This is a genomic window from Sciscionella sediminilitoris, from assembly GCF_000737195.2.
Lineage (GTDB): Bacteria > Actinomycetota > Actinomycetes > Mycobacteriales > Pseudonocardiaceae > Sciscionella > Sciscionella sediminilitoris.
Window position 1 is genome coordinate 1 of record NZ_JALM01000001.1, and the last position, 43,465, is coordinate 43,465.

Genomic DNA, 43,465 nt, shown 5'->3' on the forward strand with positions numbered 1-43,465 from the left:
CGATTTCAGGGGAAGTCCAAAGGGCGTTGATCCCGGCCGAGACCGAGGCGAACAGATTCGCCTGCGAGGAACCGACGACGCGCACGGTCGAGGTGGAACAGCTCTGTTCGTGATCGGCGTAGAGCATCAGCAGCAGATCGAGTGCCCGGACGACCTCCGGATCGGGCACATAGCGTTCCCCGGGCGCGCCGAAGGTCAGCTGCAGGAAGTTCTCCAGCAGTCCGGCCTCGTTGTCCGGATAACCGAACGGCAGGCCGATCGATTTCTTGTAGGCGTATGCGGCGATCACCGGGACCTTGGCGAGCAGGCGCACCGTGGACAGCTCGACATTGGGTTCGTCGAACGGGTCCAGGCTGTCCTGGTGGAAGGTGGAAAGGGCGGACACGGCCGAGGAGAGCACCGGCATCGGGTGCGCGTCCCGCGGGAAACCGTCGAAGAACCGCTTCAGGTCCTCGTGCAGCAGGGTGTGCCGGTTGATCTGCTCGGCGAAATCCGCGTAGTGCGCGCGGTCCGGGAGCTCGCCGTGGATCAGCAGGTAGGCCACCTCGATGAAATTCGAGCGTTCGGCGAGCTGTTCGATCGGATAGCCGCGATAGCGCAGAATGCCCGCTTCGCCGTCGATATAGGTGATCTGCGAACGACAGGATGCCGTGTTCACGAAACCCGGATCGAGTGCCGTCATCCCGGCCCGGTCGAGCAGTCCGGAGAGCTCGATCCCGGGATGTCCTTCGCTGGCCTCGACGACTGGCAGCTGGATGTCAGCATTACCGAGCTGGAGGGTGACGGCGCCGGTCGTGTTGTCCCGCATGCGTGCCCCTAACAGGTGAGTTCGGTCGACCTGTACGGCACGCTAGACCACCACGGGCACCCTCGGGAACCCGGCTGGCGAACCGTTCGCGAAACCGTCATCGATCCGCTCAGCTCGCCAGCACGGAAACCGCGAACAGCACGAACCCGACGGAGAGCCCGATCAGCGAAGCATTGTCGACATAACGGTACAGCCGGGTATCGCCCCATTCCGGGCGGAAGGCCAGCGGGAAGAAGGCCAGCGGCGCGGTCCAGCACACCACCGAGAGCAGCACCGAGGCGAACAGTGGCGGATCGGGGACCGCCGCACCGAACGCGGTGAGCACGGTGCCCTGCATCAGCATCTCGATGTGCCCCTGCCGGATCCGGCGCGCGTCCCGCAGCCCGGCTCGTAACCGCTGCGCCCGCGGGGTTCGGGTCACGTACACCATGGCCCAGCCGGTGAGCGCGCCGACGGCGAGTTCGAGCACCCCGACCTTGACGAGGAAATGCATCAGCCGATCCCGCCGGGGAAATAGGGCGCTTCGGCGTACCACGGCAGCGCGGCCCACACCGCGGCCGCGACGGTGAACGCGCTCTGGTCCGCGAAGGGCGCCGCGACCACCTGCGCGCCGAGCGGCATCCCGGAGTCCGCGAGCGCGGCGGGCACCGCGACCACGGGGCAGCGGCTGGCGAGGTTGAACGGCGCGCACATCGCCGCATCCAGGTTGTGCCCGGCGTCCGCCCCGTCCACGATGATCGGCTCGTCCACGTAGTCGAGCCCGGCCCGCAGGCTTTCCATCCCGGTCGTCGGGCACAGCAGGGCATCGAAGCGGGCGAACACATCCGCGAGGTCGGCCTGCACCCGCGCTTCGGTGCGCACCGAGCCGTACCGGCCGAGCTCGGCGAAGGCGGCCTCCCCGCGTTCCACGAAATCCTTGGTATAGGGCAGGATTCCGGAACCACGCTCGGCCATCGTCGCGCGCACCATCGCGGCCAGGATCGCCCCGTAGTGCGCCCAGGCCGCGTGCATGATCTCCGCGCGCCGCCAGGGCAGTTCGATCTCCTCGACGTGCACGCCCTGCTCCCGCAAGCCCTCGGCGGCCTGGTGCAGCGCGCCTGCCACGCTCGGTTCCACCGGATAGTCCCCGAGCCGCGTGCACAGCGCCACGCGCATACCGCGCGCCCGATCGGCGACCCCGTCGACGCGGAAGTCCGGGTCGGGAACCGAGGCCGGATCGACCGGGTGCCGCCCGGCGATGACGTTGGCCAGCAGCGCGCAGTCCTGCGGGCTGCGGGCCAGCGGTCCGTCGTGGCAGTAGTGGTCCAGGTTGTACGGCGGGAGCGCGGGAACCCTGCCATAGGGCGGTTTGAAGCCGGTGACCCCGTTGAACGCGGCCGGGATACGGATCGAACCGGCGATGTCCGAGCCGGTGGCGAGCACGGCGGTCCCGGCCGCGAGCGCGGCACCCGAACCGCCCGAGGAGCCACCGGAGGAGCACTCCAGCCGCCACGGGGTCCGGGTCACGCCCCACAGTTCACTGTGCGTGAATCCGGCGGTGCAGAATTCCGGTGTCGTGGTGCGCGCGTGCAGGATCCCGCCCGCCGCGCGGATCCGTTCGACCGCGGGATGGGTCACGTCCGCGATATCGCCCTCGGTCAGCGCCGAACCCTCGCGCAGCGGCAGCCCGGCGATGGGCTGCTCCTCCTTGACCGCGACCGGCAGCCCCTCCAGTGGGCGAGCCGTTCCGTTGGCATAGCGGCGTTCCGCTTCGCGCGCCTGCTCGAGCGCCGATTCGAAGAAGGTGTCGGTGAACGCGTTCACCGACGGCTCCACCGCCTCGGTCCGTTCGATCACGGCAGTCATCAGCTCGTGCGGGGACAGTGTGCCCGCGGCGAACCGCCGCCGCGCCTCGACCGCGCTCAGGTAGACCAGCTCGGTGTCCATCAGTGCTCCAATGCTTCCGCGAAGAACGCCTTGACCGGTTCGAGCACGGGCATGCCCTCGTGCGCGACGCCGGGAACCACATCCTGGCGTACGGCGATCCCGTGCCGCTCCAGGCTCGTGCGCAGTGCGTGCATCCGGTCCTGCCGGTTGGCGCCCTGCCGCTCGACCCCGGGCATCCACCGCGGGCTCTCCGGCCCGATCGCGATCTCCCAGGTTTCGGTGTCCCGCTCGCCGATCACCAGCTGCACCGCGACCGCGCGCATCGCCTCGATATCGGCCGCGATGCCGAACCGCTGCTCGAGATCCCGTACCCCGACCCAGAAATCCGCCTCGGTGTCCAGCAGGGTCACCACACCGGGCGCGCCGACCGAGACCGCGCGCAGCCGGTCCGGGTGCAGGTAGTAGAAGCGGTGCGCGAAATGCCCGCCGCCGGAGAATCCGTGCAGCAGAAAACGTTCCGCGTCCACCCGCCAGGTCTCGGCGGCCTCGGCGACCATGCCGAGCAGCACCTCGTCGAACCGGATTCCCTCGTACTCGATGAATTTGTAGTTGTCCAGTTCGCCGGGGCGCCCGATACCCACCGGGAACAGCGGGGCGAGCGCGATGCACTGATGGCGCTCGCAGAATTCGATGAACGCGTACCGGTAGGTGCTCGCCCCGCGCTCGGTTCCGTGCACCAGCACGACGAGCGGATACACCGTTTCCCCGTCCTCGGCATAACTTTCCGGGACATAGGCGCAATAGCTGAACCGCTGATCGGCTTGTGCCGCGAAGAACGGAGTGGCCCCGAAATGGTAATAGGACAGCGTTTCACCGTGCCCCGGCACGTTGCGCATGCGACATTCCCTTCTGTTTTCCACGCTTGGCTTCCAGCCTCCTGGAAAGCCAGGAGAGCAACACGTTCAGCAGCAGATACACGGCGGCGACGGCGAGATAGGTGGGCAGCAGATTCGAGGTGTACTCCCCCATGACCTTCGCCGAGTCGAGCAGTTCGGGATAACTGACCACATAGCCGAGCGTGGTGTCCTTGAGCAGCGCGATCAGCTGACTCACCAGCGCCGGGGTGAGCGCGCGCAGCGCCTGCGGGATCACCACGGCCCGCATCGCCTGCCCGCCGGTGAGCCCGATCGCCTGCGCAGCCTCGATCTGGCCGCGGTCCAGGGCGAGCACCCCGGCCCGCACCAGTTCGGCGAGAACCGCGGTGTGGTGGATGACCAGCGAGAACACCAACTGCCACAAGGGGTCGATCCGGATCCCCGCGATCGGCAGCCCGAGCAGGAAGACATAGATCACCAGCAGCAGCGGGATCGCCCGGAACAGTTCCACGTATCCGGCGGCGATCCGGCTCAGCGCGCGCCGCCGGGACAACCGGGCCAGCGCGACCAGAATCCCCAGTGGCAGCGCGATCAACCCGGCAACCACCGCGGCGAGCAGTGTGGAACCCAAGGCCTGCAAGAGGAATCGTTGCACCGGCCATTCCACGAACACCGTCCAGCGGTCCGCGTCGAGCTGTCCGCGCGCGCCGAACCGCAGCACCACGAGCGTCAGCACACCGAGCAGCGCGAGCACGGTCAGCACGGTGACCGCGCGGATCCGGTTCCTGCCCCGTGGCCCGGGGGCGTCGAAGAGGAAGGTGCTCACCGGCTCACCGCCCGATCCGCGCGCGACGTTCGAGCACCCCGCCGAGCAAACCACCGGCCAGCGTGATGAGCACGTAGCAGAGCCCGGCGCACAGGAAGGCGGGCACCGGTTCCGCGTAGTTCACGTTGAGCATCCTGGTGACCCCGGTCAGGTCCAGCACGCCGACCGAGGCACTGAGCGAAGTGCTCAGCGCCACCGCGATGAACACATTGGTCAGCGGCTGGATCATGGCGCGGAACGCCTGCGGCAGCACGACATGGCGCAGCAGCTGACCGAACCGCATGCCGATCGCGCGGGCCGCCTCGACCTGGCCGATGCCGACATTGTTGATCCCGGACCGCACCGCCTCGCACACATAGGCGGCCGCGTAGGTGGCCACCCCGGCGACCACCGAGGCGAACAGGGACATGCTCAGCCCGATCTCCGGGAGTGCGAACACGATGAGCACGAGCAGCATCAGCAGCGGAACATTGCGGAAGACCTCGACATAGCAGCCGCCGAGCCAGCGCAGGATCGGCACCGGGCAGACGCGCAGCACCGCGACGATCGTGCCGAGCACCAGCGCGCAGCCGAACGCGGCCAGCGTCAGCTCCGCCGTGGTGAGCAGCCCGCCGCCGATCTTGTCCACATTGGACCAGAGGACATTCATACGCACTCCTTGACTAGGAACCCGGCACCGAGCCGAGCACCGGCGGTTTCGGCGGTTCGTGCCGCTCGACCGTGCCGATGGTGGCCCGCCAGAGCCGGGCCCAGGATCCGTCCGCGTAGATGCGCCGCAGCCAGTCGTCCACCACGCGCTTGAGCTGCGGGTCCTGTTTGGACATGCCGATCCCGAACGGGGCGTCCCTCGTGGGTGGCCCGGCGAATTTCACGTCGTCGTGTTTGAGCACGAACCCGGAGAGGATGGCGCTGTTGAGGAAGAACGCGTCCACCCGGCCCTGGCGCAGTGCCTGCAGGCACTGCGAAGCGGAGTCGAAGATGACCTGCTGCGCACCCGGCTGTTGCTGTTGCAATGCTTCGGCGGCGACCGCGGGCATCGTGGCCGTGGTGACCCCGTTCAGATCGGCGAGCCCGTGCACGCTCGTATTGTCCGCGCGCACCAGGATCGCCCCGCCGCCGATCAGATAGGGACCGGCGAAGTCCACCAGCCGCGCGCGCTGCGGGGTGATCTGATAGGTCGCGACGGTGAAATCGGTGGTTCCGTTCTCCAGCAAGGCTTCCCGGGTGTCGCTGGTGACGTTCACCCACTGCACATCCGTTCTTCCGGTCAGGTACTTCGCCAGCATTTTCGCCAGGCTCGCGTCGAATCCGGTGTATTCCCCGGTCATCGGGTTCTTCATGGAATAGAGCGGGACGTCGTAGCCGGCCCCGATCGCCACCGTGCCCTTGCGGTGGATGGCCAGCGCGGCCGTACTGCGGTCGAGCGCGCCCGGCCCGGCGACCGGTGCCGCGTCCAGCACGGCGCGCACCGCGGCCGGATCACCGCCGGATGCCTTGTCGTAGCGCGAGTTCACCGCCCCCGAACACGCGCCGAGGCCGAGCATCGCGGCCAGCAGGGCGGCGAGAGACCGCCGCGAGGAAACCATAGGAAACGACCCCATCACCGTTGATGTAGTGGCTATTGCATTTCTTCCGTCACTGCGTCGCGTGCACTACACTAGCCATCTGTTGTCGGCACCACAAGAGGGATCATCGGACGTAATGGCTACTACAAGCAGCGTGTGGGGGCGACCGCTCGCGGATCGCATCGCCGCGCACGCCCATGAGCTGACCGCCACCGAGCTGCGGGTCGCCGAGTACCTGGACGCGCACGGTGAGGAGGTCATCTTCGCCACCGCGGGCGGGCTCGCGAAGGCGATCGGCACCAGCGACGCCACGGTGGTGCGCACCGCGCGGGCACTTGGCTACTCCGGGCTTCCCGAGCTCAAACACGAGGTGGGCCAACAACTCGTGCAGGTCAACAAGCCCGCGGCGCGGTTACGCCAACGCATCGAACACGTCGGCGCGGAGACCGGGGAACTGCTGGACGAGGTGTTCGCCGAGGGCGCCGAACGGCTCGCCGAGACGCGGCGGCTGAGCCGGGCCGGGCACGTGCGCGCCTGCATCGACTGCCTGGCCGAAGCGGACGCGGTCGTCGGCTACGGGGTCGGGGTTTCCGCGCTGGCCGCCGACTATCTCGCGACCAGGCTCACCAGGATCGGCAAACCGGCGCGGGCGATCTCCGCCACCGGTTTCCGGCTCGCCGACGAACTGCTCTCGCTGACCGGCGGCGAGGCACTGGTGCTCTACGCGCCCGGCAGGATGCTCGCCGAGCTCGAGGTGATCCTGGAACACGCGCACCGGGTCGGCGCCAAGGTCGTGCTCGTCTCGGACGCGCTCGCCGCCCGGATCGGGGACCGGGTCGACCACGCGCTCACCGCGGTGCACTCCGGAAGCGGGCTCACCGGGGAATGCCTGGCCTCCGTGCTGCTCACCGACGCGCTCGTACTCGGCGTCGCCGCACGGGACCAGGACCGCGCCACCGCGGCCTCCGATCTGCTGACCGCGCTGCGCGGCAGGCTCGGCGCCGAATAGGTCAGCGCAGTTCCGCGCTCAGCCCGGCCAGCAGCACCCGGAGCCCGAACTCGAACCGGGCCTCGAAGTCGAAGAACAGGTCCATCGGCGTGGTCGCGACATGCGGATACGCGGCCCCGGGCAGCACGGCGGCGAGCAGTTCCCCGCGCTCCACCCCGTCGGCGCCCTGCTGCTCGAGCACCTCGCCGAGGACATAGCAGAACAACGTGGTGCAGGCCAGCAGCGCGGACTCCGGGGAGAATCCCGCGTCCCGCCAGATGGCGAAGACCTCCTCGGCCACGGTCAGCGTCGGCCGTTTCGTCGTGTAGCTGCCGCCGACGATCCGGGCCCCGTCCCGGTGCGCCAGCAGCGCCGAGCGCATCGCCTTCGCGAAGTCCGCGGCCCGTGCGCGCCAGTCCGCACCGTCGCGTTCCATCCGTTCGGGTACCTCGGCGAGGATGACCTCGGCCATCTCGTCGATCAGCGCCTGCTTCCCGTCGAACAGCCGGTAGATCGTCGGCAGCTGCATATCGAGGCTGGTGGCGAGCTTGCGCATGGTCAGCGATTCGAGACCGCCGGAATCCACGAGCGCCAGGGCGGCACGGGCCACCGTCTCCGCCCGTGCCGTGGTCTTCGTCTCCCGAATTGACACGTTAACGATGTTATCACTAACTTGGAGTCATCAGGTGTTAACGTTGTTAACGCATAGAGTCGACCACGACGAAAGCCGCTGCCATGACGAATGCCGCCGTCCTGCCGGAGACCGCTGCCGCGCCGAAAACCGTCGCGATGATCGTGCGCCAGCTGCGCTATGAGGCCGAGGGAGTCGTCTCGGTCGAACTGTGCGCGCGCGACGGCTCCGAGCTGCCGCCCTGGCGTCCCGGCGCGCATCTGGAACTGGTGCTGCCGACCGGGATCACCCGGCAGTACTCGCTGTGCGGATCCCCGCAGGACCGCTCGGTCTATCGCATCGGGGTGCGCAGGGACCGGATGAGCCGGGGCGGGTCCGAGTACGTGCACGCCTTCCTGCGGCCCGGCCAGCCGATCCAGGTCCGCGGGCCGCTGGACAATTTCCGGTTCGCCGAGGCAGCGGCCTATCTGTTCATCGCGGGCGGAATCGGGATCACCCCGATCCTTCCGATGCTGCGCGAGGCCGAGAACCTGGGCGTGCCATGGCAACTCGTGTACGGCGGGCACACCGCGGACTCGATGGCCTTCCTGGAGGAGCTCGGGCAGCACGGCGAGCGGGTCTGGCTGTACCCCAGTGACCGGGGCGGCCGGATCCCGCTCGAGGACTGGCTCCGCGAACCGCGCGCGGACACCGCGATCTACGCCTGTGGCCCGGAATCCCTGCTCACCGGGATCGAGGAGGGCGCCCAGCACTGGGCGCCGGGCAGCGTGCACCTCGAGCGGTTCAAATCCCGGCCGAAGGCCACGAGCGAGAACACCGAGTTCGACGTGGTGTGCGCCCGTTCGGACCGGACGGTGACCGTGCCCGCCGACCGCAGCGTGCTCACCGCGCTCGAGGACGAAGGGCTCCCGGTCGCCGGATCCTGCCGGGAGGGGATCTGCGGCACCTGTGAAACCCGGGTACTGGAAGGCACTCCCGAGCACCGTGACGACATTCTGTCCGAGGCCGACCGTGCCGCGGGCGACCGGATGTTCATCTGCGTCTCCCGCGCGTGCGACAAACGCCTGGTTCTCGATATCTAGCCACTCGCCATCCGGAAAGGAGGCGGCCATGACCGCCATCGCCCGCGGCGCGGCACCCGCACGTACCGCCGCCGACGACTACGAACCGATCGACCTGGACCGGATCCGGGAGATCATCGGAAAACCGGAACAGTTCATCCTGGAGAAGAAGGAACCGCGCCTCGGCGAGTTCGACATGCGATTCATCGCGCACAGCACGTTTTTCGTGCTCGCCAGCGGGAACGAACTCGGCCACCTGGACACCAGCCCGAAAGGGGACCCGCCGGGATCGGTGAAGGTCCTCGATCCGTGGACGCTGGCGATCCCGGACCGTCCGGGCAACAAGCTGGCCGACACCTTCGAGAACGTCACCCGCAGCCCGGGCGTGGGCATGGTGTTCCTGGTGCCCGGGGTGCGGGAAACCGTGCGGGTCAACGGGGACGCGTTCATCACCGAGGATCCCGAGCTGCTGGACCGGCTCGGCGCCGAGGGGAAACCCGCGGTGCTCGCCACGATCGTGCGGATCCGCGAGGTGTTCTCCCAGTGCGGCAAGGCGGTGATCCGCGCGAAACTGTGGCAGGGCGACGATCGCGGGCTCGGCGAGGCGGTCACGAACGGGAGTTCCTTCGCCACCATGGCCACCGCCCAGGACGCGGGCAAGTTCAACCGCAGCCTCGGTAATCAGGCGGGCGGACTCGGTGCCGTGCTCGAGGAACACTACGAGCACGGGCTCTACTAGGGCGTCTCGGCAAGGCTAGAGCGTCTCGGCGCAGATCCGCGCGGCCTCGGCGATCAGTTCGTCGTCGTAATCGGCCTTCGGCTCGTGTTTCCGTGTCATGACGGCGAGCACGAGCGGGGTTCCGGTGCCGGTCCACGCGATGCCGACGTCGTTGCCCGAACCGTAGGCGCCGGACCCGGTCTTGTCCCCGATCAGCCAGGAATCGGGCAGCCCGGCGCGGAATCGCTTGGCGCTGGTGGTGTTGCCGATCAGCCAGCCGGTCAGCCGGGCGCGGTGCACGGGATCGAGCGCGGTGCCGAGCGCGAGGCGCGCGTAGTTCTCCCCGATCGCGCGCGGGGTCGTGGTGTCCCGCGGATCCCCCGGCGCGATGTCGTTGAGCTCGGTCTCCCACCGGTCGAGCCGGGTGACCCGGTCGCCGAGGCTGCGGCAGAACCGGGTGACCCCGGCGGGCCCGCCGATCTGGCGCAGCAGCAGGTTTCCCGCGGTGTTGTCGCTGTAGCAGATCGCGGCGTGGCACAGTTCGGCGATGCGCATCCCGCCGTGCACGTGGTTCTCGGTGATCGGCGAGTTCTCGACCAGGTCCGCTTCGGTGTAGTGCACGATCCGGTCGAGGAAGGTCCCGTCGCCGTCGCGATCGCGCATGACGGCCGAGGCGGCGAGCACCTTGAAGGTCGAGCACATCCCGAACCGCTCCCCCGCGCGGTGGGTCATCGTGGCCCCGGTGCGCAGATTCCGCGCGTACACACCGAGATGCGCTTGGTGCGCGCGTTCCAGGGCGCGCAGCCGGTCACCGGCACCGGTCGTGGCGGCCGCGGGACTCGCGGCGAGCAGCCCCGCCGCCGGGACGGCAAGACCGGCACCGAGCAGGGAACGCCGGGATACGGACATGCAGTACTCCCCTCATCGATTCGGGTTCGTACCCCGAGCCAACCAGCATCGGCCCACTCATGTCCAAGAGAGATAGTTGAAGCGAACATGCCTTTTTGATATATGTGTCTCGTGGACCTGCTCGCGCACCTCGAAGCGTATGTCGCGGTCGCCGAGGAGGGCGGTTTCTCCGCGGCCGCCGAGCGGCTCGGGATCGCGCAACCCTTGCTGAGCAGGCGGATCAAGAACCTCGAGGAATACCTCGGCGGCGCGCTGTTCGACCGCTCCCGCAGGCGGATCGCGAACACCGAGCTCGCCACGCTGCTGCTGCCACACGCCACGGATGTACTCGGCCGCGCCGAACACCTGCGCACCCTCGCCCGGACCGCGCTCACCGGCCGGACCCCCGTACTCGGAATGCCGCCGGACTGTGCACCCGCTGCGCTGGCCAGGGTGCTGCGCGCCGGGGCGGACCGGGAGGATCCGCTCACCATTCGCGAACTGCCCGCACCGCAACGGGAAACGGAACTGGCCGAGGGTGGGCTCGCCTTCGCCCTGCTGCGGGTTCCCCCACAGCGCAGCCGGATGCGGGTGCCGCTCGGCCTCGGTACCGCGCAACCGCTCCCCCGGCCGGTGCATCTCGACCAGTTGCGGCCACGCCGGGCGAGCACCGAACGGGCCCCGCGCATCCTGCTCACCCCGGAGGACGCGGGCGGGTTCGCCGTCGAGCGGCTGCGCAAGGCCGTCGCGCAGGCCGGGCTCGCCGAGCAGTGCGTGCACACCGGCGATTCCACATCCACCGCGGTCGCCGAGGCACTGGCCGGGAACGGTCTGCTGCTGTGCCCGGAGGCCTTCGCGCGCACCCATGGGCTGGCCTGGTCTCCGCTGGCCGACCCGGCGCTGCACCGCGGTTACACCCTCACGGCCGCACACGGATCCCGGGCGCCCGGCTGGCTGGGCCCCTTGCTCGCCACGGTGATCGGGGCGGTCGGTGAAACCGGTGCGCCGCAACAGGAAGAGCCCGCGGACCGCGCACATCTGGCGGCGCGCGGATGACTCCGGTGTACCGGGCGAGCACCGCCGAACTGCTCAGCACCGCCGAATCGGTCGCCACCGCCTGGCAACGGATCGGCACGAGTGGTTCCTTCCTCGCCCGCGAGCTGCACACCGGGCGGGAACTCGGGTTCGATGTGGACACCGCGCTGCCACTCGCCTCCGTGGTGAAGGTCCCGATCGCCCTGGTGGCACTCGACCGGATCGCCGAGGGAACCCTCGATCCGGCGCAACCGGTGACCATCGACCCCGCGGACAAGAGTGTCGGGCCGACCGGGGTTTCCGCGTTCCGCTACCCCGCCACCCTCGCGATCGCCGATCTCGTGCACCAGATGCTGACCGTGAGCGACAACGCCAGCGCCGACACCGTGCTCGACCTGCTCGGCCTGGACGCCGTGGAGGAACGGCTGCGCGAATGGGATTGCGCCGGGATCACCGTCCGGCACCGGATGAACCGGATGTACGAGTGCGCCGCCGGGATCGCGGGCGAGAACAGCACACTCGCCCTGGAACTGGCCATTCGCGAGGAGAGCAGCCTCGAACCGCTCGATCCCGCGCACGCCAACCTCGGCTCCGCTGCCGCGCTCGTCGATCTGCTCGAACGCGTCTGGCTGGACCGTATCGCGCGCCCCGAAGCGACCGCGGAACTGCGCCGCATCATGGGCGCGCAGGTGTTCACCCAGCGCCTGTCCGCCGATCTGCGCGCCGACTCCGTCCGGGTGAGCGGGAAGACCGGAACCTACCTGCATCTGCGGCACGAAATCGGGGTGGTGGAAACCGATTCCGGGGACCGGATCGCGATCGCCGCGCTCACCAGAACCGACCGGCGGGCGAGCATCGCACCCGATGTGGACCTGGCGATCGGCGCGGCCGCGCGCGCTGCCTTCGAGGCCTTGCGGATCTAGGGCGCGTCTGACAATCCCGTAGCCTGCTGCGCGGGGCCATATCGGCGCCTCGCGGCGAAGGCGCGCAATCACCATAGCTGCCGCTATGGCTCAATCCTCCGCCTTGCGATGCATCCGATCTGCCTCCCGCTCGCGACGGCAGTGGATTATCAGACACACCCTAGCCCCGATGCAATCGGTGCGCGGCCACGGCCCGGCCGCCGATGAGGTGTTCCGCGACGATGCCCGGCACCTCCCTGGGACCGATCCGCCCGTACCAGACGTCGTCGGGATGCACGGCGAGCACCGGCGCGTGATTGCAGGGGAACAGGCAGCCGGTCTGCGTGACGAGCACCTGATCTTCACCGATTCCGTTGTCCCGCAAGGTTTCCTTGACCGCGGCCGCGGTACGCTCGGCCCCTTTGGCGCTGCACCGCGGACCGCGGCAGACGAACAGGTGGTGCCGGTATGCGGGAACGTGTTCCCAGGCCGGGGAGCACAACGGGGCGGCGTCGGTGACCGGCTTGGCCGGTTCGGTGAGCAGTTCGGTCAGCTCGCCGGGTTCGGTGAGCACTCGTGTGCCGACCTGGATGGTGAGCGGATGGTCGTTGGCGCGCAACCAGTGCGCGGCCACCCGGCGCAGCCAGGACAGCTGTCCGGGTTCGCCGTGCAGATTCACCGGGATGAGGGTGAGCTCGGTGTCCCCGGCCGCACGGCGCTCGTCGAGCATCGTGCACAGGCTGGGCTCGCCGAGGTGCAGGTACGCCACGTGTTCGGCGAGCCCGCGCAGTTTCTCGTGTTCCTGCGCGGCACGGAGGTTGAGCCCGACGAGCACGGTCACGGATTCCATTGGATATGCGGCCTTCCGGTGATCGGATGGGTGAGCACTTGCGCCGAGACGGCGTAGACCTCGGCAAGCAGTTCCGGGGTGAGCACCTCGCCCGGGGTCCCGAACGCGACGAGCCGCCCGGCATCGAGCACGGCGAGCCGGTCGCAGAAGGCGGCGGCGAGTTCGAGGTCGTGCAGCGCGGTGAGGGTGGTGATGCCGAGTTCGCGCACCAGGCGCAGCAGGCCGATCTGGTGTGCGAGGTCGAGGTGGTTGGTCGGCTCGTCGAGCAGCAGCAGGCTCGGTTGCTGGGCGAGCGCCCTGGCCAGCTGGGTGCGCTGGCGTTCCCCGCCGGAGAGGGTGGCCCAGCTGCGTTCGCTCAGCTGCGCGACCTCGGTCCGGCGCATCGCCTCGCGCACGGTGTCATCGGATTCCGTCGCGGAGAACGAATTCCGATGCGGTGTCCGGCCGAGCGCGACCACCTCGGCGACCGTGAGCGCGAGCTCGGTGTCCGCCTGCTGGGCGAGAAAGGCGATCAGCCGCGCCCGTTCCCGGTTGCCGAGCTCCCCCACCACCCGGTCACCGGCGAGCACCCGGCCGGTGCTCGGGGTGCGCAGTCCGGCGGCGAGCTGCAACAGGCTGGACTTGCCGGAACCGTTGCGCCCGAGCAGACCGACCAGTTCCCCTTCCGGCACGGTGAATCCGATCGTGTGCAGGATCTCGGTGCCGCGCACCGACCAGCCGAGGTCTTCGAAGCGAAGTTCGGTCATCGCGCCACACCTGCCTTGCGCCGCAACAGGATCGCGAACACGGGAACACCGATCGCCGCGGTGACCACGCCGATCGGCACCTCCCGGTCGGTGAGCACGGTCCGTGCCATGGTGTCCGCCCACACCAGCAGAATCGCCCCGCACACCGCGGTGAGCGGCAGCAGCCTGCGGTGCGCCGGGCCGAACACGAGGCGCACCAGATGCGGCACCACGAGCCCGACGAACCCGATCGCGCCGGTCACCGAGACGATCACCGCGGTCATCAGCGAGGTGCCGATCATCAGGCCCCAGCGGAATCCGGTGACCGGAACGCCGAGCGTGCGCGCGGAATCCTCACCGAAGGCGAGCGCGTCCAGCCAGCTGGCGAAGCCGAGTATCACCAGGACCGCGAGCACCGCGGTCACCGCGAGCCAGCTCGCCTCGGTCCAGCGCACCCCGGCAAGCGAGCCGAAGGTCCAGGAAAGTATCCGCCGCGCTGCATCGGAATCCCCGCGCACCAGGACCACGAAGGAGGTGTACGCGGAACAGAGTTGCCCGACCGCGACCCCGGCCAGCACGGTGCGCGTGGTGGCCAGCCCTCCGGTGCGGCCCATGGCGAGCAGGAAGACCAGTAGCAGTGCGCCGATCGCGCCGAGAAAGGCGCCGATACCGAGGGAGGCGAAACCGCTGGCCCCGAACACGATCACGGTGACCGCCCCGGAGGTGCCGCCGCCGGAGATCCCGAGCAGGTACGGATCGGCGAGCGCGTTGCGGGTCAGGGATTGCAGCACCGCGCCCGCGAGCGCGAGACCCGCCCCGGTCGCCGCGGCCGCGACCACCCTCGGCAGTCGTAGTTGCCAGACGATCTCGTCATCGAGCACCGTGACGCCACCGGCGACCAGCCGCATCCGCCGCGCGATCACCTCCAGCACGGTACCGACCGGAACGTGCACCGGGCCGAGCGTCACACAGACCGCGATGCTGACGAGCAGCACCAGGATCGCGGTGACCAGAATGAGCCATACCGCCGTACCCGTTCGGATCACCGGGAATCAAGCCCGCGCGCCACGGTTTCCGCGCCTTCGGCGAGCCGCACCCCGGGCATCGACTCGTCGAACGGGAGGATCACGAACCTGTTGTGCCGCACCGCATCCAGTGAGCGCAGCGCCGGATCCTGGCGCAACCGCGCGATCTTCTCCCGCGCGGTGGAGAATCCGGCGTCGCTGAGCACGATCACATCGGGGTCGGCCGCGATGACCTTCTCCCAGCTCGCATCGGCCCACCCGCCGGGCAGATCGGCGAACACGTTGCGCAGGCCGAGCGTGTTCATGATCAGTTGCGGGCCACCGTGCCCGGCGCCCGCATAGGGAGCCTTGTCCCCCGAGTCGTACCAGAAGGCGGTGCGCCCCTTGCCCGGCTTGCGCCTCTCCAGCGCGGTGACCTCGGCCCGCTGTCGCGCGATCAGCTGCCCGGCCTTGGTCCGGGCGCCGAAGGCCTTGCCCGCCTCGGTGAGTTCCTCGTACACGGTGGACCAGGAAAGCGCACCGCGCAGCCGATCCTCCGCGCAGCCGAAAGGGGAAAGATAGGACGGGATGCCGAGCCGGTCGAGCCCGGACTGCGGGCCGATCGCGTCCTTTTCGTAGGCGCTGGAGAAAGTCGCGTACACGAAATCGGGTTTGCCCGCGAGCAGCTTCTCCTTGCTCGGATACCCCTTGGCGAGCACCGGGATCTTCGCGTAGGCGGCCTGCCATTTCGCGGGCAGCGGGTTGTCCAAATAGGACGTTCCGGCGAGCTGCCCGGAAACCCCGAGGGCGAGCGCGATCTCGGTCGCGCCCTGGTTGAGCGTGACGGCCCGGCGCGGGCGCTCGCGCAGCGTCGAGGAGTGACCGCAGCTGGACACGGTGACCGGATAGCCGTTCCCGGAACCGCGTGGCGCGGCCCGCTCCTGCGGCGGACCGGCACAGCCCGCGAGCACGAATGCGGCGAGCAGCAAGGACAATCGGGCACGACCCGAGGCGCGCATGTGAGCTCTCCAAACCCTCGTGGACACACGCGCCGTGGCAGGTCTCCTGGCTCTCGGGTCGACACCACCACACCGGCCTTCCCGGGCTCGCACCCAGTGGCCGTCGTGCGACTCGGTGTGGTGACTCACCGATCACAGTGGCGAGGGCCGCGCCGGTCTCCCACCGGCTTCCCTTGACCACGGCTCGAGCGAGCATACCTGTTGGAGCCCACGGAAAAAGGAGAGACCGCGCACATCTTCCCGTCGCGGCCGGATACGCGCACAATGATCGGGTGATCGATCCTCGGCTGCGTATGCTCCAGCTCGTCGCCCGGTGCGGGACGGTGACCGCCGCCGCGGCCGCGCTGCACTACACCCCGTCCGCGGTCTCCCATCAGCTGCGCCAGCTCGCCGCCGAACTCGGAGTGGAGCTGGTCGTGCAACAGGGCAGGGGAATCCGGCTCACCGCGGCGGCGCACACGCTGCTCGAGCACACCGAGCGGCTGCACGCGCAGGTCGAGCGGGCCCGTGCCGAGCTCGCCACGATCGGCGACGAACCCGGCGGGCGGTTCACCATGTGCGCCTTCTCCACCGCGGCGAGCAAGCTGCTCCCGGCGGCGGCCGCGCGGCTGCGGGACGCCTATCCGCAGGTGACCGTGCGGCTGATGGAGGCGGAACCGAGCCGCTGCTTCGACCTGTTGCTCGCCCGTGAGGCCGATCTGGCCCTCGTGGTGGTCACCGCGCAGAATCCGCCCCTGGCCGATGAGCGCTTCCAGCAGTACTCGCTGCTCGACGATCCGCTCGATCTCGTTGTGCCGGAAGGACATCCGCTCACCACCCGGTCCTCGGTGCAGCTCGCCGATGCCGCGCGGGAACCGTGGATCGTCGGCCGCCAGGAGAGCACCTACTACCAGCTGGTGCTCACCGCGTGCATGGCCGCCGGGTTCACCCCGGACATCGCGCACTACGCCGATGAGTGGGACACCGGAACGGCCTTGGTGGCCAACGGTTTCGGGGTGATCCTGGTGCCGAGGCTCGCGCGGCTGCACTCCGACTGGCCGGTGGTGCGGCTCCCGCTGCACGGCGAACCGGCACCGGCGCGCCGGATCCTGGCCGCGGTCCGCCAGGGCGCCGAGGCGCATCCGACGGTGGCCAAGGCACTCGAGGTGGTGCACGAGCTCAGTCTTCGATGACCAGCGGCTCCTGGGGTTTCGCGCAGCACAACAGGATCCGGTTGCGTTCGATCTCCTTGCGCCGGATCCCGCCATTGTGTTGCATGTCGACCGATCCGGAGACGAGCGTGTGCTTGCAGGTGCCGCACATTCCCTGTCCGCAGGAGAACGGCACGCTCACCCCGGCCTGTTGTGCCGCGTCCAGCACGGTCTGTCCGGCCCCGCAGGCGAAACTGTGCGCACCGAGCCGCACCGGATAGCTCACCGCGCTCGGGCCCGCCTGCTCGACGGTGAACCGTTCTTCGGTGTAGTTTGCCGGATCCGCGCCGAGCAGCGTGAGGATTTCGGTGACCCGTTCCCGGTAGCCGTGCGGTCCGCAGCAGAACACGGCACGCTCGGTGAGATCGGGGACGAGCGCGGCGAGCGATTCGGCGGTCAGATCCCCGCGCCCGTAACCGGTGGCAACCCGGAAATTCGGGGCACCGGCGGCGATCGCGTCCAGCTCGGTGCCGAAGATCCGGTCGGCGTGAGTGCGCGCGGTGTGCAGGAACACCACATCGGCCGTGCTGCCGAGATCGAACAGGGTCCTGGTCATCGCCATGACCGGGGTGATCCCACTGCCCGCGGAGAGGAACAGATAGCGCGTTTCCGGGCGCGTGGTGTAGGAGAACTCCCCGAACGGACCGCTCGCCTCGAGTGTCTGCCCGACCCGCAGTTCCTCGTGCAGATAACCGGATCCGGCACCACCGGGATGGTGTTTCACCGTGATCTCCAGGGTTTCCGGCCGGGTCGGCGGGGAGGCGATCGTGTAGCAGCGCGGTCCGACCGGGAGCCGCAGCATCAGGTACTGGCCGGGCCGGAACGCGAGCGCGGTATCGGGTTCGAAGACGAAGGTCCGCACATCGTGGGTGACGGGCCGGATCTCCGTACAACGCAGCCGGAGTTCGACCGGTTCCGGGGTGTACCGCGTCTCTTCCGCGAGCAGAACGGTCATGCATACGCTCCCAACCGGTCGAGGTACCAGTCGCAGAACTGGTCGACCTGATATTCGCTCGTGGTGTACGGGCCGGGAACATAGGCGGGGCTGCGCACGCCGAGCTGGGCGCGCTCCACGAATCCGGCGTCCTGTTCGTTCGTCCTGCGCCACACCTCGGTCAGCTGCTGCCGGTCGAAATCGCGCCCCTCGACCGCGTCCTCGTGCACCAGCCAGGTGGTGCGCACCAGGGTTTCCCCCGCGGAGAGCGGGACCGCGGTGAACGTGACCGCGTGGTCGCTGCACACGTGCAGCCACACATTCGGTTGCAGGTGCAGGGAGAACCGGCCCAGCCTGCGTTCACCGATATCGCCGAGCAGTTTCGTGCAGACCACCCGGCCGTCCGTACTGAACGACTCCCCCGCGCCGTCCATCGGTTCACGCTGCACCCGGAATCCGCTCACCCGCCCGGACAACTGCTCGATCAACCGGTGCGCGAGGCCGAGCCGCTCGCAGGTGTCCCGCAGCGCGGTGTCCGCGGCGACATAGCGGTCGAACGCGGCCCGCAGCGTGGCGGGCACTTCCTCATCGGTGTAGCCGTAGGTCGGGAACAATGAGCAGGACAGTTCCGGGTGACCGTCGCAGTGATAGCACTCCCGGTTGTTCTCCATCACCAGCTTCCAGTTGCCCCGCTCCACCAGGTCCACCTGCTCGACCACCTTGGCGCGGTCGAGCCGGTGCGGTGCCGCGTAGCGTTCCACGATCGCGGCCACCTCGGCGAAATCCTCCGGCGGATGTTCGGCGAGGCAACAGAACACGAATCCGCCGGCCACCTGGACGGCCACCGGTTTGAGCCCGAAACAACCGGGATCGAAACCCGGCGGCGGGGAAACCGCGTGCAGCAGCGAGCCGTCGGTGCGATAGGTCCATTTGTGGTAGCCGCACACGATATTGCCGACCGAACCGCTGGTTTCGGTGAGGATCCGGGCGCCGCGATGCCGGCAGACATTGTGCATGGCGCGCACCTGTTCATCGTCGTCGCGCAGCACGATCACCGAGTACGGGCCGATCTCCACGGTGACGAAGTCGCCCGGTTCCGGGATTTCGGCCACCGTGGTGGCCAGCAGCCAGTGCCGCGCGAAGATCGCCTCGATATCGGCGTGGAAGACCTCCGGACTGGTGTAGAACTCGGCGGGCAGGCTGTGCCCGATCCTGCGGCGCGCGATGAGTTCGGCGATCCGCGTGTCGGCGAGCGTGGTCATTGTGCTGGCGCTCCTTTCTGGGCCTCGCGTGGCCCGATCGCGCTGCACAGGCGCAGCGCATCGAGCACGGCGGCGTGGATATTGCGGCTGGTGACCGCGTCACCGATACGGAAAAGGGCGAACTCGCCCGCGGGATTGGCCACGACGCGCTGTTCCCGCCCGGCGAGCAGCGCGGTGTGGTCGATCTCGCCGAGATTGCTGGATTCGGGAAGCAGCGCGAAATACAGTTCGTCATTGGGCAGGGTGCCGCGTTCGGTGACGACCCGGTCCACGGTGATCTCGTGTTCCTGCTCGGCGTACTCGCTGCGCAGCCGGGCCCGCAACCGGCCATCGGCGCGGCGGACCCCGACCAGTCGTTCGGCGAGCGTGGTGCGCACCCCGTGCTCGGCGAACACCTTCAGGTAGCCGGGGGCGATCATGGCGCCCACATCCGGGGCGAGGGTGCGTTCCGGGGTCGCGTACCGCACGTGCGCTCCGGCGTTCGCGAGCACCTCGGCCGCGTCCAGCGCCTGGTTGGCGCCGTGCTCGTCGTACACCAGCACGTCCCCGGTCCCCTGTGCCCCGCCGCTGAGCACATCCCAGCTGTCCTCGATGAGTTCGCCGCCCTCACCGAGGAATTCCCGCGCCGGACTGCCCCCGGTCGCGAGGATCACCATGTCCGGCCGTTCGGCGCGGATGTCCTCGGGTTCGGCGAGCACCCCGAACCGCAGCCGCACCCCGGCCTGTTTCGCCTCCCGCACCCGCCAGTCCACGATGCCGAGCAGGTCGCGCCTGCGCGGGGACCTCGCGGCGAGCAGCAGCTGACCGCCAGGATCCTGGCCCGCTTCGAACAGCACCACCTCGTGACCGCGCCCGCCGAGCACCCGTGCCGCTTCGAGCCCGGCAGGGCCCGCCCCGACCACCACGATCCGGCGCGGCGCACCGTGGATCGGGCTCAGCTCGTGCGGCAGGGTTCCCTCGCGCCCGGTTGCCGGGTTGTGCACGCATTTGGCCGCGCCGTCCGAGTAGATCGCGTCGAGGCAGTAGCTCGCCCCGACACACGGGCGGATCCGGTCCTCCTGCCCGGAGCGGATCTTCGCCACCAGATGCGGATCGGCGAGGTGTGCCCTGGTCATCCCGACCAGGTCCAGCATGCCCTCGGCGACCGCGTGCCGTGCGGTGGCCACATCCGCGATGCGGGCGGCGTGCATGACCGGGATGCCGAGCTCACGTTTGACGGCGGCGGTGAACTCCAGGAACGGCGCGGAGGGCTCGCCCATCGGCGGGATCACCCTGGCCAGCGCGGCATCATTGTCGATCGTGCCCTTGATCGTGCTCAGGAAGTCGATCCCGTCCGCCAGATAACAGTGCGCTGCGGCGAGCCCTTCGGCCAGCGGCAGGCCACCGGCACAGGATTCGTCCAGCGCCATCCGGATCCCCATGATGAACTCCGGCCCCACGGCCGCCCGCACCGCCGTGATCACCCTGCGCGGGAAGGCCATCCGCTCGTCGAGAGTGCCGCCGTCCGGATTGGTGCGCGGCGAAAGGAAGGAGTCCAGGAGGTGCCCGTAGGACTGCAGTTCGATCCCGTCCAGCCCGGCCGCCGCGCAGCGCTGTGCGGCACTGACGTAGTCAGCGAGGATCCGCTCCAGGTCCCAGGGTTCGGCGATCTTGGGCACGCTGCGGTGCGCCGGTTCGCGCTGCGGCGAGGGGTGCACCAGCGGCAGCCAGTCCCCGGTGAAGTTGCTCGACCGCCTGCCGAGGTGGGTCACCTGGCACATCACCGCGGTGCCGTGCTCGTGCACTGCATCGGTCAGCTCGCGCAGCCAGGGCACGATCTCGTCGCGGTGCAGCTGCAGATTGCCGAAGGCCGGTGGACTGTCCCGGGAAACGACCGCCGAACCGCCGATCATCGTCAGCCCGACCCCGCCGCGCGCCTTCTCCACGTGATAGCGGCGGTACCGGCCCTTCGGCAGCCCGTCCTCGCTGTAGGCCGGTTCGTGCGAGGTGCTCACGATCCGGTTCGCCAGGCGCAACCGGCGCAGGTGATAGGGACGCAGCAGCGGGTCGTCTTCGCGCATGCCGACCAGTGTCGGGGCAATCCGGTGGTGCGGAAAAGCGAATGCTCGGCAACGGTACCGTGCAACCCCGGTACAAGATCGACAGTACCGGAAGTGATCCCTCAGTCACGCATGGTCGAGTCCCGCGCGATCAGTCGCGGAGGCAGCCGTTTCGACCGCACCGCACGACCTTCCACGCGGTCCAGCAACAGCCCCATGGCCGTGGTGCCCATCTCGAACATCGAGGACCGGACCGTGGTCAGCGGGACCGGCATGTCCCCGGCGACGGGAATGTCGTTGTAACCGACGACCGCGACATCGGCACCGGGGCGCAGCCCGTGTTCCCGCAGCGCCCCCATGACCCCGATGGCGGCGCTGTCGTTGACGGCGAAGATCGCGGTGGGACGGGGAATCCTGGCGAGCAGTTCGGCCCCGGCCACGTGCCCGCCCTGGGTATCGAACGGCGAGTGCAGCACGTAGTCGTCCGGGATCGGGAACCCCTCGGCCTCGAAGTGTTTACGGAATCCCCTCGTCCGCTCCACTCCGGTGCTCGCGTACGGCTCCCCGGCGACGACGGCGACCCGCTCGTGGCCGAGCGCGCGCAGGTGTTCCGCGGCGAGCCGCCCGCCCGCGAGGTCGTCGGTGGTGACCGAGAGGGTTCCCGGCAGCCGCCGGGAGACGAGCACATGCGGAATGTCCCGGCTCGCCAGCAGTTTCACCAGCGCATCGCCGCCGAGCCGGGCGTCCCCGAGCACGATCCCGTCCACCCGGCGTTCGAGCAGCTCCTCGAGCCGGTGCTGACGTGAACTCGGGTCGTCGCTGGTGTTCGCCACGAAGGTCTGGTATCCGCACTGCGCGGCGGCGTGGTCGAGCCCTTCGTAGATCCTGGCGAGCACGAAGTCGGTCAGCCGTGGCACGAGGACACCGAAGACATGGCTGCGCCGCGTGCGCAGGGCGGCCGCTGCCGGATCGCGGTGGTACCCGAGCTCCGCGGCAAGAGCCCGGATCCGTTCCACGGTCGCGGCGCCGACTCCGGATCCCGAACCGAGCGCACGGGAAACGGTGGACACATGCACCCCGGCCCGCTCGGCGAGCTCGGCGAGCGTGATCGGCCCGCCCGTTTGCGGGTCGGGAGAACGGGAGTGCATACCACGTTTGTACCGCATGTTCGGCGATCGGAAATTTCCGGCCCGAACGTCTTGCCATTACACAAACGATTGCGTAATCTCCACGCAATCGTTTGCACAAAGGAGGTTCCGTGACCCGCATCCGGCTGATCGCGACAGGTGGCACGATCGCGAGCCGGCACCACCCGCAAGGGCTGCGTGCCGGGGCGACCGGGTCCGAACTGCTCGATCAGGCCGGGCTGACCGGAATCGAGGTCGAGGACCTGCGCACCGCGGGCAGCTTCGCGCTGTCCACAGCGGACGCGCTCACTCTCGCCGTTCGGGTCGATGCCGCGCTGCGCGAGGGCGTGGACGGGGTGGTGGTCACGCATGGCACGGACACGATGGAGGAGTCCTGCTTCCTGCTCGATCTGTTCCGGCGTGCCCCGGCACCGGTGGTGTTCACCGGTGCGCAGCGGGGGTTCGACGATCCCGCCGCCGATGGACCGGCCAACCTCGCCGCGGCGTGCGCGGTCGCGTCCAGCACGGCGGCCCGCGGGCTCGGCGCACTGCTCGCCTTCGACGGCCTCGTGTGGCAGGCACGCGGGGTGCGCAAGGTGGAGACCCTGCGTTCCGGGGCGTTCGAGGCACCCGGTCGCGGACCCTGCCTTCGGGTCACCCCTTCCGGGATCACCCGGCTCGCCACCCAACCGCGCGGCCCCGCGTTCACCCTTTCCGGCATCGACGAGCTGCCCAGGGTGGACGTGGTCTCGGCCTACCTCGGCGCGGACGACGCACTGCCGCGCGCGGCCGTCGCCGCCGGAGCACGGGGCATCGTGCTGCAGGCCACCGGGGCGGGGAACAGCGCTCCTGCCCTGACCGGAGCGGTCGAAAGCGTTGTCGCACAAGGGATCCCGGTCGTCGTCTGCAGCCGCGTGCCGAGCGGCCCGGTCGCGCCGATCTATACCGGAGGCGGGGGAACGGATCTGTCCCGCGCCGGTGCGGTGTTCGGCTCGGACCTGAGCCCGTGGCAGGCGCGGCTGCTGCTCGCGGTCGCCATCGCCACCCGTCCGCACGATCCGGGTGCGGCGGTGCGTGACTGGCTGGAAAAGGAAAACCAGACGGAACACTGAGGTTCCGTCCGAGATGACAAGGAAGTCGCTATGAGCAAGGAAATCTTCGTCGGTTTCGGGGTAGACATCGATGCGGTCGCCGGATGGCTCGGTTCCTACGGGGGCGCCGATTCCCCGGACGACATCTCCCGGGGACTGTTCGCCGGGGAAGTCGGTGTGCCGCGCATCCTGGAACTGTTCCGCCGCTACGAACTGACCCAGACGTTTTTCTGGCCGGGGCATTCCGTCGAAACCTTCCCGGAACAGTTCGACGCGTGCGTCGCGGCCGGGCACGAAATCGGTGCGCACGGGTATTCGCACGAGAACCCCATCGCGATGACGAGGGAGCAGGAGACCAAGGTCCTCGATTACGGTATCGAGCTGATCGAATCGCGCAGTGGTCGCCGCCCGACCGGTTATGTCGCACCCTGGTGGGAATTCAGCCCGATCACCAATGAACTGCTCCTCGAGCGCGGCATCAAATACGACCACTCCCTGATGCACCGGGATTTCGAGCCCTACTACGTGCGGGTCGGGGACAGCTGGACCAAGATCGACTACGATCAGCCCGCCGAGGCGTGGATGAAACCGCTCGTGCGCGGCACCGAGACCGATCTCGTCGAGATTCCGGCCAACTGGTACCTCGACGATCTCCCGCCCATGATGTTCATCAAGTCCAGCCCGAACAGCCACGGATTCGTCAACCCGCGGGACATCGAATCCATGTGGCGCGACCAGTTCGACTGGGTCTACCGGGAATCCGACTACGCCACCTTCACCATGACCGTGCACCCCGATGTCTCCGGCCGCCCGCAGATGCTGCTCGCCCTCGAACGGCTCATCGAGCACATCAGCTCGCACGAGGGCGTCCGGTGGAGCACTTTCGACGGGATCGCCGAGGACTTCCTGCGCCGCTCTCCGAGGAACGCATGAGCGGCACCGAGGCCGCCGTGCCGCCGCGAACCCTGCTCAAGGTGTCGCTCGTCTGTTTCCTCGCCTGGGTTTTCTCGGTCTACGACTACACCCTGTTCGGCACCCTGCTCCCGAAGATCGCCGAGGAATTCGGCTGGAGCACTGCGACGGCAACGAACATCGCCACCCTGGTCACGGTCGGAACCTTCGTGGTCGCCCTGGCCGTCGGCCCCCTGCTCGATCGGGTCGGCCGCAAACGTGCACTGGTGATCACGATCGTCGGCGCGGGGTTGAGCTCCGGGTTCACCGGGCTGGCGGCGGGCGCGGTTTCACTGGTGTTCATCCGGGCGTTCTCCGGCTTCGGCTATTCCGAGGAACTGGTCAACACCGTCTACCTCAACGAGTTGTACGGCAAGGCGCGCAGGCGCGGGTTCATGTACAGCTTCGTGCAGAGCGGGTGGCCGGTCGGCGCGCTCGTCGCCGCGGGCCTGACCGCCGTGTTGCTCCCGGTCGTCGGCTGGCGGTGGTGCTTCGTCATCGCCATGGTGCCCTCGATCCTCGTCGCGCTGCTTGCCACGCGGCTGCCGGAATCCCCGGTGTTCGTCGCGCTTTCCCGGGTGCGTGCACTGCGCGCCGAAGGCAAGACCGAGCAGGCCGATGCGCTCGCGGCCGAGGCAGGACTCGAACTGGGCGCGGCGAACAAGGCACGGTTGCGTGATGTGTTCGCTCCGGGGCTTCGCGGGCACACCGTGTGCCTTTCGCTCGCGTGGCTGTTCAACTGGATGGCCATTCAGGTGTTCTCGGTCCTCGGCACCACCGTGCTCACCGAGGCCAAGCACGTCTCGTTCGACAACGCCCTGCTCGTGCTCGTGCTCGCGAACGCGGTCGGTTTCGCCGGTTACCTTTTCCACGGCTGGCTCGGTGATCGGGTCAACCGGCGCACGGTGATCATCATCGGCTGGCTGCTCGGCGCGGTGTGCAGCGCGGCCATGCTGCTCGGACCGGCCAGCGAGGGCTTCGTGATCGCGTTCTACGCCCTTTCCCTGTTCTTCCTCAACGGCCCGTATTCGGCGTTGCTGTACTACATGGGCGAGTCCTTCCCCGCGCAGGTGCGCGGGCTCGGCCCGAACGTCGCGCACACCATGGGGCCGGTCGGGGCGATCCTGGGATCCCTGCTGCTGACCGGTTTGCTTTCGGCGGGAGCCGGCATGATCACCGCCGCGCTCGTCACCGGATCGGCCTGCCTGCTCGCGTCCGGGCTCGCCATGCTCGGTACCCGCAGGGTCGAGCAGGCCGGCGAACCACTCCCGACACCGACAGACGAAGGACTGCGTATATGACACCGCGCGACGACGGACTCGAAGGCAAGGTCGCGATCATCACCGGGGCCGCGAGCGGCATCGGGCGCGCGCTCGGGCTGGCCTACGCGCGAGCGGGCGCGATCAGTGTGCTCGGCTACCACCCCGGCGACCCGCACGACGCCGATGCGGTCGTCGAGGAGATCCACGCCGAGGGCGGCACCGCCTGCGCGGTCGCGGCCGATGTCCGCGATCCGGACCAGACCGAGACGCTGGCCCGGGAGGCGGTGCGGCGCTACGGACGGCTCGACATCGCCGTGGCCGCGGCCGGGGTGCTGCGCAGGGCTCCGCTCGCGGAACTGAACGATTCGGCGTGGTACGAGATGCTTTCGGTGGATCTCACCGGGGTGCTGCGCACCTTCCGCGCGGCCGCCTCGGTGATGACCGGCCCCGGCGCCATGGTCGCGGTCTCCTCGATCGCGGGCGGGGTCTACGGCTGGGACGAGCACACGCACTACGCCGCGGCGAAATCCGGACTGCTCGGGTTGTGCCGCTCGCTCGCTGTCGAGCTCGCTCCGCGCGGGATCCGGGTCAACACGGTGATTCCCGGGCTGATCGAAAGCCCGCAGTCGCTGGATCCGGTCAACTCACTCGGCCCGGACGGGCTTGCCGAGGCAGGCGCGGCGATCCCGCTGGGCCGGGTCGGGACCACCGAGGAAGCCGCGCGCACCATCCGATTCCTCACCAGCGAGGACGCCGCATACGTCACCGGAGCCCAGCTCGTCGTCGATGGTGGCCTGACCGTCCGCTGGCCGAGCTGAAGGAGCGAACATGCCGCACGTACTCAAGTCGAACACCGCGATCGTCACCGGCGCCGCGAGCGGGATCGGGGCCGCGATCGCCGAGGCCTATGCGGCCGAGGGCGCCGACCTCGTCCTCGCCGACCTCGACCGGGACGGCGCCGAGCGCACCGCGGCCCGTGCCCGCGAGTTCGGCGTGCGGGCGAGCGCCGTCCAGGTCGATCTGACCGATGCCAAGGCGACCGAGAAACTGGTCGCCGAGGCCGAAACCACCCTCGGACACATCGACATCCTGGTCAACAGCGCGGGAATGCTCACCGAGGTTCCGCTGATCGAGATGCCCGTACGGACCTGGGACGAGATGATCGCCGCCGATCTGCGCAGCGTGTTCCTGTGCTGCCGGTGGACCGCGCCGCGCATGGTGCGCCGGGGAACCGGTCGCATCATCAACATCGCCTCGCAGCTGGGCATCAAGGGCGGCGAAGGCCTCGTACACTATTCGGCGGCCAAAGCGGGAGTCATCGGCCTGACCAAGGCGCTCGCCCGCGAACTGGCCCCGTCCGGGGTCCTGGTGAACGCCATCGCCCCCGGACCGATCGAAACCCCGCTCGTGGACGGCATCAGCGCGGACTGGAAACAGGCCAAACAAGCCGAACTGCCGCTCGGCCGATTCGGCGTGCCCGCCGAGATCGCCCCGAGTGCGGTACTGCTGGCCGGAAATCCCTCCGGAAACCTGTATGTCGGCCAGGTGCTCGGGCCCAACAGCGGCGATGTGATGCCCTGACGACGCGGAGCGATGCGATGTGTGGAGCGTGCGGGACCGGAATCGCGGCCGCGCCATGGGAAACCCAGCTCGTCGGCGAAGGCCCGCGAGCCGGCCGCGCCCTTGCCGCCGCCGCGACACGGGCGACCGGAGCACGGATCACCGTGCGAACCTGGGGCGCGGCCGGATTCGTCAGTCAGGCCCGCACCGCTCCCCTGCGCACTCATCCGAACCTCGAATCGCTGTGCCACGCCCTGCTTCCCGCGCTGCGGCTCGGTCTCCCCGAGCCCGCGGGGAGCATGGCACGACGGCTCGTGGTCCCGCTGCCCGGTGAGGTCGATGTGCCCGGCCTGACCGTCTGGTCCGCCCTGGCCGCGAGCAGCGGCGCCGCGAGCATCGCTTTGTGCGGCCCGATATCGCGGCAGTCGGCCCGGATCCACGGCAGACTGCTGCTCGAACCAAGCGCAGAACCCGGCTGGCGGGTGGCGATCACCGCGCCATGCGCCGAGGAATGCGCGCACAGCCTGCAAAACTTCCTGTCGCCCTAGTGCCCGAACAGGACGAGGTTTCGCGATCCGGTGACCTGGGCATCCCCCACCCTCACCGGGGGGCGACCCCGCATCCAGTATATCGGTTCTCAGGGGCGTCAACACCGTTCGCGAAAATCTGTGGACAACCTGGATCGCTGTGGATAGTTCGGCATACACACGAGATTTTCCAACCCATTTGTGCTGGAATTTGAAAACTAGCTTTCCGAGGTTTCCCATTTGGCCATTAACGATATTTCTGCTATCATTGATCCATGAACACTGGGGACGATGACGGCGAACTTTTGGACCGGTTGTGCGCATATGACCGCATGCAGGCCACTTTGGACGCCGCTGTACTGGATCGTACGTATGCGCTGTGGCGTGCACAGTGTCGGTATGTCGACGATCATCCGCTGGACTCGGTGATCGAGGAGATGCGGCTGGTGCGCAATATTCCACGCGGCCGGGCGATCGACACCGTGGAGACCGCGATCTTTCTGCACGAGCACATGCCAGGAGCGCTGACATGTATGCGCGAGGGGCTGTGGAATTTGTTCCACGCCTCGAAAGCGCGGAAAATTCTCGAAGGCCTCCCCGAGGAAGCGCTCGCAGCCGCGGACTCCCGGATCACTGAGCGGTTGCACGATAAGGGGCGCCCCAGGGAATGGGTTCGGTATGTGCGACGCCTCGCGGACGGTCTGGCCCCGGAAGCGAAGGCCGCTCGTATCGCAGCGGCGCGGGCATCCCGGTATGTGTCGTTTCAAGAAGACGAGGACGGCACCGGCAGCATGTTCGCCCGGCTCCCCACCGAAGACCTGGCCGCCTGCCAGACACGGGTCGACAAGATCGCACGCTCATTACGCGGGCGCGGCGACTCGCGCACCCTCGACCAGCTCCGCGCGGACGTGGTGACTGACCTGCTGACCGGGCGCGAACAGCATTCCGGGGTTCGGGTCCTACTCAACGTGCACGTTCCACTCGGCGTCGCGCTCGAGATGAGCGACGAGTACTGCCGGATCAACGGATACGGTGAGATACCCGCCCACACGGCACAAGCCATGCTCGCCGATCCGCGCAACGCGGTCCGTAAGGTTCTCACCGACCCGGACACCGGCGTCATCCGCGGCCTGGGACGACGCCGATACCGGCCCAGCAAACGACAACGCGAATACGTTCGCCTCCGCGACCAGCGCTGCCGAGTCCCCGGTTGTCGCCGACCCATCGCCGAGATCGACCACGTCAGATCCTGGGCCCACAACGGCACAACGGACCCGCACAACCTTCAAGGCCTGTGCCGACTCGACCACAAGCTCAAATCGGTCCCCGGCTGGCACCACACACTCGACCATCGCACCGGCGAACTCGAAGTCACCACACCGAGCGGGCACACCTACCGCAGCGACATAGCGGATTAGGGTTGCTCAGCCGAAGGCCTCGGCGAGCCACCAGGCGCCACCGTCCTCGGCGATCTTGGCGTCCACCACGAGCGGCCCACCCGGCCCGGCGGCGAGCCAGTCCCGCACGGTGTCCAGGTCCTCGCGGACGCGCACGGTGCACCCTTCGGCGCCGAATCCGCGGGCTATGGCGGCGATATCAGTGTCCGGGAACCGCACGGTTTCCAGGTCGGATCCCGCACTGAAGTGATGCACCTCGGCACCGTAGGCGGCGTCGTTGTAGACCACGATGAGCATCGGGATCCCCAGTCGCACCACGGTTTCCAGTTCCGCCACGGCCATGTGGAACCCGCCGTCGCCGAGCGCGGCCACCGGGATCCGGTCCGGGCGGGCGAGCGCGGAACCGATCGCGGTGGCCAGCCCGAGCCCGATCGACTGGAAGGCCTGGGTGAAACAGAAGCCGTATTCATCGGGCACCCGCAGATACGCGCTGGGATACCCCATGAAGTTGCCGGAGTCGATGGACACGATGCGTTCGGTGGGTAGCAGTTCGTCGAGCGCGATGCTCAGGGTGCGCGGATCGATCCGGCCCGGCGCGGTGATCTCGGGATACGGTTCGGCGCCGACCCAGCCGCTTTCCGCGATGCGCGCGCGGATCTCCTCGGTGCGGTACCCGCTCGCCCGATGGCCGCGGGCGCCGAGCTCGGTGCGCAGATCCGCGCAGGTGCTCGCCACGTCACCGAGCACCGCGAGCGCCACCGGGAAGTACGCGCCGAACGCCGCCTGGTCCACATCGACGTGCACAAGTTTGGCTTGCGTGCCAAGCAGTTTGCCGTGCCGTGTGGTCCAGTTGTTCAGTGCGGCACCCCAGCCGACGATCAGATCGGCCTCCGCGATCAGTTCCGCGGTGAGTGTTCCGGAGAATCCGCCGGAGATCCCGAGCGCGAAGGGATCCCCGGTGAAGAGCCCGTTCGCGACGGCGGAGGTGGCCAGCAACGCGCCGCTTTCCTCCGCGAGCGCGCGCAGCCCCGCCCCGGAACCACGCGCGCCCCGCCCGGCGATGAACACCGGCCGGTCCGCGGCGGCGAGCAGATCGGCGAGCGCGGTGACCGATTCCGCCGCCGGGCGCACGGTTTTCGGGGCGGCCACGGTGTTCGGCCCCGGTTCGGGAACCGATTCGGCCTGTACATCGGTGGGCACGCTGAGCACAACGGTCCGGCGCTGCTCGAGAGCGGTGCGGCAGGCGCGAACGGTGTCCGCCTCGGCGCTCGCGGCCGAATGCACGCGTTCGGCGACCGCACCGACCGCGCGCACCATGGCGTCCTGGTCGATGCGGAAATTCGAGCGAACCGCGGCACCGGGCGTATCCGCGGTGAGCACGAGCATCGGGGTCCTGCTCTTGGCTGCCTCGCCGATCCCGGTGACCGCATTGCTGAGCCCGCAGCCCTGATGCGTGGTCACCACGGCGAGCCGTTCGGTCATCCGCGCGTAGGCATCGGCCATCGTCGCCGCGCCCATCTCGTGGCGTGCGGCGGTGAACGGAACCCCCTCGGCCCGCAAAGCGTTCGTCAGCGCGAAATTCCCGCTCCCGACCACACCGAATGCCTGCCCCGCACCGGATCCGGCGATCACGTGCGCGATCAGTTCAGCAACGTTCATGCCCGCTCCACCAGGGCGAGCGCGCGAGCCGGGCTCCCGGAACCGCCCACGATCGGCAGCGGGCTCACCACCACGACGGCGCCGGTCGCGGGGAGCCGGGAAAGGTTCTGCAGTTGGGTGAGGCCGTATTTCCCGGCGCCGAGCAGCAGATCGTGACAGGGAAACGGCGGATCGAGTTCGAATCCGCGACCGGCATCGGTTCCCACGGTTTCCACCCCGACACCGGCGATCGGTGACTCGGCGAGATAACGCGCGCATTCCGGATCGATTCCCGGGGTGTGCGAACCGTTCTCGTCGGTGTTCAGGAATTCCTCGGTGTCCCCGGACCGCACGTCCCACCCGGTCCGGTAGAGCAGCCAGCCGCCCTCGGGGAGCGCGCCGTGCTCCTCCTCGAATGCGCGCACATCCTCGATGGTGAGCAGGAAATCCGGATCCTCGGCCGCTTTCCCGGACACATCGAGTACGACCGCGGGCCCGACCATGGAACCCAGCGGCATTCCCGCGATGTCCGCGCCGTCCTTGCCGGAGTACCAGTGCACCGGCGCGTCCACATGGGTACCCGAATGCTCACTGGTGTGAATGTTGTTGTGGTACCAGCGAGGTCCGCGGTCGTCGTAGCGGCTGACCTCTTCGAGCTCGAAGCCGAGCGTATTGGCGAACGGTTCGGGAAGCCGCAGGATCGGCGTCCCGGAATGCAACCGCGCGGTGAGATCCACGACCTCGACGGAGCCACCACGCAATGCGGCGGACAGTTCGGTCAACACCGACATGGACAGCCTCCAGTTCTCATACCGTGGCGACTTCCGGGCGGGGAACCCGGATGCCTTTCGCCTCGAGCCGGGGAATGACCTCCGCGGCGAAGAATTCCAGTTCCGTCACGTAGTCCACAAAGGACAGAGTCATCCCGGCTAGCCCGGCGCGGGCGTACCGCTCGATCTCCGCGGCCACCTCGTCCGGGGTGCCGATCAGCGGGCAGGTGCCGTGCCCCGCGGCGAACCGGGAGCGGAAGGTGGCGAGCATGTCCTTGGTGAACGACTGCGCGTGCATCCCCTGCAGCCGCATGAGGTTGTCCACGGCTTCCCAGTCCGCGTACTCCTCGGCGTAGTAGTGCAGATAGTCCCGCGCCTCGGAGTGGCTGGACCGGCAGACCACGTGCGCGGGCGACATCACGCCGACCTCGCGGCCGTATTCGGAGCGCGCCGATTCGGTCAGCTCGGCCACCACGCGCTCCCCCTCCGCCGGATCAGCGATGATGGTGAACACGAAATCCGCGTTGCGTGCGGCGAACGCGCGCCCCTGCTTGCTCGAACCCGCATTGAGGATCGGCAGGCTCGACCGCACCGGTTTCGGCATGGATTCCACGCCACGCAGGGAAAAGAACCGGCCGTCCAGATCGAAGCGCCCCTCCCTGGTCCACAGCGCACGAACGTGGTCCCACCATTCCTGGGCCATGGCGTACCGGTCGTCGTGCTCGCTGGGCAGCGCCACACCCATCGCCTCGTACTCGGGCTGGTTCCATCCCGCGACGATGTTCAGCCCCGCCCTGCCCTCGCCGACCTGATCGACGGTGGCCAGTTGTTTGGCGCTCACCACCGGATGATTGAACGCGGTGTGCACGGTCGCGAACACCACGATGCGCCGGGTGCTCGCCAGCAGGCCCGAGGCCCACGGGATCGGCTCGAGCACACCCTCGTGAAAGTTCGTCTCCCCGCCGTAACCGATCCAGCGCGCGATCGGCAGGATGAAATCGATCCCTGCCCGGTCGGCGAGCCGGGCAAGGCGCAGATTGTCCGGCCAGCTGGCGCTCCACCGCTCGGGAATTCTGGTCACCGCGAGTCCGCCGGTGCAGTTCGGGGAGAACAGCCCGAGCTTGAAGTCCCCGCCATCGCTGAGCGCGTTACCCATACCGGCTCCCTCGCAGCGTTATTGCGTCACGATGACCGTCGTCACTGTTGCGCATTATCGGCCGCGCGTCAACGCCGCGGCGACCAGATGCCCCGAACCGCCGCCGAGACCGGGGCCCGGATGCGTCGCGGCCCCGATGTGCCACAGCCCGCGCACCACCCCGGTGTGCCGCGCCGCCGAGGGCAGCGGCCGCCACAACAGGTTCTGGTCCAGTTCCGCCGAGCCACCATAGGGATCCCCGGCCACGGCGTTGCGGTTCGCCGCCAGCAGATCCGGCGGGGCGAGCACGTCCATGCCGAGCACCTGCGCGCGCAGCCCCGGAGCGTGCACCGCGATCCGGTCGAGCACCCGCTCGGCATAGGCCTTCGCGAGTTCCGGTGTCCACGGCCCCGCCGCCAGTTCCCCCGCCGCGTCCCCGCGCACCTCCCAGGGCACTTCCTGCAGTTGCAGCCACAGGCTCGCCGCCCCCTCGGGCACCCGCCCCGGATCGAGCACGTACTGCTGCCCGACGACCACGGTCGGCTCACTGGGCAGCAGCCCGGCTTCCGCCTGCGCGCACGCGATACCGGTGCTCGCCGCGCCGTCGGAGACATGGATCAGCGGGGCGCGCCCGAGCAGTGCCTCGCGCCAGCGCGGCGGACCGGAGAGCGCCACATGGATCTGCATGGCCGCGCGGCCGGGGCGATACCGCGCCGCCTCGGTCCGTACCGGAGCGGGAACCTCGTGCGGGGCAAGGAGTTCACCGTAGAGCGCACCCGGACCGACCGAGGCCAGCACCGCACGCTTCGCGCGGATCGTCTGCCCGGCCACCCGCACCCCGATCGCGCGCCCGCGCCTGGTCAGGATGCGGTCCACCGGGCTCGCGCACCGCACGTGCACCCCGAGCGTGTCGAGCAGCCCGGTGAACGCCTCGACGAACCGCGCGGCCCCGCCCTCCACCAGCGGCATCCCGGTGCCGTGCAGGGTCGCGGCGAGCACCGGAAGCATGAACCCGCCGGAGGCACTGTCCGGGGCGAGCCCGGCGTGCAGCAGCCACGGGGTCCACAGCCGGTCGACCTCCCAGCCGTCGAACTCCCTGCGTACCGCGGCGCGGCCACTGCTTGCCACCTCCCGGAGCAGCCGTTCGGCGCGGGAGGGCCTGCGCAGCAACGGCGCGGCGGTACGCAGTGCGCGCAGCGAACGCAGTTCCCCGCCGAGCAGCGCGCCCGCGACCGGTGCCACCTCGCCGAACCGCTCGAGCATGGCGAGATAGGCCTGCCGGTCGCGGGGCTGTTCGAACCCGGCGGCGGTGCGCTCCGGGTCACGGTGGGCGAACACCGCGTTCCCGTCCGCCCCGATGCTCGCGGTGATCAGCCCCTCGGTATTGCGATAGCGCAGCCCGTGCGCGTGCAACTCCTCGCCGAGCGCGGCATAGGCGGGCCCGGACACGAAAAGCGGATGCCAGGAGGAAAACGTGTCGTGCACATAACCGGGCAGGGTGCGCTGCTCGCTCGCGATGAACCCGCCGATCCGCTCGTTCGCCTCGAGCAGGGCGACCGACCAACCGGCCTTCGCCAGTTCGGCCGCCGCGACCATTCCGTTGATCCCCGCCCCGATGACGACCGCGTCGAATTCGTCCACGGCCGCAAAGCTATCCGAACACGCGGCTACTCGGAAGGCAGCGCGGCCCGGGAATCGTCCATTCCGGCCAGCAGGTCCCCGTGTTCGGCGAGCCGCTCGCGCACCTGTCCCGGACCGAAGGCCAGGGGTTCACCGCGTTCCACCTCGGCCCAGCGCAACGGGGTGGACACGGCCGGTTCCGGGCGGGCGCGCAGCGAATAGGCCACGATCGTGGTCTTGGCCGGGTTGTTCTGGCTCCAGTCGATGAACACCCGGCCGGGACGCACCGCCTTCGTCATGGTCGCGGTGATCAACTCGGGATGACGCCCCGCGAGCCGTTCGGCGAGCCGCTTCGCGTACCGCGAGCTCTGCTTCTCCTCGGTCGCCGTGATCGGGACATAGAGCTGCATTCCCTTGGAGCCACTGGTTTTCGGGTACGCGCACAGTCCGTCCCGGGCGAGCGCCTCGCGCAGCAGCACCGCGACCCGGCAGCACTCCACGATGCCGGCGGGCGCGCCCGGATCGAGGTCGAACACCAGCTGATCCGGTACCCGCGCGCCCTCCCCGATCCGCCACTGCGGCACGTGCAGTTCGAGCGCGGCGAGGTTGGCCGCCCAGACCAGGGCGGGCAACTCCTCGAGGAACACGTACTCGGCCGTGCCGCTGCGAGTGGGAATCCGCGCGGTGCGTACCCATTCCGGAGCGTGGCGTGCCGCGTGCTTCTCGAAGAACCCCTCCCGGTCCGCCCCGTCCGGGAACCGCATCAGGGTCACCGGGCGTTCGGCGAGCCGCGGCAACAGAGCGTCGGCTACCGCGACGTAGTAGTCCAGCACATCGCGTTTGGTGAACCCGGTGTCCGGATAGAGCACCTTGTCAAGATTGGAAATGCGCAGTACACGCCCGCCGACGGAGACCGGAATATGCTCCGAGCCCATCATCCGAACTCCTTTTCCCTCGGCGCTGACCTGCGAGAAAGGGTATCGTTTCGCAGGGAAGGGCACGATCATCGAGGCGAGAAGGGCGGGTGCACCCCCATGCGGTCGATGTGGAAGGGCACGGTCTCGTTCGGCCTGGTCGCCATTCCGGTGCACCTCTACGCGGCCACCGAGAGCAAGACACCCTCGTTCCGGCAGGTGCACGCCGCGGACGGCGGGCGCATCTCCTACCGGCGCACCTGCTCGGTGGACGGGGCCGAGGTGCCCTACAGCGAGGTCGCGAAGGGGTACGAGACCGAGGACGGTCAGATGATCGTGCTCACCGAGGAGGACCTGGCCAAGGTCCCGGTGCCCACCACGAAGGCGGTCGACGTGGTGGAGTTCGTGCCACTCGAATCCATCGACCCGATCTACTTCGACAAGAGCTACTACCTCGAACCGCAGAAGATGGGCATCAAGCCCTATCTGCTGCTGCGCGACGCCCTGCACAAATCCGGCCAGGTCGCCATCGCGAAGATCGCCATCCGCAACCGCGAATCGCTCGCCGTGCTCCGGGTGCACGCGGACGTGCTGGTGCTCTCCACCATGTTGTGGCCGGACGAGGTGCGTAAACCCGAGTTCGACTTCCTGAACGAGCAGGCCCCGGAGATCCGCCCGCAGGAGCTGACCATGGCGGGCTCGCTGATCGACTCGATGGCCGACGAGGTCTTCGACGCGCGCAAGTACACCGACGCCTACCGCGAGGCGCTCGAAGCGGTGATCGAGGCCAAGATCGAGGGCCGCGAGGTCACCGAGACCGAGCAGCAGCCGAGCGAACAGGTCGTCGATCTCATGGCCGCGCTCTCGGCCAGCGTGGACGCCGCCAAGCAGCAGAAAAAAGACGAATAGTCATTGCCGAGCCCGCCTGCGCTCGTATACGATCCGGCGCGTCAGTGAAAACCTGGTCAGCGCCAGGCTGGTGGTGGAGTGTGCTGACCGTATCCGTGCATGCGCGGATACGGACACCATGAGGACAACCACATGCCAGAAAACGACCAGCTCATCTCTCTTTTCCGCGAACACATCGCGTCTTCGGCTCCATTGGACGAGATCGACGCGGCGGCCGCACGGATCGCTGAGGCCGTCGGGGGCTCCAGCCCGCACCTTCGGTTGACGGCCCTGGTAGCAGCGGCCTATCAGGTGTTGCTCCGCCGCATGCCGCGGCCCGATGCCCTGTCGCTGGTGGCCGAGGCGTTCCACGAACCGATGCGGCCGTACGTGCACGACGGCACCAGGGCCGCGCTCGATGCCGCCGAGGACCCGTTCACGGTCATCACCGAGATTTCCCGGGACCGCGAGGAGAACTACTTCGGCGCGGACTTCTCGTTCAGCCGGACCGAAGACTCCTCCCGGTACCTCGTCGATGTGCACCGATGCTTCTACGTGCACGTGCTCGGCCTCGCGGGCGTGCCGGAATTGGGCACGGTGTTCTGCGACTTCGACACGGCGTGGATCAGCGCGATCGACCGGGACCGGCACGGCGTCGACTTCCGGCGTCCGACCACGATCGCCCGTGGTGGGACCACCTGCCGATTCCACTTTCTCCGGGTGGACCCCGGTCCTCAGCCGCGAACACGGATCGATCAGGGCTAGCCTGTCACGTTTCCCGCGCCTCGCTTGTCTGCACTGGCAACCGGCCAGAACCGAGCAAGGAGCGCGACCATGCCCCGTATCTCCCTCGACCCACCCCGAAGCCTCGCCTACCGCGTCGGCACCTGGTACACCAAGCGCATGGCGGGCCGCGCGTTCGACTCGCTCAAGGCCGTCGCGCACAACCGGCGGGTGCTGTCCACCATGCTGATCACCGAGCAGCGGGTGACCAAGTGGCGCGCCCTCGACCCGAAGCTCAAGCACATGGCGCTGATGGTGTCCGCGGCCCGGATCGGCTGCGCCTGGTGCATCGACTTCGGCTACTGGGAGGCCGCCGAGCTCGGCATCGCGAACGAGAAGCTGCGCAAGATCGCGGACTGGCGGTCGAACCGGGACGCGTTCGCCGAGCTCGAACTGCTGGTGCTGGAATACGCGGAGGCGATGACCGCGACCCCGCCGCAGGTCGGTGATGGGCTTTCGGCGCGGCTCAAGGACCTGCTCGGCGAGGCGGGACTGGTGGAGCTGACCGCGATCGTCGCACTGGAGAACTTCCGCTCCCGGGTGAACAGCGCATTCGGGCTGACCGGGCAGGGATTCTCCGACAACTGCGCGGTGCGCCCGGCCTACGATGATGCTCGTGGCTGACGTCTTCGAGGAGCACCGCGGGATGCTGTTCGGTATCGCCTACCGGCTGCTGGGCAGCGTGGCGGATGCCGAGGACATCGTGCAGGACGCCTGGCTGCGGTGGGCGAAGGTCACCGAACCGGTCGAGCATCCCAAGGCCTATCTTGCGCGCACGGTCACCAATCTGGCGATCAACCGGCTGCGCTCGGCCGCGGTCACCAGGGAGTCCTACGTCGGCCCCTGGTTGCCCGAACCCCTGGTCACCACGCCGGACGCCACCGATGGCGTGGAACTGGCCGAATCGGTCTCCCTGGCGATCATGGTCGTGCTCGAATCGCTTTCCCCGCTGGAGCGCGCGGTGTTCGTGCTGCACGAGGCGTTCGGCTTCGGCTACACCGAGATCGCGGGCATGCTCGACCGGTCCGCGGCGAGCGTGCGCCAGCTGGGCCACCGCGCCCACGAGCACGTGCAGGCCCGCCGCCCCCGGTACGAACCCGCCGAGCAGCAGCGCAAGGAACTCACCGAACGGTTCCTCAACGCGAGCGCGGGCGGGGACATCGCCGAGATGATGAGCGTGCTCGCCCCGGATGTCACGCTCGTCAGCGATGGCGGCGGCAAGCGCAGGGCCGCGCTGCGCCCGGTGCTCGGCGCCGACAAGGTCGCCCGCTTCATCCTCGGCGTCTGGCAGAAACTTCCGCCGTCTCCGGTGGTCAGCGGGGTACTGGTGAACGGGGCACCCGGGATCCTGGTCAGCGCGGGCGGCGAACCCGACACCGTGGCCTGCTTCGAGGTGGCCGCCGGCTTGGTCACCGAGATCAACGTGATCCGGAACCCGGACAAGTTGCGCCACATCACAGCGATCTGACTTGCCAAACCCATACCTCCTAGGGGTATGTTCATGGTGACGGACATACCCCCAGGAGGTATCGATGGCAGCCACCGAGCACCCCGGCTACGCCGAGAACAAAGCCGCCCACCTGCGCAGGCTCAAGCGCATCGAGGGTCAGGTCCGCGGTCTCGCGCGCATGGTCGAGGAGGACAAGTACTGCATCGACGTCCTCACCCAGGTCTCCGCAACCACACGTGCCCTGCAATCGGCTTCCCTCGCCCTGCTCGACGAGCACCTGCGCCACTGCGTCAGCGACGCGATCTCGGGCGGCGGCGACGAGGCCGAGGAGAAGATCGCCGAAGCCAATGACGCGATCGCCCGGCTCGTCCGTTCCTAGAAATCTCCGAAAGGACGAACTCTCATGAGCGAGCAAACCATCACCGTCACCGGGATGAGCTGCCAGCACTGCGTCAACGCGGTCACCGAAGAGGTCACCGAGATTCCGGGCGTCACCGGTGTCGAGGTGAACCTGGAGACCGGCGCGGTCACCGTGACGAGCGAGGCACCCGTTGCCGACTCCGCGCTCGCCGCCGCGATCGATGAGGCCGGCTACTCCATCAAGGGGTGAGCCGCCGTGCAACGGGTCGAACTCTCCCTCGGCGGGATGACCTGTGCATCCTGCTCGACACGAATCGAGCGCAAGCTCAACAAGCTCGACGGCGTGCAGGCGACGGTGAACTTCGCCACCGAGAAGGCCACGGTCAGCTTCCCTGACTCGCTCGGGCCGGACCAGCTGATCGAGACGGTGGAGCAGACCGGCTACTCGGCGAGCCTCGATGCGGGCGAGACCGAGGACAAGCCGGACAACGGCCCACTGGTACGGCTCGCGGTCTCCGCCGCGTTCGCGATCCCGGTGGTCGTACTCGGCATGGTGCACGCGCTGCACTTCGACGGCTGGGCCTGGCTGGCGTTCGCGCTGACCACCCCGGTCGTGGTGTGGGGCGCGTGGCCGATCCACCTCGCCACGGTCACCAATCTCCGGCACGCCGCCGTCACCATGGACACCCTGATCACGGTCGGGGTGCTCGCCGCCTACGGGTTCTCCGTGGTCGGCCTGTTCACCGGGGCAGCGGAGAACTACTTCGAGGTCGCGGCCGGGGTGACCGTGTTCATCCTGGTCGGGCGTTATCTCGAGCACCGGGCGCGCAGCGGGGCCGGTTCCGCGCTGCGGGCACTGCTCGAACTGGGCGCCAAGGATGTGGCGGTACTGCGCGAGGGTACCGAACAGCGGGTCCCCATCGACTCGCTGCGGGCCGGTGAGCTGTTCGTGGTCCGGCCAGGTGAGAAGGTCGCCACCGACGGCGTGGTGGAATCCGGGGCCTCCGCGGTGGACGCCAGCATGCTGACCGGGGAATCGGTCCCGGTGGAGGTCACCGAGGGTGATTCGGTGGTCGGCGGGACGATCAATTCCTCGGGCACGCTGACCGTGCGGGCCACCGTGGTCGGCGCGGACACCCAGCTGGCGCAGCTGGCCAAGCTCGTCGCCGACGCGCAGGCGGGCAAGGCCAAGGTGCAACGGCTCGCCGACCGGGTCTCCGCGGTGTTCGTGCCCGCGGTGATCGTCCTCGCGCTGCTCACCCTCGGGGCCTGGCTGGCCTTCGGTGGTTCGGTGGACGAGGCGTTCACCGCCGCGGTCGCCGTGCTGATCATCGCCTGCCCCTGCGCCCTCGGCCTCGCCACGCCGACCGCGCTGATGGCGGGCACCGGCCGGGGCGCGCAGCTGGGGATCCTGATCAAGGGTCCGCAGGTGCTCGAATCCACCCGTGCCGTGGACACGATCGTGCTGGACAAGACGGGCACGGTCACCACGGGCCGGATGCGGGTGGTCGAGGTCAGCGGCACGCCGGAGACCCTGCGTATCGCGGGCGCAATCGAGCACTCCAGCGCCCATCCGATCGCCCGCGCCATCACCGAGCACGCCACCCGCGAGCTCGGTGAACTGCCCGAACCGGCCGATTTCCGCAGCCTCGACGGGCTCGGGGTCAGCGGAACGGTGGACGGTGAGCGGGTGCTCGTCGGCAGGCCCGCCCTGCTGGCCGAGCACGAGATCGAGGTCCCCGCGGAGCTCGGCGAGGCCATGGATACCGCGCAGGCCAGCGGGCACACCCCGGTACTCGTGGCCAGGCAGGACAAGGCGATCGGCGTGGTGACCGTTGCGGACACGGTGCGCCCGGAAGCCGCCGGTGCGATCGAGTCCTTCCGTGCGCTCGGCCTGTCCCCCGTACTGCTCACCGGGGACAACGAGCGGGCCGCCCGTACCGTCGCCGCGGCGGTCGGGATTCCCGAGGTGATCGCCGAGGTCACTCCGGCGGGCAAGGTGGAAACGGTGCGCGCACTGCAGCAGCGGGGCCGCACGGTGGCCATGGTCGGTGACGGGGTCAACGACGCGGCCGCGCTCGCGGGTGCCGATCTCGGACTCGCGATCGGGACCGGGACCGATGCGGCGATCCAGGCCTCGGACCTGACGATCGTGCGCGAGGACCTCGGTGCGGTGGCGGACGCGATCCGGCTCGCCCGGCGCACCCTCGCGATCATCAAGGGCAACCTGTTCTGGGCGTTCGCCTACAACATCTGCGCGCTGCCGATCGCGGCGCTCGGACTGCTCAACCCGATGATCGCGGGCGCGGCGATGGCGTTCTCCAGCGTGTTCGTGGTGACGAACAGCCTGCGACTGCGCCGGTTCAGCTAGTAGTTCCGCAACAGCCGGTTCCGCAACAGCCGGTGCTGCAACAGCGAAAGGCCCCGGACCGATCGGTCCGGGGCCTTTCCGTGTCTGGCTGTGCTCAGTCGGCGACCTTGACGCCCATGGAGCGCGCGGAACCGGCGACCACCTTGACGGCCTGGTCCACGGTCTCCGTGTTCAGGTCGGGCATCTTGCGCTCGGCGATCGAGCGCAGCTGGTCCTGGGTGATCGAAGCGGCCGGGGCGCCACGGCCCGGCGTCTGCCCGCCGCTCTTGAGGCCGAGCTCCTTGCGGATGAGGAAGCTCGTCGGCGGGGTCTTGTAGCGCAGCTGGTAGCTGCGGTCTTCGAAGACCGTGATCACGACGGGCACGATGTCACCACGGCTGCCCGAGGTCGCCTCGTCGTACTCGACCTTCACGCCGCGGGTGTTCACACCGGTCGGACCGAGCATCTTCCCGAGGTCGACCATCGCGGCGTTGCCCGCCTCGAGCTCGAGGGTCGCCTCGAACGTGATCTTCTGCTTTGGAGGCATTCGCCTGACCCCTTAGCCCTTCAGTGTCGCTGTCTCATTCAGTGTCAATAATCCCCCGCGTGCGGGCACGTGCAGGCCCGAGCAACCAGTGTACGTGATCGCCGATGACCGGTTCGCAGCACCTCCCGGTCCCCGGCGCGGCGCCCCGATCGCACGGGTTGGGGACGGGATAATCACGATCGTGCATCATGGTGGCGTTTGCGTACGCCGATCTGGGTATCGGAACAAGCAAACGGCTATGACGATTAGGTGACATGTGACTCGCCGCGCAACCTGCGTGAGTGGTCATGCGTCCACTGGTGAGCGGCTTCCCAAGCGGCACCCGTGGACGTGCAGCAGGACGACCTGGAGGTTATGGGCGTGGAGGACTGGCGACGCCGCTCCGGCGAGCCCGATGGGCGACCGCCGCGAGCCCCGTCGACATCCCGCGACGTGCCGCCCCCCGGCCGCAGGCCCGCCCAGGACGGAGGCCGCCGTCCCGCCCAGGATCCGGCCCGGGCGAACCGCCAGGCTCAGTCCGGCCGCCGCCGCGCCGAGAACGCCGCGCGGCAGCCGGGAGCCAAACCTCGCAGCGGCGAGCGCCCCTCCCCCACCCCGCACACCCAGGCCACTCGCCCGGTCGGCCAGCCGCGCTCCAGCACGGCCCGGCGCAGGGCGCGCAACCGGCACCGGATGGGCCTGGTCAGCAAGATCCTCATCGCCACCCTCTCGCTCTGCGTGTTCGCGGTCAGCGCCTACGCCTGGGTCACGATCACCCGGCTGAACAACTCGCTGACCACCGCGGACATCGGCGGACAGAAGGCACCCGACGGGTCGATGGACATCCTGCTGATCGGGATGGACTCGCGGACCGACGCCCAGGGCAACCCGCTGCCGAAGGACCTGCTCGACCGGTTGCACGCGGGATCCTCGGACGGGGAGATCAACACCGACACCCTGATCCTGGTGCACATCCCGAACGACGGGCGCAAGGCGACCGCGGTCTCCATCCCGCGCGACTCGTACGTGCAGATCCCCGGCCACGGGAAACACAAGATCAACTCCGCGTTCGGGCGGGCCAAGAACGACGAGTTCAAGAAGCTGCAGCAGCAGGGCATCAAGGACCCGCGCGAGCTCGAGGTCAAGTCCAACCAGGCGGGCGAGAAGCTGACCATCCAGACGGTCGAACAGCTCACCGGAATGGGCATCGACCACTTCGCCCAGGTCAACCTGGCCGGTTTCTACGACATCTCCAAGGCCATCGGCGGCGTACCGGTCTGTCTCAAACAGGCCGTCAATGACAAGCAGTACTCCGGCGCGGTCTTCGCGAAGGGCGAGCAGACCGTGCAGGGCGCCAAGGCGCTCGCCTTCGTGCGGCAACGGCACAACATTCCCGGCGGCTCGACCGACCTGCAGCGCAACCGCCGTCAGCAGGCCTTCCTCGCCGGAATGGCGCACAAGATCCTCTCCGCGGGCACCCTGACCGACCCCGGCGCGCTGAACAACCTCATCGGCGCGGTGAGCAAATCGCTGGTGATCGACCAGGGCTGGGATGTCACCGGCTTCGCCCAGCAGATGCAGAACCTCACCGGCGGCGCGATGACCTTCTCCACCATTCCGGTGGAAAGCCTCGCGCTGAAGACCGATTCCGACGGAGAGGCCGTCAAGGTCGACCCGCAGAAGGTGAACGAGTTCATCCGGGGCCAGGTCGGCGAAAAGCCCGCCGCCCCGAAGTCCTCCGCCGCGGCTCCCCCCGGACAGGCGGACAACAAGGGGACCACCGTGGATGTGCGCAACGGCACAGGCTCCTCCGGACTGGCCGGCGCCGTGCTCGATGCGCTCGGTAAGAAGGGCTTCACCAGCGGTGGCACCGGTAATTCGAGCAGCCGCTCGAGCACCGTGATCCGCTACCCGAGCGGCGGCCGCTCGG

44 protein-coding genes and 1 riboswitch are annotated in these 43,465 nt (G+C 68.9%); of the genes, 21 read left to right on the forward strand and 23 right to left on the reverse strand.

The window, feature by feature from the left end; all coding sequences use genetic code 11:
- The 7 genes from AD72_RS00005 to AD72_RS00035 all read right to left on the reverse strand — a co-directional run.
- A partial coding sequence (locus AD72_RS00005; protein ID WP_031464220.1) for a citrate/2-methylcitrate synthase occupies positions 1-808 on the reverse strand: 808 nt, incomplete at its 3' end.
- A 109-nt stretch (positions 809-917) separates the two neighbouring features.
- Positions 918-1,301 (reverse strand): hypothetical protein, encoded by a 384-nt coding sequence (locus tag AD72_RS00010; RefSeq protein WP_031464221.1) that lies wholly within the window; start codon positions 1,299-1,301, stop codon positions 918-920.
- On the reverse strand, positions 1,301-2,734 hold the full coding sequence (locus AD72_RS00015; RefSeq protein WP_037344346.1) for an amidase: 1,434 nt from the start codon (positions 2,732-2,734) through the stop codon (positions 1,301-1,303). The genes AD72_RS00010 and AD72_RS00015 overlap by 1 nt, the downstream gene beginning before the upstream one ends.
- Positions 2,734-3,570, reverse strand: coding sequence for a hydrolase (locus AD72_RS00020; protein ID WP_031464223.1), 837 nt, complete (start codon positions 3,568-3,570; stop codon positions 2,734-2,736). The genes AD72_RS00015 and AD72_RS00020 overlap by 1 nt, the downstream gene beginning before the upstream one ends.
- A complete protein-coding gene (locus tag AD72_RS00025) occupies positions 3,545-4,375 on the reverse strand; it encodes an amino acid ABC transporter permease (protein WP_037344350.1) in 831 nt (276 codons plus the stop codon). Before AD72_RS00025 ends, AD72_RS00020 begins: the two co-directional genes overlap by 26 nt.
- 4 nt (positions 4,376-4,379) lie before the next feature.
- Complete coding sequence (locus AD72_RS00030) at positions 4,380-5,024, reverse strand: amino acid ABC transporter permease (protein WP_031464225.1); 645 nt, start codon at positions 5,022-5,024, stop codon at positions 4,380-4,382.
- A gap of 13 nt (positions 5,025-5,037) precedes the next feature.
- The gene (locus tag AD72_RS00035; RefSeq protein WP_031464226.1) at positions 5,038-5,961 is read right to left on the reverse strand and encodes a transporter substrate-binding domain-containing protein; all 924 of its coding nucleotides are present in this window, start codon (positions 5,959-5,961) and stop codon (positions 5,038-5,040) included.
- 115 nt (positions 5,962-6,076) lie between these two features.
- Between AD72_RS00035 and AD72_RS00040 the strand changes: the two genes are divergently transcribed.
- Positions 6,077-6,949, forward strand: coding sequence for a MurR/RpiR family transcriptional regulator (locus AD72_RS00040; RefSeq protein WP_231644686.1), 873 nt, complete (start codon positions 6,077-6,079; stop codon positions 6,947-6,949).
- A 1-nt stretch (position 6,950) separates the two neighbouring features.
- Here the strand turns inward: AD72_RS00040 and AD72_RS00045 are convergent, their stop codons facing one another.
- Entirely contained in the window at positions 6,951-7,580 is a 630-nt protein-coding gene (locus AD72_RS00045; RefSeq protein WP_197284835.1) for a TetR/AcrR family transcriptional regulator C-terminal domain-containing protein, read from the reverse strand.
- An 83-nt stretch (positions 7,581-7,663) separates the two neighbouring features.
- Between AD72_RS00045 and AD72_RS00050 the strand changes: the two genes are divergently transcribed.
- Positions 7,664-8,641 (forward strand): PDR/VanB family oxidoreductase, encoded by a 978-nt coding sequence (locus AD72_RS00050; RefSeq protein ID WP_051897606.1) that lies wholly within the window; start codon positions 7,664-7,666, stop codon positions 8,639-8,641.
- A 28-nt stretch (positions 8,642-8,669) separates the two neighbouring features.
- Positions 8,670-9,359 carry an MSMEG_1061 family FMN-dependent PPOX-type flavoprotein gene (locus AD72_RS00055; RefSeq protein WP_031464230.1) on the forward strand — a complete coding sequence of 230 codons (690 nt, stop codon included), beginning with the start codon at positions 8,670-8,672 and terminating at the stop codon, positions 9,357-9,359.
- Between the two features lie 15 nt (positions 9,360-9,374).
- Here the strand turns inward: AD72_RS00055 and bla are convergent, their stop codons facing one another.
- Positions 9,375-10,247, reverse strand: a complete 873-nt coding sequence (gene bla / locus AD72_RS00060; RefSeq protein ID WP_031464231.1) for a class A beta-lactamase — start codon at positions 10,245-10,247, stop codon at positions 9,375-9,377.
- 102 nt (positions 10,248-10,349) lie between these two features.
- On the opposite strand from bla, the gene AD72_RS00065 reads away from it, so the two are divergent.
- Together AD72_RS00065 and AD72_RS00070 are read left to right on the forward strand one after the other, a co-directional pair.
- Positions 10,350-11,282: a LysR family transcriptional regulator gene (locus AD72_RS00065; protein ID WP_231644687.1), complete on the forward strand. Its 933-nt coding sequence runs from the start codon at positions 10,350-10,352 to the stop codon at positions 11,280-11,282.
- On the forward strand, positions 11,279-12,184 hold the full coding sequence (locus tag AD72_RS00070; RefSeq protein ID WP_031464233.1) for a serine hydrolase: 906 nt from the start codon (positions 11,279-11,281) through the stop codon (positions 12,182-12,184). Before AD72_RS00065 ends, AD72_RS00070 begins: the two co-directional genes overlap by 4 nt.
- Before the next feature lie 160 nt (positions 12,185-12,344).
- Here the strand turns inward: AD72_RS00070 and AD72_RS00075 are convergent, their stop codons facing one another.
- From AD72_RS00075 to AD72_RS00090, 4 genes are read right to left on the reverse strand one after another with little or no spacing between them, the layout of a single operon-like run.
- The gene (locus tag AD72_RS00075) at positions 12,345-13,004 is read right to left on the reverse strand and encodes a (2Fe-2S) ferredoxin domain-containing protein (RefSeq protein ID WP_197284836.1); all 660 of its coding nucleotides are present in this window, start codon (positions 13,002-13,004) and stop codon (positions 12,345-12,347) included.
- Complete coding sequence (locus AD72_RS00080) at positions 13,001-13,759, reverse strand: ABC transporter ATP-binding protein (RefSeq protein WP_031464235.1); 759 nt, start codon at positions 13,757-13,759, stop codon at positions 13,001-13,003. The genes AD72_RS00075 and AD72_RS00080 overlap by 4 nt, the downstream gene beginning before the upstream one ends.
- Positions 13,756-14,784: a FecCD family ABC transporter permease gene (locus AD72_RS00085; RefSeq protein WP_031464236.1), complete on the reverse strand. Its 1,029-nt coding sequence runs from the start codon at positions 14,782-14,784 to the stop codon at positions 13,756-13,758. Before AD72_RS00085 ends, AD72_RS00080 begins: the two co-directional genes overlap by 4 nt.
- A complete protein-coding gene (locus AD72_RS00090) occupies positions 14,781-15,761 on the reverse strand; it encodes an ABC transporter substrate-binding protein (protein WP_031464237.1) in 981 nt (326 codons plus the stop codon). Before AD72_RS00090 ends, AD72_RS00085 begins: the two co-directional genes overlap by 4 nt.
- A 19-nt stretch (positions 15,762-15,780) precedes the next feature.
- Positions 15,781-15,958: riboswitch (cobalamin riboswitch) on the reverse strand.
- Positions 15,959-16,033: 75 nt separating this feature from the next.
- On the opposite strand from AD72_RS00090, the gene AD72_RS00095 reads away from it, so the two are divergent.
- Positions 16,034-16,933, forward strand: coding sequence for a LysR family transcriptional regulator (locus AD72_RS00095; RefSeq protein WP_031464238.1), 900 nt, complete (start codon positions 16,034-16,036; stop codon positions 16,931-16,933).
- Here the strand turns inward: AD72_RS00095 and AD72_RS00100 are convergent.
- From AD72_RS00100 to AD72_RS00115, 4 genes are all read right to left on the reverse strand, one after another.
- A complete protein-coding gene (locus AD72_RS00100; protein ID WP_051897609.1) occupies positions 16,920-17,906 on the reverse strand; it encodes an FAD-binding oxidoreductase in 987 nt (328 codons plus the stop codon). The two genes, AD72_RS00095 and AD72_RS00100, sit on opposite strands and share 14 nt — an antisense overlap.
- The gene (locus AD72_RS00105; protein WP_031464240.1) at positions 17,903-19,147 is read right to left on the reverse strand and encodes an aromatic ring-hydroxylating oxygenase subunit alpha; all 1,245 of its coding nucleotides are present in this window, start codon (positions 19,145-19,147) and stop codon (positions 17,903-17,905) included. The genes AD72_RS00100 and AD72_RS00105 overlap by 4 nt, the downstream gene beginning before the upstream one ends.
- Positions 19,144-21,207 (reverse strand): oxidoreductase, encoded by a 2,064-nt coding sequence (locus tag AD72_RS00110; protein ID WP_037344355.1) that lies wholly within the window; start codon positions 21,205-21,207, stop codon positions 19,144-19,146. The genes AD72_RS00105 and AD72_RS00110 overlap by 4 nt, the downstream gene beginning before the upstream one ends.
- 101 nt (positions 21,208-21,308) lie before the next feature.
- A complete protein-coding gene (locus AD72_RS00115) occupies positions 21,309-22,334 on the reverse strand; it encodes a LacI family DNA-binding transcriptional regulator (RefSeq protein WP_051897617.1) in 1,026 nt (341 codons plus the stop codon).
- 110 nt (positions 22,335-22,444) lie between these two features.
- Between AD72_RS00115 and AD72_RS00120 the strand changes: the two genes are divergently transcribed.
- The 7 genes from AD72_RS00120 (at position 22,445) to AD72_RS00150 (ending at position 29,122) form a co-directional block, all read left to right on the forward strand.
- Positions 22,445-23,425 (forward strand): asparaginase, encoded by a 981-nt coding sequence (locus tag AD72_RS00120; RefSeq protein ID WP_037344358.1) that lies wholly within the window; start codon positions 22,445-22,447, stop codon positions 23,423-23,425.
- A 30-nt stretch (positions 23,426-23,455) separates the two neighbouring features.
- Positions 23,456-24,337 carry a polysaccharide deacetylase family protein gene (locus tag AD72_RS00125; RefSeq protein ID WP_031464244.1) on the forward strand — a complete coding sequence of 294 codons (882 nt, stop codon included), beginning with the start codon at positions 23,456-23,458 and terminating at the stop codon, positions 24,335-24,337.
- Complete coding sequence (locus AD72_RS00130) at positions 24,334-25,656, forward strand: MFS transporter (RefSeq protein WP_051897611.1); 1,323 nt, start codon at positions 24,334-24,336, stop codon at positions 25,654-25,656. The genes AD72_RS00125 and AD72_RS00130 overlap by 4 nt, the downstream gene beginning before the upstream one ends.
- A complete protein-coding gene (locus tag AD72_RS00135; RefSeq protein ID WP_031464246.1) occupies positions 25,653-26,435 on the forward strand; it encodes an SDR family NAD(P)-dependent oxidoreductase in 783 nt (260 codons plus the stop codon). The genes AD72_RS00130 and AD72_RS00135 overlap by 4 nt, the downstream gene beginning before the upstream one ends.
- A 10-nt stretch (positions 26,436-26,445) precedes the next feature.
- Complete coding sequence (locus AD72_RS00140) at positions 26,446-27,198, forward strand: SDR family oxidoreductase (protein WP_031464247.1); 753 nt, start codon at positions 26,446-26,448, stop codon at positions 27,196-27,198.
- Positions 27,199-27,215: 17 nt separating this feature from the next.
- On the forward strand, positions 27,216-27,725 hold the full coding sequence (locus tag AD72_RS00145; protein WP_031464248.1) for a hypothetical protein: 510 nt from the start codon (positions 27,216-27,218) through the stop codon (positions 27,723-27,725).
- Positions 27,726-27,979: 254 nt separating this feature from the next.
- The gene (locus AD72_RS00150) at positions 27,980-29,122 is read left to right on the forward strand and encodes an HNH endonuclease signature motif containing protein (protein ID WP_231644688.1); all 1,143 of its coding nucleotides are present in this window, start codon (positions 27,980-27,982) and stop codon (positions 29,120-29,122) included.
- Positions 29,123-29,128: 6 nt separating this feature from the next.
- On the opposite strand, the gene AD72_RS00155 is transcribed toward AD72_RS00150, so the two are convergent.
- From AD72_RS00155 to ligD, 5 genes are read right to left on the reverse strand one after another with little or no spacing between them, the layout of a single operon-like run.
- Positions 29,129-30,760 carry a thiamine pyrophosphate-binding protein gene (locus AD72_RS00155; RefSeq protein ID WP_031464250.1) on the reverse strand — a complete coding sequence of 544 codons (1,632 nt, stop codon included), beginning with the start codon at positions 30,758-30,760 and terminating at the stop codon, positions 29,129-29,131.
- Positions 30,757-31,530 carry a cyclase family protein gene (locus AD72_RS00160; protein WP_031464251.1) on the reverse strand — a complete coding sequence of 258 codons (774 nt, stop codon included), beginning with the start codon at positions 31,528-31,530 and terminating at the stop codon, positions 30,757-30,759. The genes AD72_RS00155 and AD72_RS00160 overlap by 4 nt, the downstream gene beginning before the upstream one ends.
- A gap of 16 nt (positions 31,531-31,546) precedes the next feature.
- Positions 31,547-32,665 (reverse strand): LLM class flavin-dependent oxidoreductase, encoded by a 1,119-nt coding sequence (locus AD72_RS00165; RefSeq protein WP_031464252.1) that lies wholly within the window; start codon positions 32,663-32,665, stop codon positions 31,547-31,549.
- A gap of 54 nt (positions 32,666-32,719) precedes the next feature.
- Complete coding sequence (locus tag AD72_RS00170; protein ID WP_031464253.1) at positions 32,720-34,285, reverse strand: phytoene desaturase family protein; 1,566 nt, start codon at positions 34,283-34,285, stop codon at positions 32,720-32,722.
- A gap of 26 nt (positions 34,286-34,311) precedes the next feature.
- Positions 34,312-35,199 carry a non-homologous end-joining DNA ligase gene (gene ligD, locus AD72_RS00175; RefSeq protein WP_031464254.1) on the reverse strand — a complete coding sequence of 296 codons (888 nt, stop codon included), beginning with the start codon at positions 35,197-35,199 and terminating at the stop codon, positions 34,312-34,314.
- Positions 35,200-35,298: 99 nt separating this feature from the next.
- Between ligD and ku the strand changes: the two genes are divergently transcribed.
- The 7 genes from ku to AD72_RS00210 all read left to right on the forward strand — a co-directional run bounded on the left by ku (position 35,299) and on the right by AD72_RS00210 (position 41,030).
- A complete protein-coding gene (ku, locus tag AD72_RS00180; RefSeq protein ID WP_037344366.1) occupies positions 35,299-36,087 on the forward strand; it encodes a non-homologous end joining protein Ku in 789 nt (262 codons plus the stop codon).
- 132 nt (positions 36,088-36,219) lie between these two features.
- Positions 36,220-36,831 carry an L-2-amino-thiazoline-4-carboxylic acid hydrolase gene (locus AD72_RS00185; RefSeq protein WP_197284837.1) on the forward strand — a complete coding sequence of 204 codons (612 nt, stop codon included), beginning with the start codon at positions 36,220-36,222 and terminating at the stop codon, positions 36,829-36,831.
- Positions 36,832-36,900: 69 nt separating this feature from the next.
- Positions 36,901-37,473 carry a carboxymuconolactone decarboxylase family protein gene (locus tag AD72_RS00190; protein ID WP_031464257.1) on the forward strand — a complete coding sequence of 191 codons (573 nt, stop codon included), beginning with the start codon at positions 36,901-36,903 and terminating at the stop codon, positions 37,471-37,473.
- Positions 37,460-38,317, forward strand: coding sequence for an RNA polymerase sigma-70 factor (locus AD72_RS00195; RefSeq protein ID WP_031464258.1), 858 nt, complete (start codon positions 37,460-37,462; stop codon positions 38,315-38,317). The genes AD72_RS00190 and AD72_RS00195 overlap by 14 nt, the downstream gene beginning before the upstream one ends.
- Positions 38,318-38,381: 64 nt before the next feature.
- Positions 38,382-38,678, forward strand: a complete 297-nt coding sequence (locus AD72_RS00200) for a metal-sensitive transcriptional regulator (protein WP_031464259.1) — start codon at positions 38,382-38,384, stop codon at positions 38,676-38,678.
- A gap of 24 nt (positions 38,679-38,702) precedes the next feature.
- Positions 38,703-38,909, forward strand: coding sequence for a heavy-metal-associated domain-containing protein (locus tag AD72_RS00205; RefSeq protein ID WP_020500649.1), 207 nt, complete (start codon positions 38,703-38,705; stop codon positions 38,907-38,909).
- Positions 38,910-38,945: 36 nt separating this feature from the next.
- Positions 38,946-41,030 (forward strand): heavy metal translocating P-type ATPase, encoded by a 2,085-nt coding sequence (locus tag AD72_RS00210; RefSeq protein ID WP_051897624.1) that lies wholly within the window; start codon positions 38,946-38,948, stop codon positions 41,028-41,030.
- Positions 41,031-41,124: 94 nt separating this feature from the next.
- Here AD72_RS00210 and AD72_RS00215 read toward each other — a convergent pair whose 3' ends face one another.
- The gene (locus tag AD72_RS00215; RefSeq protein ID WP_031464261.1) at positions 41,125-41,556 is read right to left on the reverse strand and encodes an uL11 family ribosomal protein; all 432 of its coding nucleotides are present in this window, start codon (positions 41,554-41,556) and stop codon (positions 41,125-41,127) included.
- A 432-nt stretch (positions 41,557-41,988) separates the two neighbouring features.
- Between AD72_RS00215 and AD72_RS00220 the strand changes: the two genes are divergently transcribed.
- Positions 41,989-43,465: LCP family protein (locus tag AD72_RS00220; protein ID WP_037344389.1), on the forward strand; the 1,477-nt coding region annotated here is incomplete at its 3' end.

What these genes read in the sequence shown, in the direction of transcription:
- AD72_RS00010 (WP_031464221.1), bottom strand. Translation starts at nt 1,301, where the DNA reads ATGCATTTCCTCGTCAAGGTCGGGGTGCTCGAACTCGCCGTCGGCGCG.
- AD72_RS00015 (WP_037344346.1), bottom strand. Translation starts at nt 2,734, where the DNA reads ATGGACACCGAGCTGGTCTACCTGAGCGCGGTCGAGGCGCGGCGGCGG.
- AD72_RS00020 (WP_031464223.1), bottom strand. Translation starts at nt 3,570, where the DNA reads ATGCGCAACGTGCCGGGGCACGGTGAAACGCTGTCCTATTACCATTTC.
- AD72_RS00030 (WP_031464225.1), bottom strand. Translation starts at nt 5,024, where the DNA reads ATGAATGTCCTCTGGTCCAATGTGGACAAGATCGGCGGCGGGCTGCTC.
- AD72_RS00035 (WP_031464226.1), bottom strand. Translation starts at nt 5,961, where the DNA reads ATGGTTTCCTCGCGGCGGTCTCTCGCCGCCCTGCTGGCCGCGATGCTC.
- AD72_RS00040 (WP_231644686.1), top strand. Translation starts at nt 6,077, where the DNA reads ATGGCTACTACAAGCAGCGTGTGGGGGCGACCGCTCGCGGATCGCATC.
- AD72_RS00050 (WP_051897606.1), top strand. Translation starts at nt 7,664, where the DNA reads ATGACGAATGCCGCCGTCCTGCCGGAGACCGCTGCCGCGCCGAAAACC.
- AD72_RS00055 (WP_031464230.1), top strand. Translation starts at nt 8,670, where the DNA reads ATGACCGCCATCGCCCGCGGCGCGGCACCCGCACGTACCGCCGCCGAC.
- bla (WP_031464231.1), bottom strand. Translation starts at nt 10,247, where the DNA reads ATGTCCGTATCCCGGCGTTCCCTGCTCGGTGCCGGTCTTGCCGTCCCG.
- AD72_RS00065 (WP_231644687.1), top strand. Translation starts at nt 10,350, where the DNA reads ATGTGTCTCGTGGACCTGCTCGCGCACCTCGAAGCGTATGTCGCGGTC.
- AD72_RS00070 (WP_031464233.1), top strand. Translation starts at nt 11,279, where the DNA reads ATGACTCCGGTGTACCGGGCGAGCACCGCCGAACTGCTCAGCACCGCC.
- AD72_RS00080 (WP_031464235.1), bottom strand. Translation starts at nt 13,759, where the DNA reads ATGACCGAACTTCGCTTCGAAGACCTCGGCTGGTCGGTGCGCGGCACC.
- AD72_RS00090 (WP_031464237.1), bottom strand. Translation starts at nt 15,761, where the DNA reads ATGCGCGCCTCGGGTCGTGCCCGATTGTCCTTGCTGCTCGCCGCATTC.
- AD72_RS00100 (WP_051897609.1), bottom strand. Translation starts at nt 17,906, where the DNA reads ATGACCGTTCTGCTCGCGGAAGAGACGCGGTACACCCCGGAACCGGTC.
- AD72_RS00105 (WP_031464240.1), bottom strand. Translation starts at nt 19,147, where the DNA reads ATGACCACGCTCGCCGACACGCGGATCGCCGAACTCATCGCGCGCCGC.
- AD72_RS00110 (WP_037344355.1), bottom strand. Translation starts at nt 21,207, where the DNA reads ATGCGCGAAGACGACCCGCTGCTGCGTCCCTATCACCTGCGCCGGTTG.
- AD72_RS00115 (WP_051897617.1), bottom strand. Translation starts at nt 22,334, where the DNA reads ATGCACTCCCGTTCTCCCGACCCGCAAACGGGCGGGCCGATCACGCTC.
- AD72_RS00125 (WP_031464244.1), top strand. Translation starts at nt 23,456, where the DNA reads ATGAGCAAGGAAATCTTCGTCGGTTTCGGGGTAGACATCGATGCGGTC.
- AD72_RS00130 (WP_051897611.1), top strand. Translation starts at nt 24,334, where the DNA reads ATGAGCGGCACCGAGGCCGCCGTGCCGCCGCGAACCCTGCTCAAGGTG.
- AD72_RS00135 (WP_031464246.1), top strand. Translation starts at nt 25,653, where the DNA reads ATGACACCGCGCGACGACGGACTCGAAGGCAAGGTCGCGATCATCACC.
- AD72_RS00140 (WP_031464247.1), top strand. Translation starts at nt 26,446, where the DNA reads ATGCCGCACGTACTCAAGTCGAACACCGCGATCGTCACCGGCGCCGCG.
- AD72_RS00145 (WP_031464248.1), top strand. Translation starts at nt 27,216, where the DNA reads ATGTGTGGAGCGTGCGGGACCGGAATCGCGGCCGCGCCATGGGAAACC.
- AD72_RS00150 (WP_231644688.1), top strand. Translation starts at nt 27,980, where the DNA reads ATGAACACTGGGGACGATGACGGCGAACTTTTGGACCGGTTGTGCGCA.
- AD72_RS00155 (WP_031464250.1), bottom strand. Translation starts at nt 30,760, where the DNA reads ATGAACGTTGCTGAACTGATCGCGCACGTGATCGCCGGATCCGGTGCG.
- AD72_RS00160 (WP_031464251.1), bottom strand. Translation starts at nt 31,530, where the DNA reads ATGTCGGTGTTGACCGAACTGTCCGCCGCATTGCGTGGTGGCTCCGTC.
- AD72_RS00165 (WP_031464252.1), bottom strand. Translation starts at nt 32,665, where the DNA reads ATGGGTAACGCGCTCAGCGATGGCGGGGACTTCAAGCTCGGGCTGTTC.
- ligD (WP_031464254.1), bottom strand. Translation starts at nt 35,199, where the DNA reads ATGGGCTCGGAGCATATTCCGGTCTCCGTCGGCGGGCGTGTACTGCGC.
- ku (WP_037344366.1), top strand. Translation starts at nt 35,299, where the DNA reads ATGCGGTCGATGTGGAAGGGCACGGTCTCGTTCGGCCTGGTCGCCATT.
- AD72_RS00185 (WP_197284837.1), top strand. Translation starts at nt 36,220, where the DNA reads ATGCCAGAAAACGACCAGCTCATCTCTCTTTTCCGCGAACACATCGCG.
- AD72_RS00190 (WP_031464257.1), top strand. Translation starts at nt 36,901, where the DNA reads ATGCCCCGTATCTCCCTCGACCCACCCCGAAGCCTCGCCTACCGCGTC.
- AD72_RS00195 (WP_031464258.1), top strand. Translation starts at nt 37,460, where the DNA reads ATGCTCGTGGCTGACGTCTTCGAGGAGCACCGCGGGATGCTGTTCGGT.
- AD72_RS00200 (WP_031464259.1), top strand. Translation starts at nt 38,382, where the DNA reads ATGGCAGCCACCGAGCACCCCGGCTACGCCGAGAACAAAGCCGCCCAC.
- AD72_RS00205 (WP_020500649.1), top strand. Translation starts at nt 38,703, where the DNA reads ATGAGCGAGCAAACCATCACCGTCACCGGGATGAGCTGCCAGCACTGC.
- AD72_RS00210 (WP_051897624.1), top strand. Translation starts at nt 38,946, where the DNA reads ATGACCTGTGCATCCTGCTCGACACGAATCGAGCGCAAGCTCAACAAG.
- AD72_RS00215 (WP_031464261.1), bottom strand. Translation starts at nt 41,556, where the DNA reads ATGCCTCCAAAGCAGAAGATCACGTTCGAGGCGACCCTCGAGCTCGAG.